The 57,671-nt window shown below is 74.2% G+C and carries 32 protein-coding genes and 3 pseudogenes (2 of these 35 only partly in view); 11 read left to right on the top strand and 24 right to left on the bottom strand.

The genetic code is table 11. The features are described 5' to 3' along the window. Positions 1 to 1,259, top strand: partial view of a 2-isopropylmalate synthase gene (locus FRAQA3DRAFT_RS02505; protein WP_009737486.1) — the 3' portion only. Its footprint begins 610 nt before the window's first position; 1,259 of the gene's 1,869 nt are visible here — the last part of the coding sequence; its start codon lies off the left edge, out of view; it ends in the stop codon at positions 1,257 to 1,259. Positions 1,260 to 1,392: 133 nt separating this feature from the next. Here the strand turns inward: FRAQA3DRAFT_RS02505 and FRAQA3DRAFT_RS02500 are convergent, their stop codons facing one another. Beyond that, positions 1,393 to 3,717, bottom strand: a complete 2,325-nt coding sequence (locus FRAQA3DRAFT_RS02500) for a WD40 repeat domain-containing serine/threonine protein kinase (RefSeq protein WP_009737485.1) — start codon at positions 3,715 to 3,717, stop codon at positions 1,393 to 1,395. 514 nt (positions 3,718 to 4,231) lie between these two features. Between FRAQA3DRAFT_RS02500 and FRAQA3DRAFT_RS02495 the strand changes: the two are divergent. Further along, positions 4,232 to 4,504: pseudogene (locus tag FRAQA3DRAFT_RS02495) on the top strand (hypothetical protein); the annotation flags it as partial. 48 nt (positions 4,505 to 4,552) lie between these two features. Here FRAQA3DRAFT_RS02495 and FRAQA3DRAFT_RS02490 read toward each other — a convergent pair. The 10 genes from FRAQA3DRAFT_RS02490 to FRAQA3DRAFT_RS02445 form a co-directional block, all read right to left on the bottom strand. Then, a complete protein-coding gene (locus FRAQA3DRAFT_RS02490) occupies positions 4,553 to 5,791 on the bottom strand; it encodes an MFS transporter (protein ID WP_035920512.1) in 1,239 nt (412 codons plus the stop codon). An 852-nt stretch (positions 5,792 to 6,643) separates the two neighbouring features. Continuing rightward, positions 6,644 to 7,600 (bottom strand): (2Fe-2S)-binding protein, encoded by a 957-nt coding sequence (locus FRAQA3DRAFT_RS02485; protein WP_009737483.1) that lies wholly within the window; start codon positions 7,598 to 7,600, stop codon positions 6,644 to 6,646. Between the two features lie 126 nt (positions 7,601 to 7,726). After that, positions 7,727 to 8,722: an iron-siderophore ABC transporter substrate-binding protein gene (locus tag FRAQA3DRAFT_RS02480; protein WP_232291884.1), complete on the bottom strand. Its 996-nt coding sequence runs from the start codon at positions 8,720 to 8,722 to the stop codon at positions 7,727 to 7,729. Between the two features lie 64 nt (positions 8,723 to 8,786). Then, positions 8,787 to 30,098 carry a non-ribosomal peptide synthetase gene (locus FRAQA3DRAFT_RS02475; RefSeq protein ID WP_009737481.1) on the bottom strand — a complete coding sequence of 7,104 codons (21,312 nt, stop codon included), beginning with the start codon at positions 30,096 to 30,098 and terminating at the stop codon, positions 8,787 to 8,789. 84 nt (positions 30,099 to 30,182) lie between these two features. After that, a complete protein-coding gene (locus tag FRAQA3DRAFT_RS02470) occupies positions 30,183 to 31,856 on the bottom strand; it encodes a (2,3-dihydroxybenzoyl)adenylate synthase (RefSeq protein ID WP_009737480.1) in 1,674 nt (557 codons plus the stop codon). Beyond that, on the bottom strand, positions 31,853 to 35,053 hold the full coding sequence (locus tag FRAQA3DRAFT_RS31160) for a non-ribosomal peptide synthetase (protein WP_232292081.1): 3,201 nt from the start codon (positions 35,051 to 35,053) through the stop codon (positions 31,853 to 31,855). Before FRAQA3DRAFT_RS31160 ends, FRAQA3DRAFT_RS02470 begins: the two co-directional genes overlap by 4 nt. A gap of 4 nt (positions 35,054 to 35,057) precedes the next feature. Beyond that, positions 35,058 to 36,914: a salicylate synthase gene (locus FRAQA3DRAFT_RS32325; RefSeq protein ID WP_009737478.1), complete on the bottom strand. Its 1,857-nt coding sequence runs from the start codon at positions 36,912 to 36,914 to the stop codon at positions 35,058 to 35,060. Further along, positions 36,911 to 37,213: an MbtH family protein gene (locus FRAQA3DRAFT_RS02455; RefSeq protein ID WP_009737477.1), complete on the bottom strand. Its 303-nt coding sequence runs from the start codon at positions 37,211 to 37,213 to the stop codon at positions 36,911 to 36,913. Before FRAQA3DRAFT_RS02455 ends, FRAQA3DRAFT_RS32325 begins: the two co-directional genes overlap by 4 nt. Before the next feature lie 130 nt (positions 37,214 to 37,343). Next, a complete protein-coding gene (locus FRAQA3DRAFT_RS02450) occupies positions 37,344 to 39,026 on the bottom strand; it encodes an ABC transporter ATP-binding protein (protein ID WP_009737476.1) in 1,683 nt (560 codons plus the stop codon). Next, the gene (locus FRAQA3DRAFT_RS02445) at positions 39,019 to 40,764 is read right to left on the bottom strand and encodes an ABC transporter transmembrane domain-containing protein (RefSeq protein WP_035921987.1); all 1,746 of its coding nucleotides are present in this window, start codon (positions 40,762 to 40,764) and stop codon (positions 39,019 to 39,021) included. Before FRAQA3DRAFT_RS02445 ends, FRAQA3DRAFT_RS02450 begins: the two co-directional genes overlap by 8 nt. Positions 40,765 to 40,828: 64 nt before the next feature. On the opposite strand from FRAQA3DRAFT_RS02445, the gene FRAQA3DRAFT_RS34450 reads away from it, so the two are divergent. Continuing rightward, positions 40,829 to 41,569 carry a hypothetical protein gene (locus FRAQA3DRAFT_RS34450; protein WP_157467015.1) on the top strand — a complete coding sequence of 247 codons (741 nt, stop codon included), beginning with the start codon at positions 40,829 to 40,831 and terminating at the stop codon, positions 41,567 to 41,569. 231 nt (positions 41,570 to 41,800) lie between these two features. Here FRAQA3DRAFT_RS34450 and FRAQA3DRAFT_RS02435 read toward each other — a convergent pair whose 3' ends face one another. The 3 genes from FRAQA3DRAFT_RS02435 to FRAQA3DRAFT_RS02425 all read right to left on the bottom strand — a co-directional run bounded on the left by FRAQA3DRAFT_RS02435 (position 41,801) and on the right by FRAQA3DRAFT_RS02425 (position 45,004). Continuing rightward, complete coding sequence (locus FRAQA3DRAFT_RS02435) at positions 41,801 to 42,727, bottom strand: ABC transporter ATP-binding protein (RefSeq protein ID WP_009737474.1); 927 nt, start codon at positions 42,725 to 42,727, stop codon at positions 41,801 to 41,803. A gap of 64 nt (positions 42,728 to 42,791) precedes the next feature. Further along, positions 42,792 to 43,910, bottom strand: coding sequence for an iron chelate uptake ABC transporter family permease subunit (locus FRAQA3DRAFT_RS02430; protein ID WP_009737473.1), 1,119 nt, complete (start codon positions 43,908 to 43,910; stop codon positions 42,792 to 42,794). Then, positions 43,907 to 45,004 carry an iron ABC transporter permease gene (locus FRAQA3DRAFT_RS02425; protein WP_009737472.1) on the bottom strand — a complete coding sequence of 366 codons (1,098 nt, stop codon included), beginning with the start codon at positions 45,002 to 45,004 and terminating at the stop codon, positions 43,907 to 43,909. The genes FRAQA3DRAFT_RS02430 and FRAQA3DRAFT_RS02425 overlap by 4 nt, the downstream gene beginning before the upstream one ends. 315 nt (positions 45,005 to 45,319) lie before the next feature. Here FRAQA3DRAFT_RS02425 and FRAQA3DRAFT_RS02420 point away from each other — a divergent pair, with 315 nt between their 5' ends. Both FRAQA3DRAFT_RS02420 and FRAQA3DRAFT_RS02415 read left to right on the top strand, forming a co-directional pair. Then, positions 45,320 to 46,687, top strand: coding sequence for a lysine N(6)-hydroxylase/L-ornithine N(5)-oxygenase family protein (locus FRAQA3DRAFT_RS02420; protein WP_009737471.1), 1,368 nt, complete (start codon positions 45,320 to 45,322; stop codon positions 46,685 to 46,687). Positions 46,688 to 46,767: 80 nt separating this feature from the next. Then, a complete protein-coding gene (locus FRAQA3DRAFT_RS02415) occupies positions 46,768 to 47,715 on the top strand; it encodes a methionyl-tRNA formyltransferase (protein WP_009737470.1) in 948 nt (315 codons plus the stop codon). Between the two features lie 314 nt (positions 47,716 to 48,029). Here the strand turns inward: FRAQA3DRAFT_RS02415 and FRAQA3DRAFT_RS02410 are convergent, their stop codons facing one another. From FRAQA3DRAFT_RS02410 to FRAQA3DRAFT_RS02400, 3 genes are all read right to left on the bottom strand, one after another. Further along, positions 48,030 to 48,383 carry a hypothetical protein gene (locus FRAQA3DRAFT_RS02410; RefSeq protein ID WP_009737469.1) on the bottom strand — a complete coding sequence of 118 codons (354 nt, stop codon included), beginning with the start codon at positions 48,381 to 48,383 and terminating at the stop codon, positions 48,030 to 48,032. A 466-nt stretch (positions 48,384 to 48,849) separates the two neighbouring features. Then, positions 48,850 to 49,542 (bottom strand): LysR family substrate-binding domain-containing protein, encoded by a 693-nt coding sequence (locus FRAQA3DRAFT_RS02405; RefSeq protein WP_051054107.1) that lies wholly within the window; start codon positions 49,540 to 49,542, stop codon positions 48,850 to 48,852. Further along, positions 49,464 to 50,060, bottom strand: coding sequence for a DJ-1/PfpI family protein (locus FRAQA3DRAFT_RS02400; RefSeq protein ID WP_232292080.1), 597 nt, complete (start codon positions 50,058 to 50,060; stop codon positions 49,464 to 49,466). The genes FRAQA3DRAFT_RS02405 and FRAQA3DRAFT_RS02400 overlap by 79 nt, the downstream gene beginning before the upstream one ends. Here FRAQA3DRAFT_RS02400 and FRAQA3DRAFT_RS36565 point away from each other — a divergent pair. Together FRAQA3DRAFT_RS36565 and FRAQA3DRAFT_RS02395 are read left to right on the top strand one after the other, a co-directional pair. Then, a complete protein-coding gene (locus FRAQA3DRAFT_RS36565; RefSeq protein WP_232291881.1) occupies positions 49,944 to 50,357 on the top strand; it encodes a hypothetical protein in 414 nt (137 codons plus the stop codon). The genes FRAQA3DRAFT_RS02400 and FRAQA3DRAFT_RS36565 overlap by 117 nt on opposite strands. Before the next feature lie 157 nt (positions 50,358 to 50,514). Continuing rightward, complete coding sequence (locus FRAQA3DRAFT_RS02395) at positions 50,515 to 51,129, top strand: cysteine hydrolase family protein (RefSeq protein ID WP_009737468.1); 615 nt, start codon at positions 50,515 to 50,517, stop codon at positions 51,127 to 51,129. Positions 51,130 to 51,385: 256 nt separating this feature from the next. Here FRAQA3DRAFT_RS02395 and FRAQA3DRAFT_RS02390 read toward each other — a convergent pair whose 3' ends face one another. Next, on the bottom strand, positions 51,386 to 51,775 hold the full coding sequence (locus FRAQA3DRAFT_RS02390; protein ID WP_009737467.1) for a type II toxin-antitoxin system VapC family toxin: 390 nt from the start codon (positions 51,773 to 51,775) through the stop codon (positions 51,386 to 51,388). Next, positions 51,772 to 52,059: a type II toxin-antitoxin system Phd/YefM family antitoxin gene (locus FRAQA3DRAFT_RS02385; protein ID WP_009737466.1), complete on the bottom strand. Its 288-nt coding sequence runs from the start codon at positions 52,057 to 52,059 to the stop codon at positions 51,772 to 51,774. Before FRAQA3DRAFT_RS02385 ends, FRAQA3DRAFT_RS02390 begins: the two co-directional genes overlap by 4 nt. A 256-nt stretch (positions 52,060 to 52,315) precedes the next feature. On the opposite strand from FRAQA3DRAFT_RS02385, the pseudogene FRAQA3DRAFT_RS38350 reads away from it, so the two are divergent. Continuing rightward, positions 52,316 to 52,566 (top strand): annotated as a pseudogene (locus FRAQA3DRAFT_RS38350) (hypothetical protein); the annotation flags it as partial. Between the two features lie 71 nt (positions 52,567 to 52,637). Here FRAQA3DRAFT_RS38350 and FRAQA3DRAFT_RS02380 read toward each other — a convergent pair. Further along, positions 52,638 to 52,997 (bottom strand): hypothetical protein, encoded by a 360-nt coding sequence (locus FRAQA3DRAFT_RS02380; RefSeq protein WP_232291880.1) that lies wholly within the window; start codon positions 52,995 to 52,997, stop codon positions 52,638 to 52,640. A 622-nt stretch (positions 52,998 to 53,619) separates the two neighbouring features. Continuing rightward, complete coding sequence (locus FRAQA3DRAFT_RS02370; RefSeq protein ID WP_035920509.1) at positions 53,620 to 53,820, bottom strand: Clp protease N-terminal domain-containing protein; 201 nt, start codon at positions 53,818 to 53,820, stop codon at positions 53,620 to 53,622. A gap of 535 nt (positions 53,821 to 54,355) precedes the next feature. Between FRAQA3DRAFT_RS02370 and FRAQA3DRAFT_RS38345 the strand changes: the two are divergent. Continuing rightward, a pseudogene (locus FRAQA3DRAFT_RS38345) lies at positions 54,356 to 54,448 on the top strand (CGNR zinc finger domain-containing protein); the annotation flags it as partial. Positions 54,449 to 54,543: 95 nt separating this feature from the next. Next, positions 54,544 to 55,164 (top strand): hypothetical protein, encoded by a 621-nt coding sequence (locus tag FRAQA3DRAFT_RS34440; protein ID WP_009737463.1) that lies wholly within the window; start codon positions 54,544 to 54,546, stop codon positions 55,162 to 55,164. Between the two features lie 112 nt (positions 55,165 to 55,276). Here the strand turns inward: FRAQA3DRAFT_RS34440 and FRAQA3DRAFT_RS02360 are convergent, their stop codons facing one another. Next, positions 55,277 to 56,053: an NAD(P)-dependent oxidoreductase gene (locus FRAQA3DRAFT_RS02360; RefSeq protein ID WP_232291879.1), complete on the bottom strand. Its 777-nt coding sequence runs from the start codon at positions 56,051 to 56,053 to the stop codon at positions 55,277 to 55,279. A 61-nt stretch (positions 56,054 to 56,114) separates the two neighbouring features. On the opposite strand from FRAQA3DRAFT_RS02360, the gene FRAQA3DRAFT_RS02355 reads away from it, so the two are divergent. Beyond that, the gene (locus FRAQA3DRAFT_RS02355) at positions 56,115 to 56,513 is read left to right on the top strand and encodes a helix-turn-helix domain-containing protein (RefSeq protein WP_009737461.1); all 399 of its coding nucleotides are present in this window, start codon (positions 56,115 to 56,117) and stop codon (positions 56,511 to 56,513) included. Between the two features lie 534 nt (positions 56,514 to 57,047). Here the strand turns inward: FRAQA3DRAFT_RS02355 and FRAQA3DRAFT_RS02350 are convergent. Both FRAQA3DRAFT_RS02350 and FRAQA3DRAFT_RS02345 read right to left on the bottom strand, forming a co-directional pair. Continuing rightward, positions 57,048 to 57,470, bottom strand: a complete 423-nt coding sequence (locus FRAQA3DRAFT_RS02350; protein WP_009737460.1) for a DUF86 domain-containing protein — start codon at positions 57,468 to 57,470, stop codon at positions 57,048 to 57,050. Positions 57,471 to 57,473: 3 nt separating this feature from the next. After that, a protein-coding gene (locus FRAQA3DRAFT_RS02345) for a nucleotidyltransferase domain-containing protein (RefSeq protein WP_051054105.1) crosses the window boundary here: on the bottom strand, positions 57,474 to 57,671 show its 3' portion. It continues 195 nt past the right edge of the window; 198 of the gene's 393 nt are visible here — the last part of the coding sequence; its start codon lies off the right edge, out of view — the gene reads right to left on this strand; the stop codon is at positions 57,474 to 57,476.

Below are 57,671 nucleotides of genomic sequence, written 5' to 3'. Positions count from 1 at the left end.
GCGCGGACCTGCTGGCCCTGCTGCACGACGTCGCCGGGCACATGGCCCGGCTCGCCGACTCCCCGCGCTGCCCCGACGTCCGCTTCCAGTTCTCCCCGGAGGTCTTCAACGCGACCGAACCGGACTTCGCCCTGGAGGTCTGCAACAGCCTCACCGCGCGGTGGGACGCCTGCCCCGAGCGGCCGGTCATCCACAACCTGCCGGCCACCGTCGAGATCGCCACGCCGAACGTGTACGCCGACCAGATCGAGTACATGCACCGCAACCTGGACCGGCGGGACTCGGTGATCCTGTCCGTCCATCCGCACAACGACCGGGGCACCGGGGTGGCGTGCGCGGAGCTGGCGCTGCTCGCCGGGGCTCAGCGGGTCGAGGGCTGCCTGTTCGGCAACGGGGAGCGCACCGGCAACGTCGACCTGGTCACCCTCGCGCTCAACCTCTACTCCCAGGGCGTCAACCCGATGATCGATTTTTCGGACATCGACGTCGTGCGCGACACGGTCGAACACTGCAACCGGATGCCGGTCCACCCGCGGCACCCCTACGGCGGCGCGCTGGCCTACACCGCCTTCTCCGGCACCCACCAGGACGCGATCAGCAAGGGCCTGGCGCACCACGCGGCCCGCGCGGCGCAGCGGGGGATGCCGGCGGCCCTGGCACCGTGGGCGGTGCCGTACCTGCCGATCGACCCGGCGGACGTCGGCCGCGGCTACGAGGCGCTGATCCGGGTCAACAGCCAGTCCGGCAAGGGCGGCATCGCGCACCTGCTGAACCTGCACCACGGGCTGGAGCTGCCGAAGGGTCTCCAGGCCGACTTCTCCCGGGCCATCCAGGTCGCCGCGGATCGTGACGGCCGGGAACTGACCCCCAAGGATCTGTGGGAGATGTTCCGCGCCCGCTACCTGGCGCCGCTGCACGACGGGCCGATCACCCTGTCGGCCTGGCGGACCGTCGAGACCGCTCCCGGCAAGCACGAGTTCACCGCCGAGCTGGCGATCGCCGGCCGCGAGCACCACGGCCGGGGCCGGGGCAACGGCCCGCTGGCCGCGCTGACGGCACTGCTCGCGGACGTCGGCGTCGAGGTCGAGATCCGCAGCTACGGCGAGCACGCGGTGGACCGCGGCGGCACCAGCCCCGCCACGGCCTACGTCCTGCTCCGTCATCGGGGCGCGGACTACTGGGGCGTCGGGCAGGACACCTCGGTGCTCGCCGCCTCGGTCCACGCCGTCCTCGCCGCGGTCAACCGTCTCCCGCGCTAGCGCCCTCGCCCGGCCGTGGTGCCGCCGGCGCGACGACCCGACTTCCCTCGGCCCGGTCAGCCATCGGCATCGGCTTCGGCATCGGCATGGCCGCGTCGTGCACGCACCGGGTTGCCGGCCGCCCTGACCACGGTCAGGCGGTGACCGACCACAGGCGGATCCTGCCGTCCACCTCGCTGGCGGTGGCGAGCAGCCGCCCGTCGGGCGACCAGGCGGGCGGGGTGACCGACGACGTCTTCTCCCGCACCGCGGCGCCGAGGCTCCCCGGGGACGCCGGATCGGTCACGTCCCAGAACTCGACGGTCCCGTTCCCTCGGCCGAGGGCGAGGCGCCGGCCGTCGGAGGTGAAGCCGGCCGCGATCCAGCCCGCCGACTGGTCGGGCAGGAGCAGCCCGGTCCGGCGCGGGGCGGTGGGGTCCTCGACGTTCCACCACTCCAGCACCTCGCTGTAGTCGTCCCGAGTCCCGCTGGAGACCAGCGTGCCGTCCGGAAGGAACGTCACCTCGTCGTCGGCCGTGGTGTCGATGCGGGCGAGCTGGCGCGGGTGGGCGGGATCGGTGACGTCCCACAGGCGCGGACCCTGCTGGGTGAAGCCGCCGGCCGTGGCGAGGCTCCGCCCGTCCGGCGAGAAGGCGACCGCGACGAAGTTGTTGTCGTCGCTGGTCTGCGGACCGTCACCCCGCGTGGGCGGCCCCGGCTGGACCGGCCCGGTCGGCTTCGTGGCGTCCCACAGCCGCAGCGCCCCCGGCCCCCAGACCTGCCATCCGTCCCCGGTGGCGAGGCGGCGCCCGTCCGGAGAGAAGGAGATCGCCTCCACGACGCCGGTGTCCACGTCGGTCCAGGGCCCCTGCTGGACGGGCTGCGACCGGTCCGTGACGTCGAAGACGGCGAACCCGACATGAAGATCATCCGGATTCGCGCTCTGCCTGGTCGCGACCGCGAGCCGGCCACCGTCCGGCGAGAGCGCCGCCGTCCACACGTTCGCCACGGCCAGGGAGCCGGACAGCGTCGGCTTCGCCGGACGGCGGACGTCCCACACCCGGACAGCCGAGCCGACGGTGATCAGGGACGAACCGTCCGGCGAGAACGCCATGTACGTCGGGTCGAGGCCGTCGAGTTCGCCGACGAGCCGGGCGGCCGGGGCGATGGCCGCCGCTACGGCCGCGGCGCCTGCCGCCAATCGGCCGTCCCGCGACGGCGTGCCCCCGCCGCCGCCCGACACGGCGAGGCCGACGCCTGTCACGGCGAGGGCGAGGCAGACCAGAACGGCCGCGAGAACACGTCGCCGGCGGCGCCGCGCACCGACCGGACCCGTGCGCGGGCCGCCGCCCGGCGCGGGGGCCGCCTGGCCGTCCGACCCGCCCTCGGTCACCAGGACGGTCGCGGCATCCGGCGAGGCTGCTCCCCGGATGTCCGGCGGCGTTTCCGACGGCGGCGCGGGAAGATCCGGCGGCGCGGGGAGATCCGGTGGCGCGGGGAGAAGAGTCGGTGGTTCCGCCGGATCCGGCACGGGCGGCTCCTGCGGCGTCGGCGGAATCGGCGCGGCGGCGCGGGTCTCCCCCGGCCAGGCCTGCGGGCGCGCCGGTGCGGCCGCGACGACCCGCAGCTCGTCGTCGATCGACAGCCGCAGTCCGGACCGGGCCAGCCAGTCGGATCCGAACACGCGGGCCGCGGCCGCGAGTTCCAGCGCGAAGGCGCGCGCGGACGCCTGCCGGTCGGCCGGTTCCTTCGCCAGCGCCCGCAGCAGGACGTCGGCGACCTCCCGGGGGACGTTGCGCGGCGGCGCCGGCACCGTGTTCAGGTGATGCTGCCAGAGCGCGGGCAGCGGCAGCTTCGGATCGAACGGCGGGGCCCCGTCCAGCAGGTGGTAGGCCACGATCGCGAGGGCGTAGATGTCGGTCGCCGGGCCCAGCCGACCGCCCTGGATCTGTTCCGGCGCCATGTACATCGGCGTGCCGGCGAACGCGGTCGCCGTCACCGCCGTGCTCTGCAGGATCTTGGCGATCCCGAAGTCGGTGAGCTTCGCGACGCCGGCGGCGTCGAAGACGATGTTGTCGGCCTTGACGTCACGGTGCAGGACCCCGAGACCGTGGGCGTACGACAGCGCCTCGGCCATCGCGAGGGCGACCGCGCAGGCCGTCTCCGGCCGCATGCCCGACCTGCGCCGGGCCAGCGAGCCGCCGCCAAGCAGCTCCATGATGATCAGGCACAGGCCGCCCGTCTCGACGTAGTCGAACACGCGGACGATGTGCGGGTGATCCATCCGAGCCAGCACCTGGGCCTCGGCGTCGAAGCCGGTCCGCTCGCCCGGGTCCGCGGCAAGGACCTTGACCGCGACCGGCCGGTCGAGCCGCCGGTGCCGCGCCGCGACGACCAGCCCGAATCCGCCCTGGCCCAGCAGCTCGCCGAGCTCGTACCCGGGAAGCGCCTCGGCGATCGCCCCACGGTCGACGATCAACGATATCCCCCGATCCGCCGGACCGCACCCCGATGCACGCTAATGATCGACTTCCCCCCGTCCAGCCGCTTCGATCGACGATCGTCCCACTAATCCGGGTGCGGTACGTCGACGGTCAGCCGGCCGGCGGCTCTCCTCCCTGCATCTCCAGAGGCTATCGTGCCCGATTCGTCCCTCCGAGAAGGCGCGGGGACGGCAGGGCACGGGACAGCGAGACACGGGCTGGTCCGAGGCGACCCAGCAGCGTTCTCACCATGGCACCGGGGCAATCGTCGGCCACCCGGCCGGCCGCCATCGAGATGGCTAACCCTGCATGTTCGGCATCCTGGTTCAAAGAGTTCGCACGCGACCATGCGGAGGCGATGTGCGCATGCCGGCTCACGCGAGTGCTCTACGAGACCTACTAGCGTCCTGAGTCGTTAGTCTATTCATGGATCGTAGAACGGGGTATGCCTGGACCGACCGCCGTGCAGATCGTGCTGACCGGCGAGGAGCGGTGACCGATCCGCAGTTCGTGATCCTGGACAACGACGCCACGCACAAGACCCCCGCGGTGAAGAAGTGGCTGCTGGGCCACCCGCGGTTCCACCTGCACTTCACCCCGACCTCGTCCTCGTGGAACAAGGACCCGAGGCCGTTCGTCCGGACGAAGACCGCCGGCCAGATCCTCGAAACCCTCGCCGCCCACTGCGAACGAATCAACGACTCAGGACACCTAGAAATGTCTCGCGCCGACTTGATCATCGCTGTGGGCATCTCTCACTGCTGCGGCTGTTCCAAGGCGTGATTGGGATAGATTTTACGTTGCCCTTGCCGAAATCTTCATCCGTGCGGCTCATGCAGCATGCCGCAAACCTGGCAGGATCAGGCACAGCGCTGCCGCGGCGGCGGCCGTGGCGGCGAAGGCGCCCACCGCCCAGGCGCCGGACACGTGCTGGACAAGCAGCCCGGCGGTCAGTGGCGCCAGCGCAGCCAGTGCGGTGGTCGCCATGACCACGGTGTTGATGACCCGGCCGCGCATTTCTGCCGGTGCGCTGCGGAGCGTCACGGCAAACAGCGCGGCGTTCACGGCCGGCGCGAGCAGCAGCGCCAAGGCGATCGGCGCCGCCACCAGCGGCGACGGGAGGAGCGGTGCCGCGGCGCCGAACAACAGGGCCCCAGCCAGGGTAATCGTGGTGGCCAGGGCTCCCAGGCGCATGCGCCCCTGCAGCCGGGGTGCCACGATGGCACCGAGCAGCCCGCCGGCCGCGATGGTCGCCTGCACCAGGCCGATCACCGCGGTGGAGGTGCCGTGATGACGCAGCGCGAGCGTGACGGTGAAGATCACGCCGGTGAAGGCGAAGTTCATCAAGGGTGCCGTGATCGCCACCGCGCGCAGGATCGGCACCTGCCAGACGAACTGCAGGCCGTCGGCCACCTCGCGCCACAACGCCTTGCGCTCGGCCGCGTTCTCCGGGCGGAACTGCCCCCGGATCCTGTTCACCGTGCCGAACGAGACAACGTAGGAGACGGCATTGGCGAGGAACGGGACGGCCTGGCCCAGCCCGAAAAGAGCCCCGCCGAGCGCCGGGCCGGCCAGGGCGGCAGTGTAGGTCCTGGCCTCGGTGGCGGCCGACGCCTGCTCCAGTTGCCGGTCCGGTACGATCTCCGGCAGTGCCGCGGCAGCCGCCGGGTTGAAGATGGCGCCTGCGCCTCCCTCGATCAGGCACACGACCAGGACGACCGGCCAGGACGCGAGATCGGTCACGATCAGGATGGCGAGCAGGGCCAGCAGGACCGCGCGCAGGGTGTCGCAAATGATCATCGTCAGCCGCCGGTCGAACCGGTCAGAGAGCGCCCCGGCTGGCAGCTGCAGGCACAGCAGGGTCATTGCCCGCGCCGTCCCCACCACCCCGGCGAGCACCGCCGAGTGGGTCAGTGCCAGGATAAGCAGCGGGTAGGCGAGCAGGCCGATCCCTGAGCCGGTATCGGAGAGCAGCTGGCCGATCCACAGCATACGGAAGCCCTCGTTGCGCCGAAGAGGAACCTCTTGTTGCACATCGGCATCCGTCTCGATTCCGGTGGCATCGCTCACCTTCGGAATCGTATGCGCCAAGGGTTAAGGATGTCCACATACCGGACGGTCTTCGGCGAGCGATGATCCAAATCGCCGCCCAATGTCCTGAGTCGTTGATTCGTTCGCAGTGGGCGGCGAGGGTTTCGAGGATCTGGCCGGCGGTCTTCGTCCGGACGAACGGCCTCGGGTCCTTGTTCCACGACGACGAGGTCGGGGTGAAGTGCAGGTGGAACCGCGGGTGGCCCAGCAGCCACTTCTTCACCGCGGGGGTCTTGTGCGTGGCGTCGTTGTCCAGGATCACGAACTGCGGATCGGTCACCGCTCCTCGCCGGTCAGCACGATCTGCACGGCGGTCGGTCCAGGCATACCCCGTTCTACGATCCATGAATAGACTAAAGACTCAGGACGCTAGCTCAGCGCCTCAGCCTAATCGAACCGGGTGTGCGGCACCTAGCGACCGAGTCTCGAATTCCAAGCCGGACGGGAGCTGGTGGGCGGATCCAATATTCTCGCCAAAGAGATCGCTGGCAGTCATGTAGCGATTGAACCGAAGCGAACCGAGTCGGCCGCGCAAGTAGCACTGCACGAGCCGAATAGATATGTGGAGCTCTTTCGGCAAGAAAAGGGAGTTGGTCGAGCCGACCTGCGTGTCGTAGTTTTTGCAGTCGAATGGCACAGCCTCCCTACAGCCTCCCTACAGCATCCTTACAGCATTGAGTCAGGCGGCACGCGAGTGGTCGGCAGACCTCCGGGGGTACCGACCAGTGCTGGCTGCGGCATTGTGGCAGCTGCCAGCACATCGCACCGGCCCCGACGGTGCCCGGGTCGACCCATTCCCTGGCAGCGCCCGCGTTGTCGCCGTCCTGGCGGTCACGAATGTCGTCCGCCCCCGTCTGGTCTACAGGGTGCAGGCGCGTTCGGCGCCGACGAGGGCGAGTGGCGCCGGGTGGCGGCCGGGGAGTCGCGCAACGAGCAGTCCTCACACATGGCACCGTCGGGGAGCCGGTAGTACAGGCAGCAGCTGCGCCGGACGAACGACGGCAGGTCCAGGTTGCCGTCGTCGTGCCGGCGGTGGACGCCGGTGCCGGCGAGCGGTGGCTGCTCGAGCAGCGTGGCGGCCAGGCGGGCCTGGTGGCGGACCGGTCCGCCGGACGGCGCGTCACTCGGCGCGGCGGGGCCGAGGGTGGCGTGCCGGGCGATCGCGCCGACGGCCCCGACGAGTGCGGAGGCCGCGTTTCCCCACAGCAGGCCGGTGGCGGTCCGGATCGTGGCGTGCATGGCCGCGGCGAACGGGCGCAGGTGGCCGTCGATGACGACCCGGGTCACCAGCGCGGCGACCGTGTCGACGTCGCCGGGGTCGGCCGGGCGCCAACCGCCGGTGTCGGCCAGCGCCAACGGCGCCCGCGAGCCAGGGCCGACGGCGAGCACGGCGTCGACGGGCAGGTCGGGGATGAGCCCGCCGCGCTCCCAGCAGCCCAGGGTCACGCACCACAGCCGGATGGCGTGGCCGATGAACAGGTTGGACGCGGCGACCCGGCGCTCGGCGCCGCCGAGCGCCGCCGCCTGCCCCTCGATCGCGGCGGCGAGCCGGTCACCCGGCCGGTAGAGATCGGCCGCCGGCAGAAGCCCCCCGGTGGCGGTGGCGGGATCGCCGGCGCCGGTCACGATCTGGACGGCGAACGGCGGCCCGAGCTCGTCCAGTCCGCGCAGGACCCGGGCCGCGTGGCCGGGATCGACCCGGGCCACGCGGATGGCCTCGCCACCGGCCGCGGGCGGCTCGGTCGGCGGAGCGCAACGCCGGTCGTCGGGGTCGGAGATGACGGCCATGTCGTCCTCCTGGATCGGCTCTTCCGCTGGATCGGCTCCTCCGGCGGCGGGCGGCGTGGGAGGACGCCGGGCTCGTGCGGCGCGCGGCGTCGGCCGCGCACCGCAGGAGCTGCGGGCCCGGCCGGGTCAGCTGCTCGCGGCGACCTTCGCCAGGGTCGGCTTGAGCTGGTCGAGCTGCCACGGGATGTTGAGGATCGTCGGGTTGTTGACCGCGCCCGCCGTGAAGGCGTCCACCTGCAGGACCCGGCCCGCCTTGACCGCCGGGATGGCGGTGAACAGCTTGTTGGCGTTCATCTCGGTCTTCAGCGCCGGGGTGGCGAAACCGATCAGCACGAAGTCGGCGTCCAGGGCGTCGATCTTCTCCATGCTCAGCGACCGGTCCACCACGTTGGCCGGCACCGCCGGCGAGAGCTTCATACCGAGCTCGCTGTAGAGCTGGACCGACACCGTCTTCGGGTCGTCGATGACCGCCAGGCCGCCCGGCTCGTAGTAGAAGGAGTAGCTGAACGTCCTGCCGGCCAGGCCGGGCAGGCCGCCCTTGGCGTCCTGGATGATCTTCCGGGTGGCGGCGACCGCCTTCTGGACGTCGGCGTCCCGGCCGACGGCCTTGCCGATGATGGTGCTGTTCTCCTGCCACGTCGCGATGCCGGCGTCGTCGGTGTAGCCGACGGTCGGAGCGATCTTGGAGAGCCGGTCGTAGTAGTCGGCCAGGCTGTAGAAGTTCGTGGCCAGGATCAGATCGGGGCGCAGCGCGGCGACCTGCTCGAGGTTCAGGTCCCCGCTGGTGTCGAGGGCCGTGCTCTTCGACAGGTCGATCTTCCCCTGGAGCCAGGGGAAGACGCCGTCGGCCTTGTACTCGTTCTTCGCGTACGCGATCGGCGTGATGCCGAGCGTCGCCAGGGTGTCCTCCTCGTAGCTCAGTGCGATGATGCGCTTGGGCTGGGCCGGGACGACCGCAGTTCCGAACTTGTTCTTCAGCGTGACCGGGAAGGCCGCACTCGACGAGCTCGCCGCCGTCGTCCCGCCGCCACCGTCGCCACCGCTGCTGCCGCAGCCGGCCGCGACGACCAGCGCCGTGACGGCCATGAGCGCCGCGATCAGCAGTTTCAGTCTGTTTCGCACCAGCACAACTTTCTCGTTTGTCGTGATCAGCCGCGCGCCGGGACGGCACGCGGTAGCGGGTGATTCACCGTGGGTGGTGGGAACCGGCCGTCAAGGGACGGTCCCCGCGCGGGGCGTGGGCAGCGAGAGCCTCGAGGGCACGGGTCCAGGAGTCCGCGATCGCCCGCAGCGCGGGCGACGACGGGCCGTCCGGACCGGCGACCCACCGCGCGATCAGCTCCGGGCCCTCCGCTCGGTCGACCGCCCGGACGATCAGACTCAGCGGGAACGGGTCGGGCGCCTCGGCGTTCCAGTCGGCGAAGAGCTCCTCGTCCTCGCCCGCGACCGACCAGTCCCCCGTCTCGCCCCGGGCCAGCCGGCCCTCGTAGTTCAGGTAGATCGCGGGCGTCGGCGCCGCCGCCAGGCGTGGCGCGGTCCGCGGGTCGAGGAAGCGCAGCAGGCTGTAGTCGGTACCGCCGTCGGGGAGGCGGGCCATCAGCGCGTGCACCCGGGCCACCGCGTCCGCCACCGCCCGCTGGCCGAACCCGTCCTCGCCGGCCGCGACCGGCTCGAGCAGGAACGGGTAGATCTCGGCCAGCCAGCCGACCGTCCGGGACAGGTCGGCGTCGCCGACGAGGTGCTCCTGGCGGCCGTGCGCCTGCACCGCCACGAGCGTCCCCTGCCCAGGCCCCACCCCCGGCCCGGCGGACTCCGTGCCCGGCCGCGCATCGGCGGACTCCGTGCCCGGCCGCGCGTTCGGCGATCTGCCGCCCGCGCCCACCTGGTCGGCCAGGGTCAGGGACAACGCGGCGAGCAGCAGCTCGTCGACCCCGATCCCGAACGCGGCGGGAATGTGGGACAGCAGGCCCGCCGCCCGCGCCGGCGGCAGGCTCACGGTGACGGCCTCCGGACGGTCGTGCTCCGCCGGGCCGTCGTGCTCTTCCGACCAGGCCAGGACGGGCCGGGCCCGGTCGACGATGTCCAGCCACAGCGCCGCCCGTCCCGGGTCCGCCGCGCGGGCCCGCGCCTGGAGCCGGTGGGCCCAGCCGGCGTAGGAGATCGGCACCGGGTCGAGCCGGGGCCGGCCGCCCGCCGCCAGTGCGGTGCCCGCTGCCGCGAGGTCCGCCAGCAGGATCGGCCAGGAGACGCCGTCGACCAGCGCGTGATGGATGATCAGCAGCAGTCGGCCGGCGCGCTCGGGGCCCGCGTCCAGCCAGACACAGCGGATCGTCTCCCCGGCGTCCGGATCGAGCTCGGCGTCTGCCGCCGCCGCCAGGCCGGCGACGAGCACCCGGCCCTGCGGGCCGTCGAAGCCGTCGCCCGCCGCGACAGCGGCCGCGTCCACGCGGCGGACCCAGCGGGCGACGTCGACCGCCCCCCGCGGCGCGATCTCCAGCGACCACGCGGGACCGCCGTCGGCGGCCGACGCCGGGGCGCCGGCCGGCCGCGGCCCCGGCCCGTCCGAGCGGACCAGCCGGGCCCGCAACACGTCGTGGTGGTCCACGACCGCGGCCAGCGCACCGACCAGCGTGGTCACGGTCAGCCCGACCGGGGTCCGCAGCAACACCGGTGAGGAGAACGAGGTGAAGGCGGTCGCGCCCCGGGACCGGGCCGCGAGCAGGGCCGGGGTCGGCGGAACCAGGATCGGCCCGCCGGCCTCGGCCGCAGCGTCCGCACCGCCGTCTCGCTCCCCCGCACCGGACCGCTCCCCCGCGTCGGCCGCGTCGGGCCGCCCCGCATCGTCCGCCCGTCTCCCCGCGTCGGCCGCGTCGGCCGCGTCGGCCGGCGCCGGCCGGGGGGTGACGACGGCGGCCAGCGTCTCGGGGGTGCGGTGGCGGAACAGCAGGCGCGGGGTCACCGTGAGCCCCTCGGCACGGATCCGGCTGACCAGCCGCATCGCGATGATGCTGTCGCCGCCCAGGGCGAAGAAGTCGTCGTCGACCCCGACCCGCTCCACGCCGAGCACGTCGGCGAACACCGCGGCCAACCGGGCCTCGATCTCGGTCTCGGGGGCCCGCCGCGACGTCGCGGCGGCGGCCTCGACCGCCGGCAGTGCCGCCCGGTCCAGCTTGCCGTTGGGGGTCAGCGGCAGGCGTCCGGGCACGGCGACGATCGCCGAGGGCACCATGTACTCGGGTAGGTGGTCCGTCGCGTGGGCGCGCAGGCGGGCGGCGTCGACGGCGGAGCCCGCCGGCACGACGTAGGCCACCAGCCGGCGGGGCGAGCCGTCCGGCCCGCCGCCGTGGGCGAGCACCGCCGCCTGCCGGACCTCCGGGTGGCGCATCAGCACGGCCTGCACCTCACCGGGTTCGATCCGGTGGCCGCGGATCTTGATCTGGTCGTCCGAGCGGCCGAGGAAGTCCAGCACGCCGCCCGGCCGCCAGCGGGCCTGGTCACCGGTCCGGTACATCCGCTCGCCCGGCGCGGCGAACGGGTCGGCGACGAACCGGCTCGCGGTCAGGTCGGGGCGGCCCAGGTAGCCCCGGGCCAGCCCGCGCCCGCCGACGTACAGCTCACCGACGACGCCGACCCCGACCGGCCGCAACGCCGCGTCCAGGACGTAGGTGCGGGTGTTCGGGTCGGGCCGGCCGATGGGGATCGGCCCGGTCCAGTCCGCCTCGGCCGGCCACAGCGTCGAGTTGACCGTGGCCTCGGTGAGGCCGTACGCGGCCACCACCCGCAGGTCGCGCGACCACCGGCGGACGGTCTCCACCGGCACCGTCTCGGTGCCCACCACCAGCACCGCCCCGGCCGGCAGCGCGCACTCCGGCGGCAGCGCGGCGACCAGCGACGGCGGCAGGATCATGTGCGTCACCCCGTGCCGGACGAGGTAGTCGGTCAGTTCGGGGCCGGCCACGCGCCGGTCGGCCGGGACGACGACCGCGGTGCCGCCCACGCACAGCGACATGGTCAAATCCCACACCGCCACGTCGAAGCCGACCGAGGCGAACTGCGCCACCCGCGAGGTCTCGTCGACGCCGATCCGATCGGTCGCCGTCGCCACCAGGCTGCCGATGCCCTCGTGCGTGACAAGCACGCCCTTCGGCCGCCCGGTCGAACCGGACGTGTAGATCACATAGGCGGCGCCGCGCAGCTGCGGCGCGGCGGCGGCCAGCTCGGCCGGATCCACCTGTCCGGCGGCCATCGCCCGGACCGTGCCCGGATCGTCGAGCAGGACGACGCCCACCCCGGCCGCCGTCCCGCCGGGTCCGCCGACCGGGTCGAGCGCGCCGAGGGCGGCCAGCTCGCCGGCGTGGCCCGACGTCGAGACGAGCAGCCGGGCGCCGGCGTCGGCCAGCATGAACGACACCCGGTCGGCCGGATGGTCGAGGTCGACCGGCAGGTAGGCGGCGCCGGCCTTCATCACGCCGAGCAGCGCCACGACCATGTCGATCGAGCGGGGAACGGCCACCGCGACGACGTCCTCGCGCCGGACCCCGCGCTCGCCCAGCAGCCGGGCGAGCCGGTCGGACCGGTCGTCGAGCTCGGCGTAGGTCAGTGCCGACTGTTCGCAGACCACGGCGACGGCGTCCGGGCGCAGGCGCGCCTGGTCACTGACGGCCGCCGGCCAGGTCAGCTCGGCGACCTCACGCGCGGTCCGGTTGAACGTCTCCAGCACCGTCGCCCGCTCGGCGGCGTCGACGATCTCCAGCGCCCCGACCGGCGTCGACGGGTCGGCGGCCACCGCCGCCAGGAGGTGGAGCAACCGCTGGGTGACCCGTTCGGCGCCGGGGCGTTCGAACAGGTCGTCGCTGAAGGAGACGGCGAGGGTCATGCCGCCGTCGGGACCGGACCGATCCAGGAAGTCGAAGGACAGGTCGAACTTCGCGCTCGCCGTGCGCACCGGCTCCGGCCGGGCCCGCACCCCGTCCAGCGCCAGCTCCTCGGCGGCGTCCGAGGCGGCCAGGTAGACGACCATGACCTGGAACAGCGGATGGCGGGCGAGCGAGCGCGGCGGGTTCACCGCGTCCACCACCCGGTCGAACGGCAGGTCCTGGTGGTCGAAGGCGGCCAGGTCGCCCTCGCGCACCCGGGCCAGCAGCTCGCCGAAGGTGGGGTCGCCCGCCAGGTCCGTGCGCAGGACCAGGGTGTTCAGGAAGAAGCCGACCAGGTCGTCTAGGGCGTCGTCGACCCGGCCCGAGACCGGGCTGCCGATCGGGATGTCGTCGCCCGCCCCCAACCGGTGCAGCAGGGTCGCGACGGCGGCGCGCAGCACCATGAACAGGCTGACGCCGTGCGCCCGCGCCACGGCGCGCAGCGCCGCCACCAGGTCCGCGTCGATCGTCCGCTCGACGATGCCGCCGGTGTGGCTCGGCTCGACCGGCCGCGGCCGGTCGGCCGGCAGGGCCAGCTCGGCGGGCAGGCCGGCCAGCGTGCGCCGCCAGAACTCGCGGGACCGCCCGGCCGGGCTGGCCGGATCAGCCTCGTCGCCGAGCTGCTCGCGCTGCCAGAGGGTGTAGTCGGCGTACTGGATCCCCAGCGGCTCCCAGCCCGGGGCCGCGCCGGCGCGGCGCGCCCGGTAGGCGACGGACAGGTCGCGGGCGAGCGGTCGGTCCGAGCCCTCGTCCGCCGCGATGTGGTGGATGAGGAACTGCACGATGTGCAGCTGCGGGGCGAGCCGGACGACGGTGACCCGCAGCGGCGTCTCGCGCTCGAGGTCGAAGGGCCTGGCCGCCGCGGCGGCGAGGGCGTCCGCCGGCTCGCCGCCGGCCGGCTCCACGACCTCGAAGGGGATCTCCGCCTCTGTCGGCGCCAGGACCACTGCGACCGGCTCGCCGCCGGGCGCGCGCACGACGGTCCGCAACGCCTCGTGCCGGGCCACCACGTCGTGCACCGCGGCGCGCAGGGCGGCGGTGTCCAGCGGCCCGATCAGCCGCCAGGTGATCGGGATGTTGTACGTCGGGCTGGGACCCTCGAGGCCGCCCAGCACCCACAGCCGGCGCTGCGCGAACGACAGCGGCACCTGCCCGGGGCGGGGCCGGCGGGCGATCGCCGGCCGGGCCGCCCCGGCGCCGTCGAGCCGCCGGGCCAGCCCGGCGACGGTCGGGTCCTCGAAGACCGCCCGTGGCGTGAGCTCCACGCCGAAGGCCGACCGGAGCGCCGCGCACAGCCGCATCACCAGCAGCGAGTGGCCGCCGAGGGCGAAGAAGTCGTCGTCCAGGCCGACCCGCGCCAGGCCGAGCACCGCCGCGAACCGCTCCGCGAGCAGCTCCTCACGCGCGTCGCGGGGCCGGCGCCCGGCGCCCGGCGCGGGAGCAGCCGGCTCGGGCAGCCCCGCCCGGTCCAGCTTGCCGTTGACCGTGCGCGGCAGGCGGTCCAGCTCGACGAACGCCTGGGGCACCATGTATCCCGGCAGCACCCGGGCCGCGTGGGCCCGGGCCGCCTCCACCGCCTTCCCCGGCCGCGCCCCCGAGGCCGCGGCCGCGGGCTCGGCGACCAGGTAGGCGACGAGCTGGAGCGCGGGCGGCGCCTGCGGGCGGAACACCACGGCCGCCGCCCCGACGCCCGGGGCCGCCTCCAGCGCGCGGGAGATCTCGCCGAGCTCGATCCGGAACCCGCGCAGCTTGATCTGGTCGTCCGCCCGGCCGAGGAAGGCGAGTGAGCCGTCGCGGCGGCGGCGCGCGAGATCTCCGGTGCGGTACATCCGCTCGCCCGGCGCCCCGAACGGGTCGGCCACGAAACGGCTCGCCGTCAGGTCGGGTCGGCCCAGGTAACCCCGGGCCAGGCCCGGACCGGCCAGGTACAGCTCGCCGGCCACCCCGTCGGGGACCGGCGTCAGGGCGCCGTCGAGCAGGTAGGCCCGGGTGTTGGCGACGGGCGCGGCCCAACCCGGACCGGGCGGCGCCGCGCCGGCGGGCGACGGCCGCGGGTCGGCGCCGGCGCTGTGCCAGCCGTAGGCGTCCACCGAGTACTCGGTCGGCCCGTACAGGTCGTGGACGACCATCCCGGCCACGGACCGCAGCCGCTCCCACAGCGCCGCCGGGGTGGCCTCGCCGCCGACCAGGAGCACGCCGGGCCGGTGACCCTCCGGCCGCAGGAACCCGTCCTTCATCAGCTCCTGGAGGTAGGTCGGGGTCAGGTCGAGCACGTCGATGCGGGCCCGCTCGATGTAGTCCACGAGCGCGGCGGCGTCGCGTGCCGCCCGCTCGTCGACGACGTGCGTCTCATGCCCGGCCAGCAGCCACAGCAGCGGCTCCCACGACCCGTCGAAACTGAACGAGGCCGCGTGCAGGACGCGCAGGGGCCGCCGGTCCGGACCGGCGGCGCGCTCGGCCGGGGCGATGAGGTCGACCGCGTGCGAGGCGAACAGGTTGACCAGGCCCCGATGCGTGCCGACGACCGCCTTCGGCCGGCCGGTCGACCCCGACGTGTAGATCACGCTGGCCGCGCCGGCGGGGTCCGGCCGGGTGGGCGGTGCCCCGGGCCCGGCGGCGGGCTCGGCCGCCGCGGCCGGGTCGTCGAGCACGACGACGGCGGCGGACCCCGCCGCCGGCAGCCGGGCGGCGAACGCCCGGGTGGTGACGACGGCGACCGCGGCCGCGTCGGCCAGCAGGAACGCCAGCCGGTCCACCGGCTGCTCGGTGTCGATCGGCAGGGAGCTCGCCCCCGCGGCCAGCACACCGAAGATTCCCGGGACCATGAGCGCGCGCGGCAGCGCGAGCGCGACCACGGACTCCGGACCGCCCGGCCGGGACAGCGAGGGCAGCCGGGACAGCCGGCCGGCGATGCGCTCGACCTGCGCGGCCAGCTCGGCGAACGTCGAGCGGCCCGCGGCGGTGACCAACGCGACCCGGTCCGGATGGGCGGCCACCGCCCGGGCGAGCAGGTCCACGACCGTCGGCTCCGCCCCGCCCGGCTCCCCACCGCTCGGGACACTGCCGCTCGGGACACTGCCGATCGGGACACTGCCGATCGGGACACTGCCGGGCAGCGCCCGCACCGGGCCGGCGGCCGTGCGCAGGGCGGCCGCGCGCTCGCCGGCGTCGACGATCTCCAGCCGGCTGACCGGCCGGTCGGGGTCGCGGACGATCTCGGCCAGCAGGCGGACGAGCCGGTCGGCCAGCCGGGCGCCGCTGTCCGGTTCGAGGACGTCGGTGGCGAACTCGACCAGCATCGTGATCTCGTCGCGCGCGGCCCGGTCGACGAACGTCACGTCGAGGTCGAACTTGGCCGTCCCGACCTCGGGGTTGATGAAGGTCACCGGCGCGCCGAACAGCTCCCGGTCGTCGTCGGCCAGGTGGTGGTAGCCGGCCATCACCTGGAACAGCGGGTTGACCCCGGGCACGCGGCGCCCCTGCCGCGCCGCGACCACGTCCTCGAACGGGAGGTCCTGGTGGTCGAAGGCGGCCAGGTCGGTGCGGCGGGTCCGGCCCAGCAGGTCCCGGAACGTCGGGTCGCCGGCCAGGTCGGAGCGGATCACCAGGGTGTTGACGAAGAAGCCGACAAGCGTGTCGAGGGCCGGATCGGTCCGGCCGGCGACGGGCACGCCGATCGGGATGTCGTCGCCCGCACCGAGGCGGTGCAGCAGGGTCGCGATGGCCGCGTGGGCCAGCATCGACATGCTCGTACCCGTCTGCGCGCACAGCGCGCGCAGACCGGTCGCGACCGCGGCGGGCAGGACCCGGACCGCGCGGCCGGACGCGCCGTCGCGGACCGCCGGGCGCGGCCGGTCCAGCGGCAGTTCGATCTGCTCCGGCATGCCCCGCAGGGCGTCCAGCCAGAAGGCAAGCTGGCGGGCCGCGACGCTGGCGGGGTCCGCCGGATCGCCGAGCAGGGCGCGCTGCCAGAGCGTGTAGTCGGCGTACTGGACCGGCAGCGGTGCCCAGCCGGGGGCCCGACCGGCCCGCCGGGCGGTGTAGGCGGCGTCCAGGTCGAGCAGGAACGGCCGGTCGGACCACTCGTCGGTGGCGATGTGGTGCAGGACGACGACCAGCACGTCGGCGTCCGGACCGCGCAGCACGGTCAGCCGCAGCGGCGCCTCGGTGGCGAGGTCGAACGGCCTCGCCACCGCGCGGGTGATCCAACCGGTGACCTCGTCGGGGGGGCACTCGACGACGTCGAGGGGGCCGGCCGCGGCGGCCGGGTCCAGGATCCGCTGGTGCGGCTCGCCGTCGACCTCGGCGACCACTGTGCGCAGCACCTCGTGCCGGCCGAGGAGGTCGGTGACGGCGGCCCGCAGCGCCCCGGCGTCGAGGCGGCCGGCGACCCGCAGCGCGAGCGGGTAGTTGTAGGCGTCGGTGCCGCCGGCCAGCCGGTCGACGAGCCACAGGCGGCGCTGCCCCGGCGAGAGCGGGATCCGCTCTCCCCGGCGCGCCGGGAGCAGCGCGGGACGCTCGGTCCCGGCGCGGCTGGACAGCGTCGCCGCCAGCGCCTCGGCCGTCGGCGCGTCGAACAGGTCGCGGATCGCCAGGTCGACGCCGAGGGCGGCCCGCGCCCGGCTCACCACCCGCGTCGCGAGCAGGGAGTGCCCGCCGAGGGCGAAGAAGTCGTCGTCGGCCCCGACCGCGGGCAGGCCGAGAACGTCCGCGAACAGCTCGGCGAGGGTCCGCTCCAGCGGCGTGTCGGGCGCCCGGCCGGAGGGTGCCGCCGCGGGCTCGGCCGGCGGCAGGGCGGCGACGTCGAGCTTGCCGTTGGCGTTGCGGGGGATCATCGGCAGCGGGACGAACGCCGCGGGCACCAGGTAGTCCGGGAGCACCGCCGCCAGGTCGGTGCGCAGGCGCCCGACCAGCGCCGCCGCGGCCCGGGCGGCCGTCGGGTCGTTCGTGAGCGCCGCCTGGGGCCCCGGCCGGGCGTCGGGGTCGCCGAGGTCATCGAGGTCGCCGGGGTCGCCGGGGTCGCCGAGGTCGCCGGGGTCGACGACCGGAAGGGCCGCGGCCCCCGAGCCGCGCACGAGCACGGCGTCGAGCAGCCCTGGGTCGTCGGGCCGCGGCGCCAGGGCCGCCGCATAGCCGAGGGTGTCGGCCAGCGCGTAGACGTCCTCGGGATCGACGGCGCCGGCCTCGGCATCGGCGGCCTCGGCATCGGCGGCCTCGGCATCGGCGGCAGAGCCGCCGCGGGCGGCGCCGGCGACGCTCGCGGCGAGCTCGGCGGCGATCCGCGCGTCGGGGACGGCGGTCAGGCGCACCCGGGCCGGCCGGCGGGCGTCGACGATCGCGCCGAGCTCGTCGAGGCCGCGTACATCGGCCCCCCAGCTCAGGCGGAGTTCGGCGCCGGCGCCGGCCGGGGTCGGGCGGTCCGCCGCCGCGCGGCGCAGCACGACGTCGTAGCGGTGCCGGGTGAGCTCGTTGCGGTGGCGGCCCCGCTTGACCCGCACGCACACCTCGGCTCCGGCGTCGGCGGCCAGGGCGAGGAAGAACCCGGGCGCGACGACCAGCTCCTTCTCCAGCAGCAGGCGCCGGTCGACGGCTGCCGCGAGCCGGGCCGGGTCGGGCCCGGAACCGGACCGGGCGAGCTCGATCGCGCTGTGGAACGCCCGCAGCCGGCCCAGGTCGCGGACGTCACCGACGAACAGCGAACCGCCTGGGGCCAGCAGGTCGAGCGCGCCCAGCAGCACCGAGCGCAGGTAGTCCGCGCTCGGGAAGTACTGGATCACCGAGTTGATGATGACCGTGTCGAAGAAGCCGGCGGGCAGCCCGTCGGTGACGTGGGCCGGCTGGTGGCGCAGTTCGACCCGGCCGAAGCGGGCGGGATCGCCGGCCAGCTCCGCGCGCAGCTTCGCCAGGACGGGCGCGGCGAAGTCCGTCCCCCAGTACATCTCGCACTCGGGGGCGAGCGAGCCGAGCAGCAGGCCGGTGCCGACGCCGATCTCCAGCACCCGCCGGGGCGCCAGCGCCCGGACCCGGTCGACGGTGGCCGCCCGCCACTGGCGCATGTGCTCCAGCGGGATCGGCTGCCCGTCGTAGCTGGAGTCCCAGCCGGCGAAGTCCTCGACGGTCACGGCGGTCGGTATCCGCTCGTACTCGTCGCTGTAGATCTGGCGCCACTCGCCGACCTGCTCGGTCTCGGTCGCGGTCCGGTCGGTGGCCGACCGTTCGGCCGGCACGACGTAGGCGACGAGGCGTTTCGCGCCCGGCATGGCCGGGTCCGGGGCCGCGACGACGGCGGACTGGCTGACCGCCGGGTGGTTGTCGAGCGCGGCGGTGACCTCACCGAGCTCGATCCGGTGGCCGCGGATCTTGACCTGGTCGTCGGTGCGGCCGAGGAAGTCGAGGTTGCCGTCGTCGCCACGGCGGGTCACCAGGTCGCCGGTGCGGTACATCCGCCCGCCCGGGCGCATCGGATCGGCCACGAAGCGGGTCGCGGTCAGGCCGAACCGGTCGAGGTAGCCGCGGGCCAGGCCGTCGCCGGCGATGTACAGCTCGCCGGCGACACCGTCGGGAACCGGGCGCAGCCAGCGGTCCAGCACGTAGACCGACGTGTTGCGGATCGGCCGCCCGACGGTCGGCGTCGCGCTGTCGGCCGTCGCGGCGCCCAGGGTGTTGATCGTGTACTCGGTCGGCCCGTAGAGGTTGTAGCCGGCCGTGCCGTCGGTGTCCCGCAGCCGGGTCCAGACGGAGTCGGGCACGGCCTCGCCGCCCAGCATGACCAGGGCCGGTCGGTGCCGGTGCCCGTCCGGCCGGGCACCCTCCGGCCGGGCACCCTCCGGCCGGGCACCGTCCGGATCGGGTCCGGGGTCACCGGCCGGGTCGGTCCGGTCGAGCAGCCCGGCCTCGAACAGGTGGGCGGCGTAGGTCGGCGTGACGTTGACGACGTCGATGCGGTGGCGGTCGCAGTAGGCGACGAGCCCCTCGGCGTCCCGGCGCAGGTTCTCGTCGCAGATGTGCACCTCGTGGCCCTCGACGAGCCAGAGCAGCTCCTCCCACGACATGTCGAACGCGAACGACACGGTGTGCGCGATCCGCAGCCGCCGGCCCCCGGCCGCCGCCACCGTCGGGTCGAAGATCTCCTCCCGGTGGTTGAGCTGCATGTTCGTCAGCCCTCGGTAGGGCGTGACGACCCCCTTGGGGCGGCCGGTCGAGCCCGACGTGTAGATCACGTAGGCCGGGTGGTCGAGCCGGTCCGCGCGGTCGCGGGCGAACGTCCCGAGCTCGGCGTCGGTGAGCGCGTCCGGCGTGGTCGCGGCGAGCTCGGCGGCGAGTACGGCGTCGTCCAGCTCCAGCCAGGTCGCCTCCGGCTGCGCCGCCGCGGCCGGCGCGCCGGCGAGGTAACGGCGGGTCGCCCGGGTGGTGACCAGCAGCGTGGCGCGGGCGTCGGCCACCGTCTCCATCAGCCGCGCCGGCGGATGGTCCAGCTCGAGCGGCAGGTACGCGGCGCCGGTGCGCAGGACGGCGAACAGCGCGACGACCATGTCCACCGTCCGGCCGAGGCCGAGAGCGACCACCGTCTCCGGGCCGGCGCCGCGGGCGATCAGCAGCCGCGCCAGCCGGTTCACCCGGCCGTCGAGCTCCCGGAGGGTGAGCCGGTCGTCGCCGAGGACGAGCGCGACGAGGTCGCCCTGCGCGGCGGCCCGGGTGGCCAGCAGGTCGGCGACGGTCTCGCCGCCGACCGGCCGCGGTGCCGGGCCGGCGGCCAGGGCGAGGCGGGCCCGCTCGGCCGGCAGCAGCGGGTCGAGCGAGCCCACCGGCGCGTCGAGATGGCCGGCCAGCGTGTCGACCATCGCCAGGAAGCGGGCGAACAGGCCCTCGGCCAGGCTCGGCGCGACGACGTCCGGGCGGTGTTCCAGGCGCACGGTGATCCGCGCGCCCGGGAACAGCACGAACGTCAGCGGGTAGTGGGTGTGGTCGAGGCTGCTGCCGCCGGTGATCCCGTGGCGGGCGCTGGTCTGGTCGTTCGCCACCTCGTCGATGAAGTTCTGCAGGACGTAGAGCGTGTCGAACAGCACCGGGTGCCCGCTGGCCCGCTGGATCTCACCGAGCCCGAGGTACTCGTGGTCGAGCAGGTCGAGGCGGCCGGCGGCGACCCGCCGCAGCAGCTCACCGACCGTCTCCCGCGGGTCGAGGCGGACCCGGACGGGGACGGTGTTCAGGAACAGGCCGATGACCTCGTCCATGCCGTCGAGCTCGGTCGGGCGGCCGGCGACGGTCGTCCCGAACACGACGTCGTCCCCGCCGGTCGCGCTGGCCAGGACCAGTGCCAGCGCGGCGTTGAAGATCGTGTTCAGGGTGACGCCGTGGGCGCGGGAGGCCGCCCGGACCGCGTTCGCCGTGGCCTCGGGCAGCTCGGCGGTGATCCGGGCCGGCGCGACCGGCGGCAGTCCCCGCGCGGCCGGCACCACCAGCGTCGGGCCCTCCAGACCGGCCAGCGTCGACCGCCAGGCCTGCCGCGCCGCGGCGGTGTCCCGCTCACGCAGCCAGAGCAGGTAGTCCCGGAAGGACCCGGCCGGCGCCGGCGCCGCGCCCTCGCCGCCGGCGGCGTACAGCTCGAGCAGCCCCTCGACGACGAGCGCGCCCGACCAGCCGTCCCACAGCAGCACCTGGCGGTTGATGACGAGCCGGTCGTGCCCGTCCGCCAGGTGGATGAGGATCAGGCGGAACAGCGGGGGGCGGGCGACGTCGAAGGGGCGGGCCCGGTCGTCCGCCGCGATCTGCTCGGCGCGGGCCGAACGCTGCGGCTCGGCCAGCCCGGACAGGTCGATCTCCTCGACCGGCGTGGGCAGCTCGCGCGCGATGACCTGCACCGGTCGGTGCAGGCCCTCGCTGAGGAAGCCCGCGCGCAGCGTCGGGTTGCGGGCCATGAGGGTCGCGGTGGCCCGCCGCAGCCGGTCGGCGTCGAGCCGGTGGTCGAAGTCGAGGGAGAACTGGGCGGTGTAGGCGTCGCTCGTCTGGTCGAGCACCGAATGGAAGTACAGGCCCTCCTGCAACGGCGACAGCGGCCAGACCTCCTCCACCGGCGCCGGGAGGGTGCGGGCGATCCGCTCCGACTCGGCGGCCGAGAGCGTGATCAGCTCGGCCGGCGGCCGGGAGATCTCCGGCGCGGGCACGAGTGCGGGCGCGGGCACGAGTGCGGGCGCGGGCACGAGCGCGGCCAGCTCCCGCAGGGCGTCGAGGAAGGCCTCGGCGATGCGGGCCGCCTCGCCGACCGCTACCGACCCCGTCAGGTAGGTGAAGGTGGCGCGCAGCCGCGGTCCCCCGGTGGTCTCGACGCAGACCACGTCGACGGTCAGCGGGTAGCCGACGCCCAGGCCGGGGTCGGGCTCGGCGGCGAGCGCGTCGAACTCCTCGGCCGGTCCCCAGTCGGCGCGCCGGTCGGCGCCGAAGCGGCCCAGGTAGTTGAACAGCACCTGGGGCTGCCCCGCGCGGGCGAGGGCGGGACCGGTCAGCGGGTTGGCGTGACGCAGCATGCCGAAGCCGATGCCGCCGTCGGGTACCGCCCGCAGCGCGGCCGTGACGTCGGACAGCGTGGCCCGCGGCCGCGCCCGGGGCGGGCCGAGCCGGACCGGGGCGATGCTGGTGAACCAGCCGACCGTCCGGGCGAGGTCCACCCCGGGTGCGATCTCCTCGCGCCCGTGCCGCTCGAGATCGACGAGGAGGTCACCGGCGTCGTCGGCGTCGGCGGCGCCGTCCGCCGGCCGCGGCGGGATCGCGTGGCGCAGGCCCGCGAGCAGCACGTCGGTGATCTCGGCGCCGGTCGCGGCCGGCACGCCCGTGAGCAGGGCGACCGTGGTCGTGGCCGGCAGCTCGACGCGCAGGCGCTCGGTGTCGGCCACCGAGCCGACGGCGGCCGGCCCGAACGGGGGTGCTCCGGGCCCCGCGGCCGGGCGGGACGGCTCGGCGAACGGGCGCGCGCCCGGCGCGAGCGTCTCCAGCCAGTGGCTCAGCTCGCCGAGCCGGCCGGGGGCGGTCGCGCGCTCACCGAAGACCTGGCTGAAGGCGCGCAGCGAGGTGCCGACCGGGTCGAGCTCGGGCCGGCGGCCGGCTCGCACCGCCGCGTAGGCGTCGGCGAGGTCGGCCAGCAGGATCCGCCACGACACGCCGTCCACGACGAGGTGGTGGGCCACGATCACCAGCCGGCCGGGCGCGGTCGGTCCGGCGTCGAGCCAGACCGCGCGGACCATGGCCCCGACGTCGGGGTCGAGGCTGCCGGCGGCCGAACCCGAGGCGGCCGCGATCACCGAGCGCAGCGCCGCCGGATCGAGCCCGGCGACGTCGATGCGGGTGAGCAGCTCGGCGTCGGCCGTCTGGGGTGACCTCGTCGGGTCGGCCGGGTCGATCTGGAGCAGCCACACCTGCGGGGCGGGCCGCAGCAGGCGGGCGCGCAGCCCGTCGTGGTGCGCGAGGACCGCCCCCAGCGCCGCCCGCAGGCTCGCCTCGTCGGCGCCGGCCGGCGTCTGGGCGAGAAACGCCTGGTTGAAGCGTTGGATCTGGCCGCCCCACTCCGCGAGCCGGGAGACGATCGGCAGCGGGGTCAGCACCCCGGTGGCCGCCGTGTCCGGGGCGTCCGTCGAGCCGGCGCCGGCGGAGGGGACCGACGCGCCGGGCGGGCTGGCCTCGACCGACGACGCGGACGAGACCGACGACGCGGACGAGACCGAAGGTGGGGACGAGACCGAAGGTGGGGACGAGACCGAAGGTGGGGACAGAGCCGGCGGGGTGTCGGCGCGGCCGGCGACGAGCGCCGCGAGCGCGGCCGGCGTGCGCTGGACGAAGACCTCGCGCGGTGTGACCCGGACGCCCTCGCGGCGGGCCCGGTTGACGAGCTGGATCGCGATGATGCTGTCGCCGCCGAGCGCGAGGAAGTCGTCGTCGACGCCGACCCGGTCGACCCCCAGCACGGCGGCGAACACCGCGCACATCGCGCGTTCGAGCTCCGTGCGGCCCGTCCGGGCCGAGGTCGCCGCGCGCAGGTCGGGGGCCGGCAGCGCGGCCCGGTCGAGCTTGCCGTTTGCGGTCAGCGGCAGCGCGTCCAGCGCGACGATCGCCGCCGGGACCATGAAGTCGGGCAGCGCCGCCGCGGCCCGGGCGCGCAGTGCCGGCCCGTCGACGCCGGACGCGCTCGGGACGACGGACGCGCTCGGGACGCCGGACGCGCTCGGGACGACGGACGCGCTCGGGACGCCGGACGCGCTCGGGACGACGGACGCGCTCGGGACGACGTAGGCACTCGGGACGACGTAGGCGACGAGCCGGCGCCGGCCGGCGTCGTCCGCGCGGGCGACGACGACGGCCCGCTGGACCGTCGGATCGGCCGCCAGGACCGCCTCGATCTCCCCCGGCTCGATCCGGAAGCCTCGGATCTTGACCTGGTCGTCGGCCCGGCCGAGGTACTCGAGCGTCCCGTCCGCGCCCAGCCGGGCCAGGTCGCCCGTGCGGTACATCCGGTCGCCGGCGTCGCCGTACGGGTCGGCCACGAAGCGGGTCGCGGTCAGGCCGGGACGTCCCAGGTAGCCCCGGGCGAGCTGGGCACCGCTGACGTAGATCTCCCCCGGCACGCCCGGCGGCACCGGCGTGAGGTGGCGGTCGAGCAGCCGCGTGCGCAGGCCGGGGATCGGCTCGCCGATCATCCCGTGCCGCGCGGCGGCGGTGGCCCGGTCCAGCGGCAGGTACGTGACGTGCACCGTGGTCTCGGTGATCCCGTACATGTTGACCAGCCGCGGCGCGTCGTCCGGGTGCCGTTCGTACCACGGGGCAAGCCGGCCGGTGTCCAACGCCTCACCGCCGAAGATCACCAGCCGCAGGGCGAGGTCGGACCGCCCGCCGTCGCGGTCGGCCTCCACCAGCGCGGCGAAGGCGGACGGGGTCTGGTTGAGGACGGTGACGGACTCCCGGGCCAGCAGCTCGCGGAACTGCTCGGGCGAACGGGAGACGTCGTGGTCGACCACGACGAGCCGGCCGCCGTGCAGCAGCGGCCCCCACAGCTCCCAGACCGAGAAGTCGAACGACGCCGAGTGGAACAGGGTCCAGACGTCGGTGGCGTCGAACCGGAACCAGGCCCGGGTGTCGGCGAACAGGCGCACCACGTTGCGGTGCGCAACCAGCGTGCCCTTCGGCCGGCCGGTCGAGCCGGAGGTGTAGATGACGTAGGCGAGGTTGTCCGGTCGGGCCCGCCCAGCCGGCCCCGGTGCCGTGGTCGGCTGCTCGGCCAGCGCCGCGACGACCAGCGGGTCGTCCAGCGCGATCATCGGCACCCCTGCCCCGGCGGGCAGCGTCGCGCGGGCGGCCGCCGTCGTCACCGCGCACACCGGCGCCGCGTCGCGCAGCATGAACGCGATCCGCTCGGCCGGGTAGGTCGGGTCGACGGGGAGGTAGGCGCCGCCGGCCTTCTGCACGGCGAGCAGGGCGACGACGAGCTCGGCCGAGCGGGGCAGCGCGACCGCCACGATCGACTCCGGTCCCACGCCGCGCCGGGCGAGCAGGTGCGCGAGCCGGTTGGCCCGCGCGTCGAGCTCGGCGTAGGTGAGCTCGACGTCGCGCCAGCGCAGCGCCACCGCGTGCGGCGCGCGGCGGGCCTGGGCCTCGAACAGCTCGGGCAGGGTGGCCGGCGCGCCGGCATCCTCGGCGGCGTCCTCGCCGGCCCGGGGGGCGGGCGTGAGGTCGGCCCGGTCGCGCTCGGCCGCGGGCAGGGCGTCGAGGGCGCCGACGGGCCGATCGGGGTCGGCCGCGATCTGCGCGAGCAGCGCGAGCATGCGCTCGGCCAGGCCCGCGACGGTCGCGTCGTCGAGGATGCCCTGCTGGTAGCCGAAGGTCAGCCGCAGCCGTTCGCCGGGGATCACCCGGATGGTCAGCGCGTAGTGGGTGGCGTCGTGACCGTCGACGCCGGCCAGGCGGGGGCCGCCCGCAGGGAGCAGGGCCGATGCGTCGAACGGGTAGGACTCGACCACGAGCAGCGTGTCGAACAGGTCCCCACCGCCGGCCAGGGCCTGGATCTCGGTGAGGCCGAGGTGGTGGTGGGCGAACAGCGTGCCCTGGGCGGCCTGGATGTCCGCCGCCAGGCCGGCGAACGTGCTCTCGGCGCGCAGCGCGACCCGGACCGGGACGGTGGTGACGAACATGCCGATCATGGAGTCGACCCCGGGCAGCTCCGGCGACCGGCCGGAGGCCACGGTGCCGAAGACGACGTCGTCGCGGCCGACCACCCGGGCGAGCAGCACCGCATGGGCGGCCCGCAGGACGGTGCTCAGCGTCAGGCCCCGCTCGCGCCCGAGCGCGGCCAGCCGGGCCGCCAGCTGCGGGCCGACCTCCCGGTCGATCGCAGCCGGGCCGGCCGGCCGGCCCGGCCGCGGCGCCTGCGCGGCCCGGTGCCATCCGCCGCCGGCCAGCAGGGTCGGCCCCTCGACACCGGCGAGCTCCGCCCGCCAGGCCGCCCGCGCCGCCTCCCGGTCCCGGGACCGCAGCCAGCGCAGGTGGTCCGCGTAGGGGCGGACGGCGGGCAGGCGCGACGCCGCCGCGGCCGGGTCGGCGTCGTTCCCGGGGGCGGCCAGCGTGAACAGCTCACGCAGCAGCAGCGGCAGCGACCAGCCGTCCAGGATGATGTGGTGGGCGCAGACGGCCAGCCGGGCGCTGTCCGGTCCGGTGCGGACCCACAGGAAACGGATGAGCGGTGGCGCCGCCAGGTCGAAACGCGCGGCCCGGTCCGCCGCGACCAGCCGCTGCGCCTCGGCCGTCCGCTCGGCGGCCGGCCAGGCGGACAGGTCGACGATCGTCCACCGCGGCTCGGCCTCGGGCAGGATGACCTGGGCCGGCTCGCGGCCGTCGGACATCACGGCGGCGCGCAGGACGGCGTGCCGGGCGATCAGGGCCCGTGACGCCGCCCGCAGGCGCTCGGGGTCGAGCTCGCCGGCGAGGTCCAGGACGAACTGGATGACGTAGACGTCGGGAGTCTCGTCGCCGTCGAGGAGCCGGTGGAACAGCAGCCCCGCCTGCGCCGGCGACAGCGGCCACGCCTCGCTCAGCTCCGGCAGCCGGGCCCGCCAGCGCGCCAGGTCCTCCGGGTCGACGGGCAGGTCGGCAGGCAGGTCGGCGGGCACCGGATCGTCCGCGACGGCGGGCCGGGGGCCGGCCGCGGGCACGGGGAGATCGCCGGTGGCCACCGCGGGCACGTCCGCGTCGTCCACGTCCACGTCCACGTTCGCGTCCACGTCCACGTCCACGTCCACGTCCGCCGCCGCGGCCAGGCCGGCGACGGTCGGGCTGGTGAACACGTCGGCGAGCGAGACGGTGACCCCGGCGGCGGCCGCCCGGGTGACCACGGCGAAGGCCAGGATGCTGTCGCCGCCCAGGTGGAAGAACGAGTCGTCGACGCCGACGCCCGGCTGGCCGAGCACCTCGGCGAAGACGTCCCGCAGGACCACCTCGGCCCGGGTGGCCGGCGCCCGGCCGGGCCGGCCTGCGGCCCCGAAGTCCGGGGCGGGCAACGCCCGGCGGTCGAGCTTCCCGGCGGGGGTGGTGGGCAGGGCGGGCAGCAGGACGAAGGCCGCCGGCACCATGGAACCGGGCAGGACGCTCGCCGCGTGCGCGCGCAGCTCGCCCGCGAGCGCCCGGCTCCCGGCCGGGTCTGCGGCGGGGCCCCCGGCTGCCGGGACGAGGTAGGCGACCAGCGCCGGCCCGGCCGGCCCGTCCGCGCGGACGACGACGGCGCAGCGCCCGACGCCCGGGTGGCGTTCGAGCGCCGCCTCGATCTCGCCGGGCTCGATCCGGACGCCGCGGACCTTGACCTGGTCGTCCGAGCGGCCGGCCACGACCAGCTCGCCGGTGGCGGTCCAGCGCGCGAGGTCGCCGGTGCGGTACATCCGCTCGCCGGTCCCGAACGGGCTGGCGACGTACCGGGACGCGGTCAGCGCCGGGCGGTGGAGGTAGCCGTGGGCGACGCAGTCGCCGGCGAGGTAGAGCTCGCCGGCGACCCCGGGCGGCACCGGCATGAGCGCGCCGTCCAGCACGTAGGCCCGGGTGTTGCGCAGCGGCCGGCCGACCGTCAGGCGCTCCCCGGCCGCCGCGGTGGCGCGCACCGGGCTCGTCGTCACCCAGACCGTCGTCTCGGTCGGCCCGTACAGGTTGGTCAGGCTCTGCGCGCGGGCGAGGAGCTCCCGGGCGAGGTCGGGCGGCAGCGGCTCGCCGCCGCACAGGGCGCGCACCGCCGGGTAGGACTCCGGGCCCGCGTCGAGAATGGACCGCCAGCGCGACGGGGTCGCCTGGGCCAGCGTGACCGCGCCCCCGCTCAGCAGCCGGGCCAGCACCGACGGATCCCGGCCCGTGTCGCCCTCGACGAGGTGGATCGACGCACCGGCGGTCAGCGGCGCGAGCAGTTCGACCGTGCTCGGGTCGAAGGCCAGCGTCGTGGCGGCCAGCAGCCGGTCCGCCGGGCCGATGCCCACGGCCTCGACGATCGACGACAGGAAGTTCGTCAGCGCCCGGTGGCCGACCAGGACGCCCTTGGGCCGTCCGGTCGAACCCGACGTGTAGATCAGGTACACCGGGCTGTCCGGATCGACGGCGGGCGGCCAGGGCCCGGTGGAGGGCGCCGGCGCCGGGCCCGGCTCGGGCTCGTCGATCAGCAACAGGCCCGTACCGGGCGCGAGCGGGAGCCGCGCGGCGAGCGCGCGCGTGGTCACCACAACCGCCGGGGCCGCGTCGGCGATCATGAAGGCGATCCGGTCGGCCGGGTAGTCGGGGTCGATGGGGAGATAGGCGGCGCCGGCGCGGCCGGTGCCGGCCAGCGCCACGACCAGGTCGGCCGAGCGGGGCAGCGCGACGCCGACGACGGCGCCCGGCCCGACGCCGTGACCGGCCAGCATCCGCCCGAAGGCGTCGGCCCGCGCCGCGAGCTCGCCGTAGGTCACCCTCCCCGCCGCGGTGACCAGCGCCGTGCGGTCCGGGGCACGCTCGGCCTGGGCGGCGAACAGCGCCGTCCACGGCTCGGCCGGGCTGGGCCCGGCGGTGTCGTTCCAGGCGGTCAGGACGCGCTCGCGTTCGTCGGGGGTGAGCAGGTCGATCGCGCCGATCGTCGCGCCGGGCCGGGCCAGCCCCGCCGCCAGCAGCCGCTCGAGGCGCGGGCCGACCGCCTGCGCGAACGACGGCGACACCGCGCCGTCCTGGTAGGTCGTCTCCAGTTCGAGCGCGTCGCTCCCGCCGCCGTTCCCACCGAGCTCGGCCACGACCGTCAGCGGGAACTGGGCCGTGCCGTTGTGCGCCGGGCGGCGTTCGCCGCGCAGGTCGCGCCCGCGCAGTGCGGCGGCGGCCGGCGTCCGGACGGCGAACATCGTCGTGAACAGGCTGGAGACGCCGTCGGCGCGCTCCGGGTTGAGTTCGCGCACGACGTCGGCCAGGTCGACATCGGCGTGGGCGAAGGCCCCCCGGCACACCTCGCGGGTCCGTTCGAGCAGGTCGGTGAACGTGTCGGCCGGTCCGACCGCCAGCCGCAGGCAGACGGTGTTGCCGAAGTAACCGAGCACGCCGTCGGTCTCGGCGCGGTCCCGGTTGACGACGGGCGAGCCGACGGTGATGTCGGTGGCGCCGGTGACCCGGTGGAGCAGGGCGGCGTAGGCGGTGAGCAGCACCATGAACGGGGTCGCGCCGTGCTGCGCGGCGAACGCCCGGACCTGGCCGGCCAGCTCGGCGGACGCCCGGTGGACGGTCTGCCGGCCGGCGTCGTGCGGGCCGCCGTCGCCGGACTCGCCGGCGTCCGGGGCGCCGTGCGGGTCGCCGCCGGCTGGAGGGCCGGGCAGGCGCACCGGCTCGGGCAGACGGCTCAGCCCGTCCCGCCAGTAGGCCAGGCCGCCCGGGGCGGGACCGGCCACGTCCGGCGCCGCGGCGTCGATGAACTGGACTGCGGTGCTCTGCTCGCCGGCCCGGTCGCCGTCGGGGGTGTCCCGACGGTCGTAGGCGGCCAGCAGGTCGCCGAAGAAGACGTCCCAGCAGGCGTCGTCCCAGGCGATGTGGTGGGCGGCCAGCGCGAGCGTGTGCCGGTCCGGGCCGTGGCGGAGCACCGTCACCCGCAGCGGCGATTCGGCGGTCAGGTCGAACGGCCGGCGCGCCGCCCGCAACTCGATCTGCCGGGCGCGGGCCTCGCGCTCCCCGTCGGGCTCGGCGGACAGGTCCACGCTGAGCCAGGCCGGGCCGACGTCGTCGCGGGGGATCTGTTCGAGCCGGCCGGCCGGCGTGACCCGGTAGGTGGTGCGCAGGATCTCGTGGCGGCGGGCGACGGCGAGCAGCGCGCCCCGCAGCGCGCCGACGTCCAGCGGCCCGGCCAGCTCGAACGCGGCCGAGATCGTGTAGGCGGAACTGCCGGGGCGCAGCCGCTGCAGGAACCACATCCGGCGTTGGCCCGGGGTGACCGGGTAGCCCAGCCCGGGTGTCCGCGCCGGCCGCCGGCCATCGCCGGCCGCCGGCTCGTGCGTCAGTCGCTCCGCCGCCAACCGGCGGCGGAGCAGCTCACGCTTGCGCTGCGCGGAGTCGGGACTGGCCACGGTGCACGTCCTTCCGGTGTTGCGGCTTCGGGTGGCGGCTGGGTGCGCAGGGTGCGCGGGGTGCGCGGGGTGCGCGGGGTGTCGCTAGCCGAGGCGGCGGCGCAGCTCGCGTTTGTCGATCTTGCCGACGGGGGTGAGGGGGAGCTCGTCGGTGACCGTGAGGAGATCGGGGAGCATGAACCGGGCCAGCCCCCGCTGGCGCAGGTACGCCTTGAGGGCCTTGAGGGTCACCGCCGCCCCCGGCGCCGTGACGATCACCGCGCGGACGCTCTCACCGACCTGCTCGTCCGCCGCCGCGACGACGGCCGCCTGGGCGATCGCGGGGTGGGTGAGCAGGTGCTCCTCGAGCTCGGTGGCGGAGACGTTCTCCCCGCCCCGGTTGATCACGTCCTTGATCCGCCCCTCGACGACGAGGTTGCCGCTCGCCGTGAGCCGGACCAGGTCGCCGGTGCGGTAGAAGCCGTCCGGGCCGAACGCGGTCGCGTTGTGTTCGGCGGCCCGGTAGTAGCCCCGCACCGTGTAGGGACCGCGGGTCCACAGCTCGCCGACGGCGCCCGGGGCCGCGTCCGCCCCCTCCCGGTCGACGATGCGGATCTCGTCCGCCGCCGCGAGCGGCCGGCCCTGGGTGGTGCACGCGACCTCGTCGTCGTCGGCTGGGCGGGTGTAGTTCAGCAGGCCCTCGGCCATGCCGAACACCTGCTGGACGGCGGCGCCGAGGGTCGGTCGGATGCGCCGGGCCAGCTCGGCGTCCAGCCGGGCGCCCCCGACCTGGAGCAGGCGCAGGCTCGCGGTGTCGGGTCGCTCCCATTCGGCGGCGCTCACCCAGAGGCGGGCGAGCGCCGGCACCAGAGCCGTGACCGTCACCCGTTCGCGGGCGATGAGCTCGAAGGCGGTCTCCGGGCTGGGCGAGGGCGCCAGGACCACCGTCGCGCCGACGCCGAGCGCCCCGAGGATGCCCGGACACGCCAGCGGGAAGTTGTGCGCGGCCGGCAGCGCGACCAGATAGGTGTCCTCGCCGGTCAGCCCGCACAGCTGGGCGCTGGCCGACGCGTTGTACGCGTAGTCCCAGTGGGTGCGCGGGATCAGCTTGGGCTTGCCGGTCGTGCCGCCCGAGATGAGCAGCACCGCGACGCCGGCCGGGTCGGGGGCCGCCGGCTCGACCGCTCGGCCGGCGGCGCGGGCGGTGGCGCCGGCCGCCGCGAGCGCGTCGATCCCGGTGAACGGACCGGCTTCGCCGGCCACCAGCACGTGGCGCACCGCCGGGACCGCCGCCACGATCTGTCCGGCGAGCGCGCGATGGTCGAAACCCTCGTGCGTGTCCGGGATCGCATAGGCCACCGCGCCGGACAGGCGGGCCAGATGCTCGATCTCGACCCGGCGGTGGGCGGGCAGTGCCAGCACCGGGATCGCTCCCAGCCGCAGCAGCGCGAACAGCAACGTCACGAACTCGACCCGGTTGGGCAGGTGGGTCAGGACGCGGTCGCCGGCGGCGAGGCCGAGCCCGGCGAGCCCGGCCGCCAGGTCGTCGGCGGCCCGGTCGAGCTCGGCGTAGGAGAGCCGGACCGGCTGGGCGGGCGGCCCGGCGACGAGGGCCGTGGCCGGGCCGTACCGCCGGGCCCAGTCCCGGAGCCGATCGCCGAGCGGTCCGCCCTGCCAGTAGCCCTCGGCGCGGTATCGGCGCGCGAACTCGGCCGGCCAGGGGACCCAGCCGTCCGCCGCGCCCGGCGTGACCGGGTCGGTGACCGACGGGTGGCTCATCGCTCGGCCCCGACGGTGCCGGCGCCGTCGACCTCGTCGACCCCGTCGACCAGCCGCGCGGAGATCTCGTCGTCGGACATGCCGGCGATCTCCCAGGCGATCGACGCGACGCGATCGAGCCGTCCGGGTGTGGTCTCGACCGCGCGCATGCGCTGCGCCAGCGCGGCCACCGTCGGCGCACCGAACAGCATGCGGACCGACACCTCGGCGGTGTCGAGCTCGTCGCGCAGGCGGGCGACGAGCCGGGTGGCCAGCACCGAGTCGCCGCCGAGAGCGAAGAACTCGTCGGTCACCCCGAACTCGCCGCCGCCCAGCACCTCCCGCCAGACCAGCAGGATCATCCGCTCCAGATCGGAACGCGGTGGTGACGGCTGCGGCCGGGGGCCACCCGGCTCCCGCTCGAGCAGTGCGGCGGCCGCCCTACGGTCGAGCTTCCCGTTGGCGCTGAGCGGGAGTTCTGGCACCGCGACGACGCGGTCGGGCACCATGTGCGGCGGCAGCAGGCCGCGCAGGCTCGCGCGGATCGCCGCCGGACCGCCCGCCGGCTCGGCTCCCGGATCGACCCCCGGGTCGACTCCCGGCTGGGCTCCCGGGTCGAGGACGACGAGCGCCCCGAGCGCGGCCGGGCGGCCGGCCCCGCCGCCGGTCAGCTCGACGATGCCGGCCCGCACACCCGGCAGGGCCCGCAGCGCCGCCTCGACCTCGCCCGGTTCGACCCGGAAGCCACGGATCTTGACCTGCTGGTCGCGGCGGCCCAGGAACTCGACGGTGCCGTCGGGCAGGTAGCGGGCGAGATCGCCGGTGCGGTACCACCGGGCGCCCGCGTGGGTGACGAACCGGTCGGCCGTGCGCTCGGGATCGCCCAGGTAGCCGCGGGCGACCCCGGCACCGCCGATCCACAGCTCGCCGGCGACGTGGTCGGGGCAGTCGCGGCCCAGGGCGTCGACCACCCGCAGCCGGACGTTGCGCAGCGGGGTGCCGTAGGGCACCGAACGCCACTGCGGCGGCACCGGCCCGCCCCCGACGACCTCGCACACGGTGGAATGGATCGCGGTCTCGGTCGTGCCGCCCAGGCCCAGGAACCGGCAGCCGGGGACGGCCGCGGCGAGCCGGGCCGGCAGGTCGACCCCGACCCGGTCCCCGCCGAGCAGCACCGCGCGCAGGCTGTCGCCGAGTTCGGGCGGGCCGGCCGGCCCGCCTCCCGCCACGGTGAGGATCAGGTCCAACACGGCCGGGACGCAGTTGAGGATCGTGACGCGGTGCCCGGCGACGAGCTCGCCCCAGCGGGCGGCCTCGCGCCGGGAGTCCTCGTCGACCAGCACCACGGCGCCGCCGGCGGACAGCGGCGCGAACAGGTCGAAGACCGACAGGTCGAAGTCGAGGGCGGAGACGGCCAGCGTCCGGTCGTCCGGGCCGAGGCCGAGCCGCTCGGTCAGGTCGTCGATGGTGTTCATCGCGGCCCGGTGCCCGACCTCGACACCCTTGGGTTGACCGGTGGAGCCGGAGGTGAACAGCACGTATGCCGGTTCGTCCAGCCGGGCCGGGTCGTCCGCCGCGGCGAGGACGAGCCGGTCGGGCGCGGGCCCGCCGGGGCGGTCGTCCAGGGCGAGCGGGGTCACTCCGTCGGGCCACCGCGTCCGGGACGGCGTGGTGATCACGATGCTGAATCCGGCGGTCGCCGCGATGCGCGCGACCCGCGCGGGCGGCTGTTCCACCCCGACCGGCACGTAGGCGGCGCCCGCCGCCAGCACACCGAGGACGGCGACGACCTGCTCCGGCCCCTTGGGCAGGCTGACGGCGACCAGGTCACCGGGCCGAACGCCGCGGGCGGCGAGCCGGCCGGCCACCGCCAGGGCTCGCGCGGCGAGCTCGCCGTAGGACAGCGAGCCGACCGGCTCGGCCGCCGCCCCCCACAGCAACGCCGGCGCGTCGGGACGGCGCCCGGCACGCGCGAAGAACCCCTCGTGGAGCAGGCGGGTGGACGCCGGCCCCGCGACGGCGCCGACGCGGCGGCGCACCGCGCGCACCGACTCGTCGAGCAGCCCGTCGACGGGCCGGTCCCAGACCGCGCCGTCCCCGGCCGGCTCGGGGGCGGCCAGGTCACGCACCAGCCGTTCGAAGGCGGCGAACATCGCGTCGACCACGCCGGGGGCGAAGGTGTCCTCGCGGACGTCCCAGTTGACCAGCAGGCCCCCGTCGAGCTCGGTGACCTGGGCGTCGAGCAGGACCTGCGGGCCCTGCGAGATGATCCACTCCGGGTCGCCGAACTCCCGGCGGACCGCGGGATCGAACAGCTCGCCGAGGCCCAGGGCGCTGGTGAACACGACCGGGGCCAGCACCTGCTCGCCGCGGTGACGGCCCGCCTCGCGCAGGATCTCGACGCCGGAGTAGCCGACGTGGGCGGCGTCGGCGTGCAACCGGGTCTGGACCCGGCGGGCACGCTCGACGAACGGCACCCGGTCGGTGAGGTCGATCTCCAGGAGCACCGAGCTGGTGAAGTCGCCCACCACCCGGTCGACGTCGGGGTGCACCTGCTCGCGGTCGAACAGCGGGACGTTCAGCAGGAACCGCGGCTGGGTGCTCCAGCCGCCGAGCACCTCGGCGAACGCGGTCGCCACGGCCATCGCCGGGGTGATGCCGCGGCGGTGGGCCGCCTGCCCCAGCGCCGCGCGGGCCTGCTCCGGCAGCCGGAAGTGGCGCCGGGACACGCGGGGGTCGGCCGCGCCGCCCACGCCTGACAGGGGCGACGCGCCCGCGAGCTCGGGCGGCCCGGGCAGGCTGGGCAGGCGGTCCAGCCAGGCGCGCCGGGACCGTTCGGCCGCCGTGCGCCGGCTCGCGGCGTGCTCGGCCCGGTAACGACGGTAGGTGTAGGCCGGCGCTGGCGCCACCTCGTCCGGGCGGCCGTAGAGGTTCGCCAGATCGGCCAGCAGGACGCGGTAGCTGACGGCGTCCGCGGCGACCATGTCGACGTCGAGGTGGAATCGGGTGGTGCCGCCCGGCCGCAGGCTCAGCGCGGTCGAGAAGACCTCGCCGCGCTCGATGTCGAGCATCTGGTGGGACAACCGTTCGCGCACGGCCGCAAGCCGGGTCGCGGCGGCGGCCTCGTCGAGGTCGCGCAGGTCGTGCACGGTCAGCCCACGCCAGCCCGACCGCGCCTCGACGACCTGGCCGCCGTTGTCGGTGATCCGGGTCCGCAGCGCCTCATGCCGCTCGATGAGCCTCTCGATCGCGGCGGCCAGTCGGTCCGGCTCGACGCCCCGCCCGTCGAAGCCCCGCCCGTCGAACTCGGTGTAGAGGTGGGCGGCGACGCCGCCGAGCGGCTGCCCCGGATCGCGGCCGACCCAGTAGGCGTGCTGCATGAGCGCCAGCGGGAACTCCCCGCCCGCCGCGGCGTCCTCGTGGTCCGGCCCCGCCCCGGCCCGCCGGCCCCGCCGGCTCCGGCGGCCGGTCGCTGGCGGCGGCCACCTCGGCGGCCGTCCCGGCTGCCGTGGGCCGGCCGGCCAGCAGCTTGAACCACGCGTCGATGGTCGGGTTCTCGGCCAGCTCGGCGAAGTTGACCTCCATGCCGGCCCGCCGCCAGGCGCCGACCGTCTGGATCAGCGCGATCGACTCCAGGCCCCGTTCGAACAGGTTGTCCTCGTCGCCGACGTCGGCCGGGTCCTCCTCCAGCATGTCGGCGACCGTGCGCCGCAGAGCTTCCCGGTCCGGCCCCGCCGGGGGCGCCGCCACCAGAAAACGGCTGACGCTGCGCAGCTTCTCGCGGGTCTCCTCCAGCTCCCGCTCCGGGCGCGACGCGCCGACGACGCCCGCCCCCGCGCGCAGCCAGGTCCGCCCGTCGCGCTGGAAGGCCGTGCGCAGGACGAGGGCGGCGTCGAGCGACCCGTCCGCGGCGGCGCTGATCACGGCACCGCTGTAGAGGCCGCGCGGCTCCGGCTCGTATCGCCTGATCGCGGCGAAGGCGGCGGCCTTCGGGACGCCGGTGGCCGTGATCGACGGGAAGACGGCGGCCAGCGCGTCCCAGCCGTCGTGGCCGGGCGCCAGCCGGCCGCTGACACGCGAGGCCAGATGCTGGACGCTGCCCCGCTCGAGCACAGCCATGAACTCGTCGACGACCAGCGTCCCCGGTTGGCACACCAGCCGCAGCTCCTCCTGGGCTACCTGCACCGACACCGCGTGCTCATAGATCTCCTTCGGGTCGGTGCGCAGCGCCTCCCGCCGGGCCCGGTCGGCCTCGCCGCCGTCGGCCTGCCCGCCGTCGAAGGCGGCGGTGCCGGCCAGCGGCTGGGTGGAGACCCGGCCGTCCGAGGCGACCTCGACGACGGTCTCCGGGCTGAACCCGGTCGCGCGCAGGCCGCCGAGGTCGAGCAGGAAGGACCGGGCGGGCGTGTTGCCCCGCCGCCCCCGCTCGTACGTCGCGACCAGGTCGATCTCGCCGTCGACCGGGACGACCCGGGAGAGGATCACCTTGCGCAGCCGACCGGCCCGGATGTCCTCGACGGCGCGGGCGACGGTCTGCCGGTAGTCGTCGGCGCCGTGCTCGAGGTCGGCCAGCGGGCGCGGCCGCGCCGCCTCGCCGGTGGCGGGGGTGGCGGGGGTGGCGGCCAGCGCCTCGGCCAGGAGGTCCAGGTCGGCCGGGTCGGCGGCGCGCAGCGCCGCCCCCGTCGCCGTCAGCCGCACCTCCCGGGCGGGAATGATCAGGTGGACCAGCGGCTCGGACGAGCGCGGGCCGGGCAGGCCCGCGGTCCGGGGGCCGAGCTCGAAACCGGCCCAGCCGTACGCCCGCCAGTCCGCCACCGGGATGGTCGCCAGCACGTCGGCCAGGGCGCGCAGCGGGGCGCTGGCGACCGGCTCGACGCGCCAGCCGCCGCCGGACCGGTAGCGGATCTCGTCCCAGTACAGAACGATCTCGGCCAGGGCGCCCGAGCCGTAGCACCACTCGCCGTCCCGCTCGTAGACGGTGAACGGCGCCTCGGCGCCGCGCGCGAGGCGGGCCGCCGCCGCAAGCGGATCTCCGGTGAAGGGCACCGCCCGCTCGCGGTAGACCAACGAGGCGGTCACCGGGACGCGCCGGAATCAGCGCCGTCGCGGTGTTCCCGCGCGGCCTCGCCGTCCCGCGCGGCCTCGCCGTCCCGCGCGGCCGCATGGCCGCCCGCCATCCGGGCGGTCAGGCTGGCCGGGCGCAGGTCGGTCCAGTTGGCCTCGACGTACTCCAGGCAGGCCGACCGGCTGGCGGCCTCGTGCGCCGTCCGCCAGCCCGCCGGGACCGGCGCGAAGGTCGGCCAGAGCGAGTGCTGGCCCTCGGCGTTGACCAGGACGTAGAAGCTGCCGTTTTCGTCATCGAACGGGTTCGTCGACATGCGGTTCCCGTCTCCTCGGGTCTGCGGCCTGAGATGGCGATACTCAGGTTAGGTTTACCTAAAACAAGAGGGTGCGTCCAGCCTTATAAGGCGAAAAAAGCCACGTCATGCGTACGATCAGCGCGGTGGGCTAACTCAGGCGGCCGGCCTCGACACGGACGGTCCGGGGCAGGCGGGCGATGGTGGCCGGGCGGTGCGCGATCACGACCAGCGTCCGCCCCGACCGGAGGCGATCCACGGCGGTCTCCAGGCGCCCGGCCACCTCCGGGTCGAGGTCGGCGGTGGCCTCGTCGAGCAGCAGCACCGGCGGGTCGACCAGCGCGGCCCGCAGCAGCCCGACGATCTGCCGTTCGCCGGCGGACAGCCGCGCACCGCGCGCCCCCAGGTCCGCGTCCAGCCCCCCGGGCAGCCGGGCGACCCACTCGGTCAGGCCCAGCAGATCGACCGCCCGCGCCATCGCCGCCCGATCCGGCGTTCCCGGAGCGAGTGCCAGGTTCTCGGCCAGCGTGCCGGTGATGATGTGGACCTGCTGCGGGATGAGGACGATGCGCGACCGGACCTGCTCCGGCGACGCGGTCCGCAGATCGATCCCGCCGTAGCTCACCGTGCCCGCGTCCGGCGCGTAGAGCCCGGCCAGGAGTTTGGCCAGCGTGGTCTTGCCGGACCCGGTGACGCCGACCAGGCTCGCCCGGTCGCCGGCCGGGAAGGCGACCGAGACGTCGCGCACCACATCCGCCCCCTGCGCGTAGGCGTAGCGCAGGCGTTCGGCGACCAGGTCGCCCCGCGGCGGCAGATCGGGCGTCGATGCCGGCCGCGGGTCGGCCGGTGGCAACGCGTCGAGCAGGTCGACCAGCCGGGCGAGGCCGACCCGGGCGAGCTGGGCCTCGCCGGCGAGCCCGGACAGGGCGAGCATGCTTTCGAACAGGTTGCGCGTCGCGATCACGAACACGACGACGGTGCCGACGCTGAGCTGCCCCGCCCGCACCAGCCAGACGCTCAGGCCCAGCAGCACCGCCGTGGCCAGGCCCTCGATCAGCCCGAACAGTTCCAGCCGGCCCTGGACGGCCACGGCCCGGTCGTTCGCCGCCAGCAGCTCGTCGTTGTCGCGCCGGAACCGCCGGACCCACTCGTCGGGGCGTCCCGGCGCGACCAGCGCCTCCTGTGCGGTGAGCGACTCGGTGAAGGTCGCGGTCATCGCCGCGTCCGCCGCCGCCTGCCGGCCGAACGTCTCCGGTGAGGCCCGGTTGAACCAGGCCAACACGGCGATCGCCATCGGCAGGAACAGGGCGATGAGCAGCAGCGACAGCAGCCACGAGTACACCAGCAACATCACCGTCGTCAGCCCGACGGTGAGCGCGACGCCGAGCAGGTTGGGGAGCTGGTCGCGCAGGAACAGCGTCAGGTCGGCGATCTCACCGGTCGAACGGCGCAGCAGGTCGCCGGTGCGGTGGGCCTCGATGAAGCGCAGCGGGGCGCGGGCGAGACGTTCGACGACGAGGTCGCGCAGGCCGCGGATCGTCCGCTCGCCGGCCTCGGACAGCAGGACCTCGGACCAGCGCAGCAGGACCAGCCGGGCCAGGACCACCCCGACCAGCAGGGCGACGGCCCACCACAGCTGGGCCCGGTCGCCGGTGGTCACCGCGTCGACGCCCCAGCCGATGGCCGAGGCGACCGCCACCACCGCGGCCGTGCTGGCGACGCTGGCCAGCAGCGCGGCGGACATGATCGCCCGGTGCGGGCGCAGGTAGGGCCAGAAGCGCCGGAACACGCCCGCCGTCGACGGTTCCTCGGCCAGCACACGGATCTCAGCCACCGACGCCTCCCACTCCGACGGTCCGGTCATCGCCGGTGTTCTCGGCCGTGCCGCCGTCGGCGGCGGCCGGCCCGCCGGGCGCGTCCCGGTCGGCCGGCGCGCCGTCCGCCGCCAGCCGGATCACCCGGTCGGCGGCGGCCAGCACGGACGGGCGGTGCGAGATCACGAGGAGCGCGACCTCGGGCGCCCACGCACGCAGCCGGGCGAGGATGGTGGCCTCGGTCGCGGCGTCCACCGCCGCGGTGACGTCGTCGAGGATGAGGACGTCCGGCCGGCCGATCAGGCCGCGGGCCAGGGCCAGGCGTTGACCCTGGCCGCCGGACACCGTCGCGCCGCGCTCCCCCAACGCCGTGTCGTAACCGTCGGGCAGGCTCGCCACGAACTCGTCGACCGCGGCGACCTCGCACGCCGCGCGCAGCGCGGAGAGCTCGACCGCCCGACCGACGCGGAGGTTGTCCGCGACCGTCCCGGCCAGGATCAGTGGCCGCTGCGGCACCAGGCCGATCCGGCCGGCCAGCTCGACCCGGGCGACCCGCCGCAGGTCCACCCCGCCGAGGCTGACCGCGCCCGTGGCCGGGTCCTCCAGCCGGCACAGCAGGCGAGCGAGCGTCGTCTTGCCGCTGCCGGTCGGGCCGGTCACCGCGACGAACTCGCCGGGGGCGACGCGCAGGTCGACCGGGCCGAGCACCCGGCGGCCGTCGCGGACGGCCGTCACCCCCCGGGCCACCAACGCGCCGCCCGGCGGTGGGGTCTCGGCGTCCACCGGGTCGTCGTCGCTGACCGGCGTGTCGAGGATCTCGGCGATCCGGCCGGCCGCGACGAGGGCCTGGCCGCGCGAGGACAGCAGATCCACCGCGATCGTGACGGCCAACGTCAGGGTGGTCATCCACGAGGTGAAGGCGACCAGGCCGCCGACCGTGATGTCGCCGCGCAGGGCGGCCGTCCCCCCGATGGCGAGGCCCGCCGCGATCGCGAGCCGGGGGACGGCCGGCGGGACGGCCGACCAGGACGCCGAGATGCGCGCGGTGGCCATCGTGTGGTCGGTCAGCACCGCGCTGCGGTCGTGATGGCGGCGCACCAGCGCCGACTCACCGCCGAGGCCGCGCACCGCCGCGCTGGCCGAGAGCAGGTCGTCCACCGCGTCGGCCCGGGCGCCGAACGCCTCCGACAGGCTCGTGTTGGCCGCGTCGAACCGGCCGGGGAAGTACGCGTTGGCCAGCGCCACCAGCGGGATCGTCACGACCCCGATGACCAACAGCAGCGGGTCGAGCAGGGCGAACGCGGGCAGCACGACGACGACGGTCACCACGATCCGGACCCAGATGGCCAGGCTCTGCACCCACAGCCGGACCAGGTCGACGTCACGGGTGGCCCGCATCGCCAGGTCGCCGTGCCCGTAACGGGCGAGGGCGGGCCGGTCGAAGGCCGCCACCCGCTCGACGATCGACGCGCGCAGCCCGTGGGCGACGCGGCCCGCGGCCCGGCCCGACCACCACAGGCCGCCGATGCCCCCCAGCATGAACCCCACGGCGACCAGCACCGTGGGGACGACCCACGTGAGCGTGCCGTGCACCGAGCGTTCGGTGATGCCACGGTCGAGGGCGCGCTGGACGCACCACGGCAGGGCGAGCATCGCTCCCTGTTGGACGACCGTGGCCAGCGCGCCGAGGGTCAGCTCCCCCCGCTGCCCGCGCAACCGCGTCCACAGCAGCCGGCTGCCCGTCGAGCCGTTCACCATGGTCTCGGCGTGGATGCCCGGGCCTTCAGGCCGGGGAGGAAACGCCACCCCAGATCGTTCACCGGTGGACATCCCTTTCCGTTTTCTTTCGCGGTTCGCATCGGAGACCCACTTTTCGGAGGGGGGCGAGCATGAGGGTTTCCGGGTGGCGGCGGCGCGATCCGGTGATGTTCGGCGGGTCAATCACCAGTGGTCGCAGGTGCGGGTTCCCAAGGTGGGCTGGATGCGGTTCCGTCGCAGCCGTGCCGCGCCGGACGCAAAATCGTATCGGGTCACTCGGGATCGGGCGGGTCGCTGGTATGTGGCGTTCACCATCGTGCCCGCGCCGATGGCGGCGCCGGGTACGGGCGAGGTGGTCGGGGTGGACCGGGGGGTGGCCGTCTGCTCGGCGCTGAGCAGCGCGGAGCTGCGGATTCCGACCATGACCAGGTCGGCGCGGGGAATGGTCGCCAAGCCGGGACGCAACGCGCGGCAGAAGGCCGGGGTGAATCGGGTGATCCTCGCGGCCGGCCGGGGTCTGCTCGTGCAGCGGTTGGAGCAGCAGGCTTCCGGCCGGGTCGAGAGAATACCGGCGGCCTACCCCAGGCCGTGTTTTTCGGCCTGCGGGCGTGTGGCATCCGCGTCGCGTGCGAGCCAAGTGCGATTCCGGCGTGTCGCCCGCAGATTGCGGTGCAGCGCGGACGTCAACGCAGCCCGAAACATCGCCGCGGGACGCGCGGTGACAGCGCGGGGAGGCGCGGCGCCCACCGAGCCTGCGAACCGCGAATCTCAGCACTGCCCGCCCTCCCTTCTGGTGGATGTGTAGGAGCCTTCTGGTGGGTGTGTAGGAGTTGGAATCCCCCGCCGTCGGTGGGGGAGGACGTCAAGCACCGTCCTGACCGAATCGGGCCCGCGTCGTCCGAACAGATCGCCCGGGCTGGCGAGCCTCGGGGTCGGGGCGGCGGAGCAGAAGCCCGCGGTCCGTGCGGTCGGCGACAGCGGGCGGCGGCCTTCCACCCAAAATTTAGGTATAGCTAACCTAATTTGACGAACACCGTCAACCCATGTGCAGGCGCGGCTCCGCTGCGCGAACCGACCCGTCGCGCGCTCCGGCCCCGGCGTCGTGTCCGGTCCCGCGGGCTGGTCCGGCCCCCGCGACCTGGTCCGGCCCCGCCGGCGCATCCCCGCCGTGCACCCGGCGGGGCCGCCGCCGCAGCGGGATGACCAGCGGCGTACCGGACTCCGGATCGGTGATGACCCGGCAGGCCAGCCCGAAGACCTCCTCGACCAGGGCGGCGGTGACGATCTCGGCCGGCGGCCCCTGGGCGACGATCCGCCCGTCCCGCATCGCCACCAGGTGCCCGGCGTACCGGCTGGCCTGGTTGAGGTCGTGCAGCACCGCGACCAGCGTGTGCCCGCCCTCGGCGAGCAGCTCGGCGCACAGGTCCAGCACCTCGACCTGATGGGCGATGTCGAGGAAGGTCGTCGGCTCGTCGAGCAGCAGGATCGGCGTCCGCTGGGCCAGCACCATCGCGAGCCAGACCCGTTGTCGCTGGCCGCCGGACAGCTCGTCGACCAGCCGGTCGGCCAGGTCGGCGACACCGGTGCGCTCCATCACCTCGGCGACCACCAGCTCGTCCGCGCGGGACCACTGGCGCAGCAGCCGCTGGTGCGGGTACCGGCCGCGGGCGACCAGGTCGGCCACGGTGATGCCGGCCGGCGCGGTCGCCGACTGGGCGAGCAGGCCGAGCCGGCGCGCGACCTCCTTCGTCGGATAGGACGAGATCAGCGCGCCGTCGAGGTGGACCTCGCCGGACTTCGGCCGCAGCAGGCGGACCAGCGCGCGCAGCAGCGTCGACTTGCCGCAGGCGTTGGGGCCGACGATGACGGTGAACGCCCCGTCCGGAATCTCGATCCCGAGCTCGCGGGCCACCACCCGCTGGTCGTAGGCCAAAGTAAGGTTGTTCGCGCTCAGCCGCGCCATGCCTCGCCCTCCGTTCGCCGACCTGGGTCGGCCCCCCGCCGGCCGGCGCGCGCCGCCCGCGCCGTCATGCCCGCCGCCGCTGCCGAAGCAGCAGCACGGCGAGGTACACCCCGCCGACGGCGCCGGTGGCCACCCCGACCGGCAACTGGACGGGGGCGAACAGGCGCTGGGCCGCCAGGTCGCTGACGGCGACCAGCGCGGCTCCCGCGAGCGCGGTCGACACCAGCGGCGGCGCCGCCGCGGCGGTGAGCCAGCGGGCCAGCGGCGGCGCGGTGAGCGCGACGAACCCGACCGGTCCGGCGGCGGCCGTCGCCGTGGCGGCCAGCGCCGCTCCCACCGCGATCAGCGTGACCCGGCTGCGCTCGACGTCGACGCCGAGCGTCTGCGCGGTGTCCCGGCCCATCTCCAGGTAGGCCAGCCGCCGGCCCTGGTACAGGGCGACCGGCACCAGGATCACCAGGGCGACGGCCAGCGGCCAGACATGTTCCCAGCCCCGGCTGTTCAGGCTGCCGATCAGCCACACCTGCGCGGCCACCGCGTCGGCGAGGGTCGCCCGGGTGATCAGATAGGAGTTGACCGAGGTGAGCAGCGCGCCGACCGCGATCCCGATGAGGATCAGGCGCGGCCCGGCCAGCCCGCGTCGGTGGGACAGCCCGTAGACCAGCGCGCCGGTGAGCAGGCCGCCGACCACCGCGCCCAGCGACGCCTGCGCCGCGTTTCCACGCAGTACCAGCAGGACGACGAGCGCTCCGGTGGCCGAGCCGGTGGTGAATCCGAGGATGTCCGGGCTGCCGAGCAGGTTGTTCGACACGCTCTGGAAGATCGATCCGCTGAGCGCCAGCCCGGCGCCGACCAGCAGGCCGGTCACCAGGCGGGGCAGCCGCAGGGAGTTGACGACGAAGTCCGTCCCGCCGTCGGCGTGCCCGAGAAGGGCGCGGACCACGTCCCCGACCGGGATCGGGTAGTCGCCCGTGGTCAACGCCGCTATGCCGGCGGCCACGATCACCACGCCGAGCCCGGCGCTGACCATGACGGCGCGCGGCGAGATCCGCAACGACACGGCGTCGTCGCCGAACCGCCGGACCCGGTAGCGACCGGATGGCCGGCGCGGGTCGCCGGCCGGCGCGACGCCGTCGGGCACGACACCGTCGGGCACGAGGCCGTCGAGCACGGGCCCCGTCACGGCCGGGCCAGGCGGGCACGGCGGCACAGCGCGATGAAGACCGGAGCTCCGACGAAGGCCGTGACGATCCCGACCCGCAGCTCGCCCGGCGCGATGATCACCCGCCCGACCAGGTCCGCCCCGATCAGCAGGATCGCGGCGAGCAGGGCGGAGTACGGCAGGACCCAGCGGTGGTCCGGCCCGGCGATCACCCGCGCCACGTGCGGGACGGCCAGGCCGACGAAGGTGATCGGCCCGGCGGCGGCGGTCGCCGCCCCGCACAGCAGGATCACGGCGAGCGCGCCGGACGCCCGTGCCCGGTTCAGGTGGACCCCCAGCCCCCGCGCGGCCTCCTCGCCGAGGGCGAGCGCGTTCAACGAGCGGGCGAGGCTGACCGCCAGCAGGATGCCGACCACGATGAACGGCGCGGTGGCCGTGAGGGCGTCGGCGCCCGGCGCGGCCAGGGAGCCGACGTCCCAGAACCGGACCCGGTCGAACGTCCTGGTGTCGAGCAGCAGGGCGGCGTTGACGAACGCGCCGAGCAGCGCGGTTGCCGCCGCACCCGCCACCACCAGGCTGGCCGGTGTCGCGGCACCGCGTCCGGCCGAACCGATCACGAAAACGGCGACCGAGGTGACCCCGGCGCCCACGAAGGCGAACCACACGTAGCCGGCCGGGCTCGTCACCCCGAAGGCCGAGATTCCCACGACCACGGCGGCGGAGGCACCGATGTTGACGCCGAGCAGTCCGGGCTCGGCCAGGTCGTTGCGGGTCAGCGCCTGGGTGAGCGCGCCGGCCACCCCCAGCGCGGCGCCGACGGTCAGGCCGAGCAGGGTCCGGGGAATCCGCAGGTCGTGCACGATCAGGGCGGCCGACGATCCGTCGTCGTGCCACAGAACCCGCCAGACCACGGTGAACGGCAGGTGGTTGGCCCCCACCCAGAAGCTGAGCAGGCACATCCCGGCCAGCGCGAGCAGCGCCGCCATCAGGCCCGACAGGCGGACGCGCCCCGAGTGCCGGCCGCGTGGGCCGATCCGGACCGGCGCCACGGCGTGCGCCGTCCCAGCGGCGGCCAGGGCCAGCTCGGGCGGCCCGTCCTCCGCCACAGTTCGCACCGAACACCTCACAATCCGCTACTAGATGAGGATAGGTTAACTTTAATGAGCCGGGACGCTAGCCGGGATACGGCCATTGCGTCCAGAGCCCGCCCGGCAACCAACCGCGTCAGCCGGCGGCCGTAGATCATCCACTCCACCCGGCGGCGATCCGCGGTGACCGGCAGCCAGGGCGCCGCCGCGCATCCGGCGGCACGCGCTTGACACGCCGCGACGACACCCAGAAGATAGGTTAAGTTAACCTTAAATAGACCGAGCGTGCAATTTTTGTTACTAACGGTTAAATCGGCGCACTCGGGAACCGGAGGATCGGCTGTGGCAAGACGTCCGGCGTCCGCGGACATCGGCATTCTGGACATCGTCGGAGTCGGTTTCGGTCCTTCGAACCTGGCTCTGGCGATCGCCGCCAGGGAATACAACGCGAGCGTCTCCCCCGCGGCAGCGCTGCGCGTGTCGTTTCTGGAGCGGCAACCCCACTTCGGCTGGCACCGCGGCATGCTTCTCGAGGGTGCCACCATGCAGGTCTGCTATCTCAAGGACCTGGTGACGCTGCGCAATCCGGCCAGCGACTTCAGCTATGTTTCCTTCCTGCACGAACAGGACCGGCTGGTCGACTTCATCAACCACAAGACCATGTTCCCGCTGCGCCAGGAATTCCACGACTACCTGGAATGGGCCGCCCACCGGGTCGGCGACGTGGTCGAGTACGACACGCGGGTGGTCGAGCTGCGGCCGGTCCTGGTCGACGGTGAGATCGCGCTGATCGACGTCGTCGGCGTCCGCGGCGACACCGGCGAGACGGTCGTCCGCCGAGCCCGCAACGTCGTCATCGCCGTCGGGCTCGAGCCGAGCCTGCCGCCCGGCATCGAACTGGGCGAACGGGTCTGGCACAACCACGACCTGCTGAGCCGGGTGGCCGACATGCCCACCGCGGTGCGCCATCGGTTCGTCGTCGTGGGCGCCGGTCAGAGCGCGGCCGAGGTCACCGAGTTCCTGCACACCCGGTATCCGCGGGCAGAGGTGATGGCCGTCTTCGCCCGGTACGGATACAGCCCGGCGGACAACAGCGCGTTCGCGAACCAGATATTCGACCCGGCCGCCGTCGACGACTTCTACGCCGCGCCGCCCCCGGTGAAGGAGATGCTCAACGCCTATCACCGGAGCACGAACTACTCGGTGGTCGACATCGACCTCATCGACGAGCTGTACCGCCGCGTGTACCAGGAGAAGGTGCACGGCCGGGAACGGCTGCGCATCATGCGTGCCTCCCGGCTGGTGGACCTGCGCCGGCTCGACGACGGCGTCGCCGCCGACGTCGAGTTCATGCCGACCGGGCAGCGCGAGACCATCGAGGCCGACGTCATCGTCTTCGCCACCGGATATCGGTCCCGGGACACCCGGCAGATTCTCGGGGCCATGGCCGAGCACTGCCTGGACGACCCGGCCGGCCGCCCGCTGCTCGGCCGCGACTACCGGCTGATGACCGGCCCGAACTCCAGCGCCGACCTGTACGTGCTCGGCGCCACCGAGCACTCGCACGGGATCTCCTCGACGCTGCTGTCCAACGTCGCGGTCCGGGCCGGCGAACTGCTGCGCTCGGTGGCCGGCCGCGGCGGCGCCGCGCGCACGGACGGAGCCGGGTCCGGACGCGACGGCGAGCTCGGCGAGCTGGCGTCGCGCTGACCACCCGGCCGGACCGGTCCCCGCCCCGCGGGAATCCCCGCGGGAATCCCCGCGGGATCGAGCGAGCAAGGAGCAGCGACATGCGTGTCGTCATGTTCGGTTACCAGACCTGGGGTCACCGCACCCTGCGGGCACTCCTCCACTCGGAACACGAGGTCACGCTGGTCGTGACCCACCCCGCGAGCGAGCACGCGTACGAGCGGATCTGGGCCGACTCGGTGGCCGACCTCGCGGCCGAGTACGGCGTCCCCGTCGCGTTGCGCAACCGGCCCGACGACGAGGACCTGATGACGTTGCTCAAGGCAGCCGATCCGGACGTCATCGTGGCCACGAACTGGCGCACCTGGATCCCGCCTCGGATCTTCGAACTCCCCCGCCATGGCACGCTCAACATCCACGACTCACTGCTGCCGGCCTATGCCGGCTTCTCGCCGCTCATCTGGGCGCTGATCAACGGTGAGCCGGAGGTCGGCGTCACCGCGCACATGATGGACGCCACGCTGGACGCGGGCGACATCGTCCTGCAACGCCGGGTGCCGGTCGGCCCCCGGGACACGGCCACCGACCTGTTCCATCGGACGCTGGAGCTGTTCGGGCCGATCACCGTCGAGGGCCTCGCACTCATCGCCTCGGGCCGCACCGACTGGACGCCCCAGGACCGGTCCGGGGCCAGTTTCTTCCACAAGCGCTCGGCCGAGGACAGCCTGATCGACTGGAACTGGTCGGCCGAGGAGCTCGACCGGCTCGTGCGGGCCCAGTCCGATCCCTACCCCAACGCCTACACCTACTGCCGGGGCGAACGGGTGCGGGTCCTGTCGGCCCGGGTCTCCGACGGCCGCTACGGCGGGACCCCGGGCCGGATCTTCTACCGCGAGGGCGACGGGGTCGTGATCGTCGCCGGCGCCGACGCCCGGCGCGGGCGCAACCACGGGCTGGCCATCACCCGGGTCCGCCTCGACGACGACACCGAGCTCCCGGCCCTCGACTACTTCACCTCCATGGGCGGCTACCTCACTCGCCAGCCATAGCCCCCACACCCCGACGTCCGCCCGGAGCGCGGACGCACCGGCGCCGCCGCGGCCCGCAGCACCGGCACCGGCTCCAGCACCGGCTCCAGCACCGGCACCGGGCGGGCGGGCGGGCGGGCGGGGAGGTGGTCACGCCCACGGAGGTGAGACACAGCCTCGCCGCGACGGCACGGCACGGCAGATTTCTGCCGGCTGTTCCTGACCCCTCGAGTTTCGCCCGACGGTCCGTCCGTGACGCCCGTGAGCGCTGGGACGTCGCGGACGGCCGCCGGCCGGGGTCCGGGTGGTGGACCTGAGCCCGGGTCGAGCTCTGGCTACCCCGCCGCGATCTGCGTGGTGGTCTTCAGGTCCGCGCTGACGAGGTACTTCACCGTCGCGTTGGCCTTGGTACCGACCACCAGATAGGACCCGTCGGAGTTCTTCTGCACGCTGGTGACCACGACCGACGAATCCTTGACCTTGACCGCCGCGTTCACCTTCGCCAGCTCGCCCGCCGACAGCGAGGTGTTCACCGCGGTGGACAGTCCACTCGTGCCGCTCGTCCCGGCCTGGGCCGAGGCGGACAACCCGGTGCTCGCGTTTGCCATCGTCGCGCCGCCGAAGACAAGTCCCGTGGCGGCGGCGATGGTCGTGAAGACGAGGCCGATCTTCTTGGTAGGCACGTTCATGGCTCCCTTCGCGCGGGACGGGCCGATAGCCGGCCCGACCTGTCCTCTTTCAAGAATCGACAACCCTCATGTTTACCGCTGGACGATCCCGTGCGCAGTCCCGGGAAATCCAGTCGCGCACTCACGAGCTTTCTTGTTTCCCAGTCGGGCATGGCGGGCTTGTCCCGACACACGCTATCGCGGGCTGGCCGTAAGAAGGTCCGGCCAGGCTGTTGCAAGAACGATAGTTTGAAGCAGCATCGGGTTTATGCCCAGGTCGAGGAGGGTGACGTTGCCAGGCTCACAGAACACGTACCCGACCACTGTGGCGGCGCTAACGTGTGACGCCGTCCCGGGGGCGTTTGATACCGCGCACCCCACGTTTCCGGATTCGGCTACGACCTCAAGCGGTCAGACCCGCGGACGCCGGGGACATGCCCTCGGCCGCCGCTATCTCGGCGAGCCGGTCGCGCACCTCGGGCGCCCCCTACGGCATGTTCGAACCGAACGCGGCACCGAGGCTCTGCACACAGTCGGGCGCCTTCGCCGTGGAGACCACGAGGCAGCCGCAGGCACTCAGTGGCGGGTCGAGCCGGAGGACCGACGCCTTCGCGGTCCCGGCGTCGAGGCCGGCGGCGGAGCCGGCGTCAGCGTAGATCAGCGCCCAGGTGGGCGGTCCGTTCCCGATCTCGACGAGGGTGTCCGCCGGGTCGCGGGCCGGGCGGCCCAGGCGTGGTTCGAAGCCCTCGGCCCGACACGCCCCGAGGGCGAAGTCATGGAACAGCGGATCCCAGGCCCGCGCGGGAATGCGCAGCGGTAGATCCGCCAGGTCGCGCAGTCGTACCGCTGGTCGCCGGGCCAGCGGGTGCGACGCCGGCAGGGCCGCCACCACCGGCTCTGGCCACAGCCCAAGGATCCGCAGGCCCTCGCCCGCGGGGGCCGCACGCAGCAGTGCCATGTCCATCTCCCCTCGGGCGATGGCGGCAAGCTGCTCAAGGACGGGCATCGCAACCAGCTCCAGCTCCAGCTCGACGTCGAGTTCGCTGTTGGTCTGCCGCAGTATTTCCAATCCGCGTGCGAGTCGGGCACCGAGGCCCGGACTCATCCCGACCCGCAGGACGCGGGTCGGCGTCGCGGCCAGCTCCGCGGCGACCGCGGTGACCCGGTCCTCAGCAGCCACTGCAGCGGCGAGCTGCCGGTGTGCGCCCGGAAGCGACGGTCGAAGGTCCGCCGGCTCAGGTACACGTGATCGGCCATCTCGTGGACGTCAAGCTCGGCGTCGCCCAGCCGGTCCAGCGCGAACACGATCGCGGCCGCGACCGGACTCCCCTCGGCGACGGGCGGCACCGGTCGTTCGATGTACTGGGACTGACCGCCCGTGCGGTGCGGCGCGACGACGAGGCAGCGCGCGACCGCGTTCGCGGCGTCGGATCCGCGGGCCCGACGCAGCAGGTGCAGGCACGCGTCGATTCCCGCGGCGCTGCCCGCGCTGGTGACGATGTCGCCCTCGTCGACGTAGAGCACGTCCGGATCGACCGTGGCGAGCGGGTGGTCGGCGGCGAGCTGGGAAGCGAACCGCCAGTGGGTGGTGACCCGCCGTCCGTCGAGCAGACCGGCCCCGGCCAGGACGAACGCGCCGAGGCACAGACCGACGACGGTGGCACCGTCGTCGTACGCCGCCGCGAGCGCCGCGAGCAGCGCCTGCGGTGGCGGCGCGCGCCGGGCGGCCGCCAGCCCGGCACGATCACCGTCCCGGCCGCGTCGAGTGCGTCGAGGCGGTGCGGCGGGTCGACGAGTATCCCGGCCGAGGTGGTGAGCGGGCCCGGCTCGGCGGCGACCGCCAGCACCGTGTGCGCCGGTACCTCGGGGTGGACGGGGCCGAACACCCGGGCCGGGACCGATGCCTCGAACATCGGCAGGTCCTGCCCGAACACGACGGCGACGGTGTCGCGGTCCCGCACCATCCTCGCTCCCCTCGGGCGCCGGCCGCGGTGATCGTCGCAGGCCGCCGTCCGGTGGCTTGAATCTATCGAAGGGTGGCTTTCACGTCACTCTCGTCCCGACCGCACGTCGGGGACGCTGTTCTCCGTCGGCCGAGCCGGCCTGCCGGAAGCGGCCGGGCGCCCAGGCAGGGAACAGGAGGGAGCCACCGATGGTCAACCGCGCACTGGTCGTCATCGACGTCCAGCGGGAGTACGAGACCGGAGCGCTACCGATCAGCTACCCGCCGCTCGCGGGATCACTGGCCTCGATCGGCCGGGCGATGGCGGCCGCCCACCGCGACGGCGTGCCGATCGCCGTGATCCAGCAGGACGCCCCCGCCACGTCCCCGATCTTCGCCGTCGGGACCACCGGTTGGCAGCTTCATCCCACGGTCGCGGACCGCCCCCGCGATGCGCTGTTCCACAAGCGGCTGCCCGGGGCGTTCACCGACACCGGGCTGGAGGCGTGGCTGCGCGAGCGCGCGATCGACACCGTCACGCTGGTCGGCTACATGACGCAGCACTGCGTGGACACCACCGCACGGCAGGCCTCGCACGCCGGGTTCGCCGTCGAGGTCCTCGCCGACGCGACCGGCACGCTGGACTACCGCAACGAGGTGGGCACGGTGGACGCGCGCAGCCTGCACACCACCGTCCTCACGGTCCTCCACACCGGGTTCGCCGCCGTCGCCACCACGGACGCCTGGCTCGCCGCGTTGGCCGCCGACCGCCGCCTGCCCGCCGGTTCGGTTCCGTCGTCCACCGCAGTCGCCTCCCCCACCTGACCCGGCCGCCGGCCGGTGTTCGCCGCTACCCGCCGCGCTCGCCCCGGGCGCGGCGGCGGCCGAGATCGATCGGCCCGGCCCGGCCCGGCCCGACCCGGCTCGGCTCGGCTCGGCCGGTTGGAAATCATCTTGTGTATCCCCTGCCGGTCGAGTCGGAAAATGACGTCGCCGTCTTCCTGGAACGGCACGCCGCCCTCCCCCGCAGCCCTCCACCGCCGACCTCCACCGTCCACGGAGTCAGGCGCCCAGCCCGCTCTCAGACGGGCACCGCGACATTCAGGCGTTCCTGGGCGGCCGCGACAGAAAGGCGTTTGTCGTAGCTGACGAAGACCAGCGACGGCGCACCGAGCCGGAGGGCCGTCGCGAGATGAAGAGCGCCCAGCGACCGCAGCAAAGGATCTGACAGGGCCGCAGCGGCGGCGATGACGGGCTCGTCGATGGGCACGAGAGTGACGCGAGCCAGGACGCCGGGAACCCGGGGAAGCGCGGCGGGGTCGCTGCGGCGCAGTGCGCGGGTCACCTCCAGCATGCCAAGTGCAGATGACACCGAGAGGCCCGGCCGGGCGGCCAGCCAGGATCGCAGCGCGCGCGTCTCCAACTCTGGATGGATCAGCTTCACCAATGCGCTGGAATCCAGATAGATCACGCAGACTCCGCACGCAGGTCCGCGACGACGTCCGTGGAATCGCGCCCGTCCCAGGCGCCGGTGGGAGCCGGCTCGGGGAGATCGGCCAAGCTCTCCGCGGCGACGGTGACGCGCCCCTGCGCGACCAGTTGGTCCAGGTAGTCGCTGCCGGTCCGGGTCAGCTCCGGCACGAGCCTCGCCCATGGCCGCCCGTTGCGAGTGATGATGATCGACTCCCCCGCGTGGGCACGATCAACCCAGGTACCCACGGCATGGCTGAGATCACGCCTACTGACGGTAGCCATAAGCAGAATCGCGCCGGCTCCCGGTCGACGGGCCACGTCACCGTCACGGGGCGGCTCGGGTCGAAGCCGGTTCCGCGGGACACCATGATCGCCTGCCGGTGTAGCGCAGGCACTTCCAGATCAGCCCGGTGATGACGGTGTCGGCGCCCGGACCGCGCCGGTCACCATCGATCGCGCCGACCGTCGCCCGGATTCCGCGCTGGCTGTGAGATGAACAGCCGCTTCGCGGCCCCCGTGAAGTGCAGTTCTTCGACGTCCACGTGTTCGGCCCGACGGCGGGCTGACCCTGACCAGCCGTAGTGATCAGGAGCGCCCGGCCACTACCTTGCCTATCGCGACCCGACGGACGGCAGCCTCACCGCCCTGGCGGTCCACGGTTTCGCCGAGGAGCTCGACGTCCATCGGGAGGAGGACGAGCTACGCGCCGAACACTCGTTCTTTCTCTTCGGCATCCCTTTCCTCGTCCTCCATTACCGCCTCACCCGCAAACACCCGACCCCGGGGTGAGACCCCGTCCCCTCTCCAAACGTCAGTTGCCGTACCGGGGCCCCGGCCGCGGGCCCCGGTACGGCCCGGGGCTAGCCGGCCGCGATCTGCGTGACGGTCTTCAGGTCCGCGCTGATGATGTACCTCACCGTGACGCCGGCCCTGGTACCGACCACAAGGTAGGACCCATCGGAGTTCTTCACCACGCTGGTGACCACGACCGACGCATCCTTGGCCTTGAGGGCCGCGGTCACCTTCGCCAGCTCACCCGCCGACAGCGACGTGTTCACCGACGTGGCCAGCCCACTCGCACCGTTTCCTCCCGTCCCCGCCTGGACGCCGGCGGACAGTCCCGTGCTTGCGCTCGCCATCGTCGCACCGCCGAAAACAAGACCCGTGGCGGCGGCGATGGTCGTGAAGGCGAGGCCGATCTTCTTAGCAGGCATTCTCATGGCTCCCCTTCGCGCGGGGCGGGCCGACAGCCGGCCCGCCCAGTCCTATTCACATTCATTCGACAACCCGCCCACTTACCCCTGGTCGACCCCGTGCGTAGTTCCGGGAATTCCCATCGCGTACCCACGAGATTTTCCGTCTCCCAGTGGGACAGGACGAGTGCGTCGAGAAGGACGCTACCCACGGGCCGGCCGACAGCAGCTCCGGAAAGCCTGTCGTCAGGCCGATAGTTTGCGGGTTCCCCGGCTTTGGGCCAGGTCGAGGTAGGTGCCGTTGTCAGGCTCACACTCAGACGGGCACCGCAGCATTCGGGCATTCCCGTGCGACAGCGCCAGACAGGTGTTTCGCGCCCTACCCGTCGCCGTATGGGTCACGCAACGGTTGCGCAGCGTGCATGGACCGGACCGACGGCTCAGCCTGCGCGGCAACGCCCACCGCGACATGCCGCCGGGTCCGCCCGTGCCCGGCCTCCGCCGCGATCGCGAGCCGCCGCTCGACCAGCTGCGCCTGCAGGTGATGTGCCCGCAGGCAGAACCGCACCCAGCCGTGGGCACCCCGGCCCGGCCGAGAGCTTCCACCCGCACGACGGTGGGCGTGCCAGAATCCCCGTCCTGGAGCCGATCACACGACTCGACCACCAGCCCGGGCACGTCCTCCGCATCCGGCCCCGCACTCGCCGTCGATACCGAGGCGAGTGAGGATGTCGGCGGCGACGCCCTCGTTCTCGACCAGCAGCCCGAGCAGGAGGTGCCCGGAGCCGATGGTCGAAGAAGGATCGCTGACGCTGTACGTTCCCAGCAGACTGCTCGACGGTCTCGGCATCACTCAGAAAACCGTCGGTGTCCTCTTTCTTCTCTGTCGGCTTCTTCTCGGTCGGCTTCTTCTCGGTCGATGCGGATGGCGTGCCGCCGCGACGACGAATGCGACAGGTGCCGGGCGAGCACGAGCACGGCGGCCTGCCCGCCTTGCACCGCAATACCGTCGCGGATCCGGCTCGGTCAGTAACAGCCGTGCAGACGCGGCGGGCAAGGACAGGTGTCCCCGCCGTACCGGCGGGATCGTCGTCGGAACCGTGCGAGCCAGGATCACGGTGAGGACGAGCGCCATCGCCGCCGCGACGACGTAGGGGGCGCGCCACCCCCACCACTCGCCGACGATCGCGCTCACGCCGACGGCGGAACCAGCCGGAACGTGCAGGCCCGCGGTCATGAGCGGGGGGAGCGCCTGCGGGAAGTAGACGTTGGCCACGCTGACGCCGCAGGCAAGGGCGAGGACCACGACCAGCCGGCGGCCCAGGACGGGGTGGTGCGGGTCCGGCTGACGGTGCGGGTCCGCGTCTGCGAGCAGCGCCACGGGCACCTCTCGACCGGGCACCCGGCGGTGGTGTTCGATGGGTACCTGCGGCAATCCGGCCAAGAAGGAGGCACTACGCGGCAGGATCTACGTGTGACGTTGGGCCACCATCCGGCCCCTCGCCCCGCCGAACCGAAACGGCGGGATGTGGCTAGGACGTCGACATCGATCCGCACCGGACGGAGAGCCGCAATGTCCTGGCCCGCTGGCCCCCGTCTGCTGGTCGCCCCGCTCCTCCTTGTCTTGCTCGGCGTGGTTGGCTGCGGGGGCGGGCAGCCCACCGCCGCTCCGCCGCCGGAGACTGCCCGCGCCGCATCCGTGAGGTGCCCCGACCCGGTCATGAACGGTATCTTCGACTGGACGCGGCAGTACCGGACCATTGGCGAGCTGACCGCAAGTTCCGCCGCGGTCGTCCGGGTACGTGCCACGGACCGGGCCCAGGTCGTCGAGGTAGGCGGCCTCCCGTTCACGATCACCGACGTTGATGTCACCGAAACCATTCGCGGAGACGCCCCGAAGACCATCCGGATCAGGCAGCTCGGCGCCTCAGCCGCGCACGCCGGGAAGATCTCTGGTGGGAATTCTGCCCTCCGTGGAGGTATCGACCTCCTGCGCCCTGACTCCTCCTACTTCCTTTTCATCTCCGCGGTCGAGATCCCCGGGGAGGACACCACCAACCAATACGGAATCGTGCGCACGTTGACCGGTCTCTACGTCGAGGAATCCGGCCAGGCCTGCCACCTGGACCCGGAATCACCAGGCCTTCCGAAAGCGCTTCCGATCGACGACCTCAGAGACCAGGTAACCGGCTGATATCAGCCGCCGACGCGCATGGCCGGGCAGCCGCCAGCTCGCGCGAAAACCACTGCGAAGGCGCGGCCGGCTCAGCGGTGGTCGTGACGCGTGCCCGCGGCTCTGCGCGCCGTCACGCCGGCGGTCGGTCACTCGATTCCGGCGCTCGTTCCTCCGCGGGTACCTTCGGCGTGGGCAGAACGGCTACCTGGGTCTGGTGCAGGGTCGGGGTTTCCACCTGGTCCGCGACGGCCTGCGCGAGCTGGCCGTAGCCGAGCACGCCCTCGAAAAGGCGGTGGTCGAGCGGCGGTTCGACGAGAACATAGCCCGCCGCGTCGGCCGGGCCGTCGGCCTGCAACCCGGCCGGTGGGGTGACGACCAACCAGTCGAGTTCGGACGCGCGGCGGCGCAACGCGGGCAGTTCACGGGCGTGCGCCCGCGCGAACGGCAACAGCCACGGTGGAAAGACGTCGGAGTCGTCCATCACCATTCGCCCGTCGGCCATGGCCAGCGTGGCGAACAACCCGATCGTGATCAGCCGGGTGGCCGGCGACGTCCGCGCCGCGCCGACGACACCGGCGACGATATGTTCGTAGAATGCTTCGTCAAAACCCTCGAACGAGGGCGGCGGCGCCGAGAAGGGCGTCACCGCAACCACGATGATGTCGGCGTCACGCAGAACGTCGACGAGGTCGGCGCCGCGGGTGGCATCCGCCTCGGCCACTTCGACGCCAAGATCTCCCAGCGACCGGTGTCGACGGGCGTCTCGTACCACGCCGGTCACTCGATGTCCCCGGCTGACGAACTCCTGGCTGACGGCTCGTCCCGCGCGACCACCGGCACCGAGCACGACGACCCGCGCCGGCGCACTGGGCTGGAGTACCGCCTCGACGGGCTGTGTTCCTGTCATGGTGGCCAAGCTAAGGGGCGGTAGGCCGGTTACCGCAACGTGACCGGCTACCGTTGGCGGCGTGGAGAAGACGGCCGACGCCCCGACCTTCGACCCGGCCTGCCCGATGAGCGCCTTCCCGATCCAGATCGGCGACAAGTGGACCGCGATGGTCGTCCTGTGTCTCGAGGGCCGGCCACGGCGATTCACCGAGCTCAGGCAGATCCTCGGCTCGGTGAGCGCGAAGGTCCTGACCGACACCCTTCGCGCGATGGAACGTGACGGCCTGCTGAGCAGAAGCGTCTTCGACGAGAACCCGCCCCGGGTGGAGTACCGGCTGACTGCCCTCGGCCGGACGTTACTGCAGTTGGTCGAAGCGGCCCGGAGCTGGGCTCGGGACAATCTCGACGACCTCCTGTCGGCCCGCCGGCGGCACGACGCCATGCTTCTCCACGGCCACGGGAGCGTCGCTCGCCGCTGACACAGCCGACCGTGGTGAGGCTTCTCTGGTCTAGCCCGACCCGACGATCATGGGGTTCCGCGGAACCGCGCCACGCCGCGCGGCACGACCCCAACTCCAACGATCACGGTGTGTCCTCACCCCCACGCCTCGACGATCCGTCGACGGGTGTCCACAGCAGCGATGATGCGAGACCGTCCGCCGGCCGCCCCGCCCCCCAGTACGGCGACTGAGGCGACTGAGTAGCGTCGGCACCAAGGTCAAGGCTCGCGGCCACGGTGGCGCCGAGTTCCCAGCAGGCTTCGCGGTCGGCGGCGGACAGGTCACATGATCCCGAAGCCGTCCGTATGCAGGCACGGGGCCGGCCGAGGTCGCCTCCCGCACCGAACAGTAGATCGGGTCAACGCGTTGATCTGGTCGCAGAAGTAGCGAGAGGTCGGGTACGCCGCCGTGCAACCACACTGCATGTCCATGGGGTGGGCCGCCATGGCCGGACGGACCTGACCGGCAGCGGGTTGCGCCGTGCCGGTTCGGCCTTCGGATGTCGAGGATTGGCTATGTCCCCAGGTCGGACACGTGACGCGCGATTCCGCGGACGAAGTCCTCAAGGTCGTCGAGAGCTCTCAGGCGGGCGATGACAATGCCGTCGTCAACATCGACGTAGTCGTCGACAAGAATGTTCCTGAAGCCGACTGCCTTGCGCAGCGACTGCGCGAGCGCCGGAGCCAGCGCGCCATGATCACCGAGAAGACGGACGGCGTCGCCGTTGTCAGACGGTGGCCCCCAGCCCTCCGTCGCACAGATGTGCTGCGCGACGTCCACGCAGGCTTCGATCACGGTCACAAAGGTGTACTTGACGCCGCGCAACCAGATCGGGTCCGCGCGGCGCTCGTCGTTCGCCTCCGACTCGCGACGGAATACGGAAAGGTCGTCGGTGATCGCGCGGAGCAGCCGTAGCACTCGGGCTTCGTCGACCACCGGCTATGCGCTCCTGTCCAGCAGAGCCTGGGCGAACTCGCGGTGGGCGCGGGTGATCCGCGGGAGCTCGTCGAAGTAGATCTTTCTGGTCATCGCCTCCCAACGCACCCGAGCGGCCCGGTCGTCCTCGAAGAGCAGCCGGCCACCGGCCGCGACCCTGCCGGCGAGCTCAAGCGGGGCGTTGTCGAGAACCAGAAGATC

Source organism: Frankia sp. QA3 (assembly GCF_000262465.1).
Lineage (GTDB): Bacteria > Actinomycetota > Actinomycetes > Frankiales > Frankiaceae > Frankia.
Note: the sequence above shows the minus strand (reverse complement) of the source record. Positions and strands in the feature narration are given on the sequence as shown.

Bases quoted from the DNA above. Each gene is read 5' to 3' on its own strand.
- FRAQA3DRAFT_RS02485 (WP_009737483.1), bottom strand. From the start codon at position 7,600: ATGGCCGTCATCTCCGACCCCGACGACCGGCGTTGCGCTCCGCCGACC.
- FRAQA3DRAFT_RS02470 (WP_009737480.1), bottom strand. From the start codon at position 31,856: ATGAGCCACCCGTCGGTCACCGACCCGGTCACGCCGGGCGCGGCGGAC.
- FRAQA3DRAFT_RS02455 (WP_009737477.1), bottom strand. From the start codon at position 37,213: ATGTCGACGAACCCGTTCGATGACGAAAACGGCAGCTTCTACGTCCTG.
- FRAQA3DRAFT_RS02445 (WP_035921987.1), bottom strand. From the start codon at position 40,764: ATGGTGAACGGCTCGACGGGCAGCCGGCTGCTGTGGACGCGGTTGCGC.
- FRAQA3DRAFT_RS02435 (WP_009737474.1), bottom strand. From the start codon at position 42,727: ATGGCGCGGCTGAGCGCGAACAACCTTACTTTGGCCTACGACCAGCGG.
- FRAQA3DRAFT_RS02415 (WP_009737470.1), top strand. From the start codon at position 46,768: ATGCGTGTCGTCATGTTCGGTTACCAGACCTGGGGTCACCGCACCCTG.
- FRAQA3DRAFT_RS02410 (WP_009737469.1), bottom strand. From the start codon at position 48,383: ATGAACGTGCCTACCAAGAAGATCGGCCTCGTCTTCACGACCATCGCC.
- FRAQA3DRAFT_RS02395 (WP_009737468.1), top strand. From the start codon at position 50,515: ATGGTCAACCGCGCACTGGTCGTCATCGACGTCCAGCGGGAGTACGAG.
- FRAQA3DRAFT_RS02385 (WP_009737466.1), bottom strand. From the start codon at position 52,059: ATGGCTACCGTCAGTAGGCGTGATCTCAGCCATGCCGTGGGTACCTGG.
- FRAQA3DRAFT_RS02380 (WP_232291880.1), bottom strand. From the start codon at position 52,997: ATGAGAATGCCTGCTAAGAAGATCGGCCTCGCCTTCACGACCATCGCC.
- FRAQA3DRAFT_RS02370 (WP_035920509.1), bottom strand. From the start codon at position 53,820: ATGCCGAGACCGTCGAGCAGTCTGCTGGGAACGTACAGCGTCAGCGAT.
- FRAQA3DRAFT_RS34440 (WP_009737463.1), top strand. From the start codon at position 54,544: ATGTCCTGGCCCGCTGGCCCCCGTCTGCTGGTCGCCCCGCTCCTCCTT.
- FRAQA3DRAFT_RS02360 (WP_232291879.1), bottom strand. From the start codon at position 56,053: ATGACAGGAACACAGCCCGTCGAGGCGGTACTCCAGCCCAGTGCGCCG.